The organism is Brucella sp. NBRC 12953, assembly GCF_040369775.1.
GTDB classification, from domain to species: domain Bacteria; phylum Pseudomonadota; class Alphaproteobacteria; order Rhizobiales; family Rhizobiaceae; genus Brucella; species Brucella pseudogrignonensis.
In genome coordinates, this window is the sequence record NZ_BAABSV010000001.1 from 167,994 (window position 1) to 225,664 (window position 57,671).

Sequence of the window (57,671 nt, forward strand, 5' to 3'; positions counted from 1 at the left end):
TTTTGCCAAGGGCGGGGTGGTTTCAAGCCCCACTTATTTTGGCATGGGAAATGGTTCGCTGGGCCTGACGGGTGAGGCGGGTGCGGAAGCGATCCTGCCGCTGGCGCGCGGTGCTGATGGCAGGCTGGGCGTTGCAACTGGCGGCGGTAGCTCCAAGCCCGTGCAGGTCGTGTTCAACATGACATCGCCCGACGCATCTTCTTTCCGCAAATCCGAAGCACAGCTGTCAACCATGCTCGCGGGTGCTGTGCGCCGCGGCGCACGGAGGATGTGAGATGCAAGCTTTTCATGATGTTCGTTTTCCGCTGGGGGTCTCATTCGGTGCGACGGCCGGACCGGAGTGGCGCAATGAAATCGTCACGCTCACATCAGGCTTTGAAAAGCGCAATGCCCGATGGGCGCATTCACGCAGACATTTTGATGCGGGAACCGGTTTGCGGTCGCTGGACGATCTGAAATCGGTGCTTGCCTTTTTCGAGGCAAGACGCGGATCGCTGCATAGTTTCCGCTTCCGCGATCCGTTCGACTTTTCTTCGGCTGCGGGCAGTTTCGCACCATCCTTTACCGATCAGGTGATCGGAACAGGCGATGGCGCAACAGCCATGTTCCAGCTTGTCAAACATTACGAAGCGTACAGTCGACCGATTACACGCCCTGTCGCGGCTTCCGTGCTGATTGGCGTCAACGGCGTAAGGCTCGATGAGGGTGAGGCTTATACTCTCGACCATGCCAAGGGGATTGCATCTTTTACCCCCGATTACGTGCCTGCTGATGGCGCAAAGGTGACAGCTGGTTTCCTGTTCGATGTGCCTGTGCGCTTCGACACAGACCGCCTAACGGCGAGCATTGCTTCGTTTCAAGCAGGTGAAATCCCATCTATCCCCATTATCGAGGTCAAGGCATGATCCCTGTCCCGGCAGAACTTGAATCACATCTGAAGGGAGAAGTGACAAGCCATTGCTTTGCATGGCTTATTAGACGTTCCGATCAGGTGGTCTTGGGTTTCACAGATCACGACCAGGCGCTGGTTCTGGAAGGTATTTCCTGCGAGCCATTAACGGGTCTTAACAGCAGCGAAGCCACGACAACGCTCGGTCTTTCCATCGCGGGTGGCGATGTCGAAGGTGTGTTGTCGTCGATACGCATCAGCGAGACCGATATTGAGCAGGGGCGCTTTGATGGTGCCGTGGTCGAGAGCTATCTCGCCAATTGGAACATGCCAGATCAGCACATGCTTTTGCGGCGCTGGACGGTCGGGGCAATCACGCGCTCAGGTGGCCGGTTTGTGATGGAACTGAAAGGTGCTGCTGCGGCTTTTGACGCTGTCTGTGGACGGCGTGTTCTGCGTCAATGCGATGCGGTGCTGGGCGATAAACGCTGCGGTGTGAACATAGACGATCCTCGCTTTTTTGCCGTTGGTTCTGTTGTAAGCGCCGACGGTCCAATTCTCAGTGTAAGTGGGCTCGATGGTTTTGCCAGCAACTGGTTTACACAAGGGCGGCTCACATGGACAAGCGGAGATAATCAGGGCGGTTCGGTGCGCGTCCTCGCACAGAGCGGCAATCGCCTGAATCTCACAGAACCACCAGTTCTTGCCGCAAAACCGGGCGACGGTTTTCGACTGGTGGCAGGCTGTGACAAGAGCTTTGCCACCTGCAAAGCAAAGTTTGCCAATAGCGCAAATTTTCGCGGCTTCCCGCACCTGCCGGGCAATGACGCCGCCTTTGCCTATGTCAGCTCCAACAACGAATATGACGGGAGCGCGCTGGTTCCATGAATATTGCAGATAGAATTCTGACGGAGGCGGAAAGCTGGATTGGCACGCCCTACCGCCACAGCGCTTCCGCGCGCGGTATCAGTTGCGATTGCCTTGGTCTCGTGCGCGGCATCTGGCGCAAGATCTATGGCACTGAGCCGGAAAGCCCCGGTACCTATGCGCCAGACTGGGCGGAGGCCGCTCACGGCGATCCGCTGCTTGAAGCCGCATCGCGCCATATGCAGCGCCGCGACGGCACTGATCCGCAGCCGGGTGATCTCCTCGTTTTTCGTTGGCGGTCCGATATGGCGGCCAAGCATCTTGGCATTATGGCCAGTGAGAACCGTTTCATCCATGCCTATGAGGGGCATCGGGTGATGGCTTCTGCACTGGTGCCGCAATGGCGAAAACGTATAGCCGGAATTTTCATTTTTCCTGAACAAGAAGGTTAAGCAATGGCGACTGTTGTTCTGCAGGCGGTGGGCGCTGCCGTCGGTGGCATTTTTGGCCCTGTGGGTGCTGCCATCGGCGCAGGGCTTGGCGCAATGGGTGGTTATGCCATCGATACGGCTATCATTAACTCCACCCGCCATATGGAAGGGGCAAGGCTCAACAGCGGGCGCGTGGCAACAGCTGAAGAAGGAGCAGCTCTGCCGTTCGTCTATGGCACGGCAAGACTTTCCGGCACGCTGATTTGGGCGACACGGCATGAGGAAAAGAAAACGACTGAACGGCAGGGCGGCAAGGGCGGTCCGAAGGTGACCTCCTACAGCTATTTCGGTAACGCAGCCTATGCTGTTGCAGAGGGGGAAATAGCTGGCATTCGCCGTGTCTGGGCCGACGGGCAAGAGCTTGATCTTACCGAAATCGAATTGCGCATTTATCACGGCACGGATACGCAGCAGCCCGATCCGCTGATTGAAGCCAAGCAAGGCACAGGCAATGCTCCCGCCTATCGCGGAACGGCCTATGTCGTGTTTGAGCGTATTCCGCTTGATGTCTATGGCAATCGCCTGCCGCAGTTTCAGTTTGAGGTTCTGCGTCCGGTTGGGAAGCTGGCGCGAGATGTCCGTGCTGTCGCACTTATTCCAGGCTCAACCGAGTTCGGTCTTTCACCAACTCCCGTTACGGATCGACCGTCGCCCGGTGAAAGCCGCACGCTTAATCGCAATGCAAAACGCGGCCGCAGCGATTGGACGGTTGCTATGGATGAGCTGCAGTCGCTTTGTCCTCAGTTGCAGCATGTGGCGATTGTCCTGCCGTGGTTTGGCGATGACTTGCGCGCGGGATATTGCCAGATACGCCCCGGTGTTACGCATCAGAGTGCTTTGTCGTCGAGCCCGACATGGAAAGTTGAGAATGTTACGCGCGGCGGAGCGCATCTGATTTCCCAGAGCGGTGAGGGAGCGGCCTATGGTGGTACGCCATCCGACCAGAGTGTGGTTGATGCAATTCGCGATGCCAAGGCGCGCGGCCTGAAAGTAACGCTATATCCTTTCATCATGATGGATGTTCCCGCCGGCAACTCGCTGCCGTCGCCTTACGGCGGTGTGGGACAATCCGTTTACCCATGGCGTGGGCGCATAACCTGTAGTCCCGCGATTGGTATCTCTGGATCACCTGACAAGACGCTGGAAGCGGCCAATCAGGTTACAGCTTTCGTCAACGGAACATGGGGGTACAGACGTTTTCTGAATCACTGTGCAAGCCTCGCAATGCAGGCGGGCGGAGTTGATGCGTTTTTGCTGGGTTCCGAACTGCGTGGTCTCACCAGTATCCGCGAAAGCCGCGACAGCTTTCCGTTCGTAACCCATCTCTGCACGCTTGCAGCGGAAATGCGCACGAAGCTCGGGCAGAGTTGTCGCATCAGTTATGGCGCGGACTGGACTGAATATTTCGGCTATCAGGCGCAGGATGGCACCGGCGATCTCTTCTTCAATCTTGACGCGCTATGGGCACATCCAGCCATCAATGCCATTGGTATCGATAATTATATGCCGCTCGCTGACTGGCGAGACGGCGACCTGGATGGTGGCAACCCTGATGGTTTTGAAGGTGCTTACGATCTTGGTGGTCTGAGCAGCAACATCGAAGCGGGTGAGGGGTTCGACTGGTATTATGCCAATAGCGAAAACCGTGAGCAGCGCAAGCGCACACCAATCACGGATGGGCTCGCGGGCAAGCCATGGGTTTACCGATACAAAGACATTCGCTCATGGTGGAGCAACCCGCACTATAATCGCATCGACGGTGCTGAGGCTCTTGCGCCAACGGCATGGGTACCACAATCAAAGCCCATATGGTTCACCGAACTGGGATGCCCGGCGGTCGATAAAGGACCAAACCAGCCTAATGTGTTCCCTGATCCGAAATCCTCGGAAAACGCGACACCCTATTTTTCGAATGGGGCGCGTTCCGATATTGCCATGGATCGCTTTCTGCGGGCGCATTATCACTACTGGCCGGATAGGAACCCAGTTTCCCCCATCTATGGCGGGCCGATGCTCGACATGGATCGCGTCTATCTCTGGTCATGGGATACGAGACCGTTTCCGGAGTTTCCGCTGAAAGCCGACGTGTGGGGAGACACACCAAACTGGCGGTTGGGACATTGGCTCAATGGCCGCATGAGCGGTGTTGCACTTGATGAGCTTATTGCAGCTATCCTCGCAGATTTTGGATTGCCGGAAGCAGACTGCACAGGCGCAGATGGGCATCTGACTGGCTTCGTGATTTCAGAGCCCAGCACGGCTCGCGGTGTGCTGGAGCCACTGATGAATGTGTTTGGTGTGCATGGCTTTGAGCAGGCAGGGCAATTCAAGTTCCGCAGCATTGGTCGTGCGGCTCCTGTACTTGACGTGGCGGCTACGCTTGTCGAACCGACTGATGGCGAAGCATTGACCGCGGTTCTTGAGGATCAGGGTGATTTACCTTCGGTAGCTGAACTTTATTGCAACGATCCGCTGCGTGATTTTCAGGTGGTCGGTGCATCGGTTCGGCGCGATATGGGCCAAGGCACGGAAAGCCTCAGCCTCTCCGGCTCAATGGAAGTGGGACAGGCGACTGCACTCGCGGAAGCCTGGATGGCGCGCCGTTATGCCGAACGGCGGACAGCAAGCTTCTCACTGCCCTGGTCTGAGGCTGCCCTGCATGTCGGTGATCGTGTGCGGCTCGATATGCTGGGCGGTGGGCGCGATTATGTTGTGTCGTCTCTTGAAGACGGAGAGGTGCGGGTGGTCAAGGCCGTAGCACTGGCACCTAATGTGGCTTTCGCTGATAGGGGAGAAACGCCGCAGCTGACGCCGGGCGGACCTGTTTCGGATATGAAGCCGATATTTCATCTCATCGACCTGCCACTCTGGCCGGGTGCAGAAGATCCGGCTGGTCAGTTTCGCATTGCCTGTCATGCGAAGCCTTGGCGTGGGGTCGCGACTCATGCCTCGCCCTCCGATGACGGCTTTGTCGAGCGTGGCCTGATCGGCGAACGCGCCGTTATGGGCGAGCTGACAGCTCCATTGCCTGGAGGGGCAAGTGGGCGACTTATCGACGGTCAGACACTGGAACTGGTGCTGTATTCGGGTGAGTTGGAATCGAAACCGTTCACGCAAATCCTGAATGGTGCCAATACCGCGCTTGTGCAGTCCTCCGATGGAAAATGGGAGGTACTGCAGTTTCTTGAGGCTCAAGAAATCGGACAGAACCATTGGCGCTTAAGCAGTCTTTTGCGCGGGCAGCTTGGCACAGAAGCCGCTAGCCTCAATGAAAAGCCGACGGGTACGCCCTTCATCCTGCTGGATGGGGGCGTTCAAAGCATAGGTTTGCAAACATCTGAAATCGGGTTGGAACTCAACTGGCGCATTGGAGCGGCCGGTAAATCGTTCTCGGACGATTTTTTCGACACTGTAAAGGCAATCGGCGGTGTGCAGGCGTTGAAACCATTGAGTCCTGTTCACCTCAAAGCAGAGCGGCTCAGTAATAGTGATCTGTTGTTCGGCTGGATCAGGCGTGGACGTGTTGATGCCGATAGCTGGCTTGGGGAAGAGATTCCACTGGGTGAAGAGCGCGAAGCCTATCAGGTCGAAATCTGGAGTTCGGATGTTCTTGTCCGAAGCGTTCAGGTGCAAGCGGCTTCCTGGAATTACCCCGGTGCAGACCGGCTTTCGGATTTGGGCAGCAGTGACTTCCAGCTTCGCGTTGCAATGGTGAGTTCTAAAATCGGAGCAGGGGATTTTGCTTGCATTGATATTTCAAGCAGGATCTGAATTTAGAAAGGAAAAGTCATGATCGAAGATAAGCCTTGGTATCTTTCTCGTACAGTCTGGGCAGGCCTTGTTGCCCAGTTTCTATCACTTGCCGGAGCTTTTGGTCTGGTCAGTGAAACTGTGGATCAGGGGGCTCTGACGGATATTTTGTTGCAGCTTGCTACAGCTATTGCCGGTCTTATCGCCGTTTTTGGGCGCATAGGGGCAACTTCACGCATTTCATAATTTTATAATCCGTGATAGCAAGGTTTTGAAAAGATGCATGAAACCGGAATATTGACTGATGTTCCGGTTGATATTATGCATAAAAACAATAGTTTAGAATGGCTTCAATCCGGAGATGGGGTTGAAGCTGTTTTATGAGCATAATTTCCTTTGTGTCGACAAGCAGAGTGTATCGTTCATGCATCGTTCAGCTGGGAGGCGCTATATAAGGGACATGATGAAACAGAACCCTGCTCTCAAAATTTTCGCGCTTCTGGCCGTTAGCATTGGTCTGTTGCCGGTTGATGCCGGTGCCCTGCCAATTGCGACGCCACAGAAGTCCAATCTTCTGGTCGCTGCCGCTGGTGATTGCGCGGCAGTTGGAGAACAAGTGGCAGCCTCACAGGGTGGCCAATTGGCCAAGGCAACACCAACCACGCAAAATGGTCGTGCCATGTGTGTGATCGTTGTGCTCGTACCTGGTCGCGATGGCGAACGCCCGCGCCGTGTAGAAGTGGCCGTCCCCGCACAGTAATGCGTTCCTGCGAGGAGCTTTAAACTTGCGTATCCTGATCGTTGAAGACGACAAGGACCTGAACAGGCAGCTCTCGGATGCGATGGTTGCTACGGGCTATGTTGTCGATAGTGCCTTTGATGGCGAAGAAGGTCATCATCTCGGTGATACCGAGCCTTATGATGCCGTCATCCTCGATATCGGTCTGCCGCAGATGGACGGCATCAGCGTTGTTGAGCGTTGGCGCCGCAGCGGTCGTACAATGCCTGTTCTTATGCTGACCGCCCGTGATCGCTGGAGCGATAAGGTTGCAGGTATCGATGCTGGTGCCGACGATTATGTCGCAAAGCCTTTTCATATTGAGGAAGTGCTGGCGCGACTGCGCGCGCTTATCCGACGCGCTGCCGGTCATGCTTCGTCGGAGCTGGTGTGCGGTCCGCTGCATTTGGACACCAAGACCTCAAAGGCCAGTATTGACGGTGTGGCGCTGAAGCTTACCTCGCACGAATACCGCCTGCTTTCCTATCTGATGCATCATATGGACGAAGTGGTGTCGCGCACCGAACTGGTCGAGCATCTTTACGATCAGGACTTTGACCGAGATTCCAATACGATTGAGGTCTTTGTCGGCCGCCTGCGCAAGAAGATGGGCGTTGATCTGATCGAAACGGTACGTGGCATGGGCTATCGTATCCGTTCGGAAGGAAATACAGATGTGAAAGGGAGCGGGAACTGAAGCTTCTTAGCATTTTCCCCCCTCTGCGTTCTCTTGCGATACGCGTCGTAACCCTTTCGACGCTTTGGGTCATTCTGGCGCTTGTTGTTGTCGCGACATTGATAAGCACGCTTTATGGCGATGCTGCACGCAACAACTTTGAACGTCTTCTGACTGCGCACCTTTTCAGTCTCGTCGGTGCTGTGAGCATCTCTCCGGAAGGCACCCTTCAAGGGCGTCCGGAGCTGGGCGAACTGCGTTATTCCAGTCCGCTTTCTGGCTGGTACTGGTCTGTAGATCCCGTTTCCTCAAATATTTCCGGCAAACTCCAGTCGCTGTCCTCGGTCGGGCGCATCGTGCCTGAAATGCCGATCACGCAGGCACCCTTTGATAGCTCATTTATGCGCAGCTACACGCTGCCAGGCCTGAACGGTGAAGAGCTCTATATTGTCGAGACCGAAGTTGTTCTCGATAACGACAATCGCGTCGCACGCTTCCGTGTCATGGGCAATCTCAGCGAAGTGATGAATGAAATCTCAGACTTCAGAAGCAAGTTGGCTCTTTATCTGGCGATTTTCGGCCTTGGCAGCGTGTTCATCAATGCTGGTATTATTCTCTTTGGTTTGCGACCACTTGATAAAGTGCGTCAGGCTTTAGCTGATATTCGCGAGGGGCGATCGGCCAAACTCGATACGTCGCTGCCGCTGGAAATTGCGCCGCTGGCAAACGAGATGAATGCGCTTATCGAGAATAACCGCCGCATTGTTGAGCGCTCGCGAACGCAGGTCGGAAATCTCGCCCATTCTTTGAAAACACCGCTTTCGGTGCTGACGAATGAAGCGCGCTCCATGGGTGGTGAACAGGGCCGCGTGGTGCTTGAGCAAAGCGAGGCCATGCAGGTTCAGATACAACACTATCTCCAGCGCGCTCGGATTGCTGCGCAACGGGATAGTGTCGTATTTCGAACTCAGGTTACACCTGTGCTTGAGCGTATGGAACGCGTAACTGCAAAGCTCAATCCGTCGTTCAATATTGCATTCAGAAATGTTTTGCCGGATGCAGTTTTCGCTGGTGAAAAGGAAGATCTGGAAGAAATTGTCGGTAATCTTCTGGAGAACGCAGGCAAATGGGGACGTCGACGGATCAAGATCGTTCTGCGACCTGCGGCGGATGTGCAACGCCAGTTCGAGATTCTGATTGAGGATGATGGCCCTGGTCTTGCTCCCGACAAGATTGATGCCGCATTGAAACGGGGTAACCGCGTTGATGAAACGAAGCCAGGCACTGGGCTTGGTTTGGCAATCGTTCAGGATACGGTTCGTGAATATGGGGGCAGCTTGTTCTTGGGAAAAAGCAATCTTGGCGGCCTTCAGGTGCGCGTTGTGTTGCCGCTGACTGAAGATTGATAGTTGTTTTTGCCACGAGGCAGACTAGAAGGTTAGATTAATAGCTGCATCCTACGATAGTATGCATGCTCATTTTTATGAAGGCCGATTTGTTATGACGATGGTATCAAGGTTTTCTGCTCCGTTTTTGATCGCTTCTATAGCGTTCGCTCTCTCTGCCTGCGGAACTTCCGGCGGCGGCAAGGGCTCAGGGCTGACTTCGCTTGGTGGGCTTTCCTCGAAAGCAGAAACACGTCCGGATCTGCTCGCGTCGCTCGGCAACGGACTCCTTGGCAGTTCAGCAGGTCAGCTGACCACGGGCGACCGTAAGAAGGCACTTGAAGCGGAATATCGCGCGCTTGAGTATTCTCCGGCAGGTAAAGCGGTTTCATGGAGCGGTAGTGGTTCGACTTCCGGCGATGTGACTGCCGCACAGCCTTATCAGGTGGGTTCTCAGAACTGCCGCCAATATACCCACACATTCTCGATTGGCGATGCGTCGCAAACCTCGCGCGGCACCGCTTGCCGGAATGCCGATGGCAGCTGGACCCCGCTTACATAAAGCCAAAGGTGCTTAAACAGTCATGCATGGGATGCATCGCTAAATTTTATCCCATGCGTATGTGCGGGCACAAATCCGCGTCCTTTGATTAAACCTTTGCGGCGAATTGCCCTAGTCAGCCTAATTCCACGTCCTTCGAGTTGGTTTTTGCCTTCGCTGAGATTAAGTCTCAGCCATGGAATTCTGGTTGACTGCCGCACTGCTGACTTTTGCAGCTACTTTGACTGTTTTGTTGCCGCTGACGCGGAACAAGCAAGAATTTTTGCCCCCTGAAAAAAACGATCTAGAGGTCTATCGAGACCAGCTGCGCGAAGTAGAGGCCGATGCTGCGCGCGGCATGATCGATGCTCCCAGCGCGGAGCAAGCACGTATCGAAATTTCCCGTCGTATACTCGGTGCTGAAAAGAGCAGCGCCGACGCTGCTGCCGAGGTGAAAAAGGTTCACTCAGGACGGTTGCTGGCTTTTTCAGCTGTGTTGGCTGTCCCCCTTATCGCCTGGGGTGTCTATCCACTTTTTGGCGCGCCCGACACGCCGTCCATGCCACTTGCTGCACGCTTGGCTAACAGCCCGCAGAACAGTTCGGTTGATGAGCTTATTGCCCGCGCTGAATCACACTTGGCTCAAAACCCCAATGATGCTCGCGGCTGGGATGTTCTGGCGCCGATTTATTTGCGTATCGGCCGAGGTGCCGACTCAGTGAACGCATATCGTTCGGCCATTCGTCTTGAGGGTGAAAATTTCCCTCGTATCCTTGGTCTCGGCGAAGCTTTGATTGCTGTCTCAGGTGGACCAATCACTGCAGAGGCAGAGGGTCTGTTTGAAAAAGCAGCTGCGCTTGAACCCAATGATATCCGCCCGCAATATTATCTTGCACAGGGCGAAATGCAGGACGGCAATGCCGACAGCGCCATTACAAGGTTGCAGACTTTCCTTGATAAGGCGCCGAAAGATGCGCCATGGCGTGCTCAGGTTGAGCAGACAATTGCGCGCATTCGAGGATCGCTAGCACCGTCCGCGCCAGCCAAAGGACCCACGACAGACGACGTAGACGCTGCAGCATCCATGAGGCCGGAAGATCGTCAGGCGATGGTTGAGGGTATGGTTCAACGTCTTGATGAAAGTCTTCGCGAAAACAGCGGGGATATCGACGGCTGGAAGCGCCTCGTGCGCTCCTATATGATCCTCAATCGCCGCGATGCAGCACTCGATGCACTCAAACGTGGAGTTGCGGCGCTGGATGGTGAAAAGCGGACGGAGCTGACAAGCTTTGCCGCAGGACTAGGTTTGGAAGCAGGGAGCGCAACACAATGAGTGCGACTGCAGAAGGTAATGGACGCAACACGAAACCTACAGGCAGCTTAGCCCGCACTGTCAGTCAGAGGAAGCGTAAGCGCCTCATGCTGATCGGCGGTGCGCTGGTCGTACTCGCAATCGCTGTAGGTCTCATGCTGATGGCCTTTAGCCAGGACATCCGTTTTTTCCGTACGCCAGCTGATTTGACAGAGCAGGAAATTACATCGGGTGCGCGGTTCCGGCTTGGTGGTCTTGTTGAAGAAGGCTCGGTTACTCGTGAGGGTAGCGAACTTCATTTCACCGTCACGGACACAATCAAAACCGTCAATGTCGTATTTGAAGGGATTGCGCCTGATCTGTTCCGCGAAGGTCAGGGCGTGGTTGCTGAAGGCCGTTTTGGCCCTGACGGTGTATTCCGCGCCGACAATGTTCTCGCCAAACACGATGAAAACTACGTACCAAAAGATCTCGCCGACAGCCTGAAGAAGAAAGGCGTGTGGGAGGGCGAATGATGAATATTGGACCAGTAATCGAGCCAGTAATTGAGATTGAAACTGGAAAAAGCCTATGAATGTCGAGATTGGTCATTTCGCGCTTGTTCTGGCACTGGCTTTGTCAGTGGTGCAGTCAATCGCGCCTGTTGTTGGCGCACAGCGCAGAGACATGCAGCTGATGGGCGTCGCCGTGCCGACTGCGCTGGCTGTTTTTGCTCTTATTGCTTTTTCTTTCGCAGTTCTGACTTTCGCCTATGTCGTCTCTGACTTCTCAGTTCTGAACGTTGTCGAGAATTCGCATTCGCAAAAGCCGATGCTCTATAAAATTACCGGCGTTTGGGGCAATCATGAAGGCTCGATGCTCCTCTGGGTGTTGATCCTTAGCTTCTTCAGTGCGTTGGTTGCTGCCTTTTCAGGCAACTTGCCAGAAACGCTACGCGCAAATGTGCTTGGTGTTCAGGGTTGGATCGGAACCGCATTTCTCGCTTTCATCATTTTCACGTCCAATCCGTTTACGCGTATTATCCCCGCGCCGATTGAAGGTGGTGATCTAAACCCGATCCTTCAGGATATTGGTCTCGCGATCCATCCGCCGTTGCTTTATCTCGGATATGTCGGATTTTCAGTCTGTTTTTCCTTTGCCGTAGCAGCGCTGATCGAAGGTCGTCTTGATGCGGCTTGGGCGCGCTGGGTTCGCCCTTGGGCGCTGGTCGCCTGGATGTTTCTGACCGGCGGTATCGCGATGGGTTCTTATTGGGCCTATTACGAACTCGGTTGGGGCGGCTGGTGGTTCTGGGACCCGGTCGAGAATGCGTCCTTTATGCCATGGCTGGTCGGAACTGCTTTGCTGCATTCGGCAATCGTCATGGAAAAACGGTCGGCGCTGAAAATCTGGACCGTGTTGTTAGCGATCTTAACCTTCTCGCTGTCACTGCTTGGCACTTTCCTTGTGCGTTCCGGTGTGTTGACTTCAGTGCATAGTTTCGCGACCGATCCGGGGCGCGGTCTCTTCATTCTTGCTATTCTCGCGATCTTCATCGGTGGGTCGCTGTCGCTTTTTGCACTTCGTGTTCAGAGCCTGACTTCAGGCGGGCTGTTCCAGCCGATCTCGCGTGAAGGCGCTTTGGTCTTCAACAATCTCTTTCTCACGACTGCTGCAGCAACCGTCCTTATTGGGACGCTCTATCCCCTGCTGTTGGAAGTGATGACCGGAGAGAAGATCTCTGTCGGCGCTCCCTTCTTCAACATGACCTTCGGACCATTGATGATTCCGCTGTTGTTGGCAGTCCCATTTGGCCCGTTGCTAGCTTGGAAACGCGGTGATCTGTACGGTGTCGCACAAAGGCTGATGACTGCCTTCGCTCTCTCACTGATCACTGTCGGTATTGTGGTTTGGCGTAGCAATGCCCATTCCGTACTTGCCGCGCTGGGTATTGGTCTTGCCGTTTGGCTGATCCTTGGAAGCCTGACCGATCTTTGGCTGAAGGCAGGTATCGGCAAGGTTTCGGCAGGCAAAGCATTTTCTCGCTTCAAAGGTCTGCCGCGTTCCGTCTTTGGAACGGCGCTGGCACATATAGGCCTCGGCGTGACCTTGCTCGGCATCGTCAGTGTCACGACTTACGGCACTGAAAGTGTCTTGCTAATGCGGCCGGGCGAAACAACAAAAGTTGCCGAATATTCGTTGCGCTTTGAAGGATTGCGTCCTCTCACCGGCTCCAATTTCACTGAAAATCGCGGCAGCTTCACGCTTTTGGATTCCTCAGGTGGTGACATGGGGCTGATTGAGCCGTCGAAGAGGTTCTTCCCGGCTCGACAGATGCCAACAACGGAATCAGGCATTCGCACGCTTTGGTTCAGTCAGGTTTACGTTGCTTTGGGCGATGAGCCGGGAAATGGTTCCATCGTTGTACGCGTCTGGTGGAAACCGCATGTGACGCTCATCTGGTACGGCGCATTGGTCATGATGATTGGTGCAATCTTCTCGCTTGCCGATCGGCGCCTGCGTGTTGGTGCACCATCGAAGGCCCGTAAATCTTCATCCAAGCCCGCTGAGGCCGCAGCATGAAGATTGCGAGAGGGTTTACAGCACTTTTCCTGGCAGTCCTTTTGTCATTTTACGGGTCGGCCGCACTTGCGGTGAACCCGGATGAGATATTGCCTGATCCGCAATTGGAAAAACGGGCACGGCAGATCTCGGCAGAGCTGCGGTGCATGGTCTGTCAGAACGAATCGATTGATGATTCCAACGCTGAATTAGCGCGTGACCTTCGTATTCTGGTGCGTGAACGCCTGACATCGGGCGATTCTGACAAGCAGGTCATGGATTTTGTCGTTGATCGATATGGTGAATTTGTTCTGCTGAAACCTCGTTTCAATGCCCAGACGGCATTTCTTTGGGGTTTCCCTGTTCTTGTTTTGCTGTTTGGTGGAATTGCTTTGTTCATTGCTTTCCGCAGACGAAATGCGGTCGTCGAGGTCCAAAAGCCTTTGTCTGAGCGTGAAAAAGCCGAGCTTTCCCGGCTTCTTGATGACAAATAAGATCTTTTTCTTCTCCTGAATTGAACCCAAACCTTACAAAACTTTCATTTTCCGGAAATTGAGCGGTAAGGTAGCTCGAACTATCTTGTGCTCTATAAAGGATTACAGGACCGGATTTGCCTTGGTGGAAATTCCTGGTCCGAGATTGCTGCTCGTAAGGAGAGACAGATGTCGAAGATCATAACTTCAAAGTACCGCAAGGGTGTTGCAGCAGTAGCGCTGTCCGCCGCGCTGGCCGGAGCCTTCGTTGCCACCGGCCCGATGGGCGTGATGAACAATGCCCGTGCGGAAGCCGTAAGTGTCACTCCGCCCCAGCAAGCTGGCTTTGCTGATCTGGTCGAAAAGGTTCGTCCGGCAGTCGTCAGTGTTCGTGTCAAGAAAGACGTTCAGGAAACAGCAAACAGCGGTTCGCAGTTTTCCGGACCTCCCGGATTTGATCAGCTCCCAGACGGCCATCCATTGAAGCGCTTCTTCCGTGATTTTGGTATGGAACCGCGCGGCGATGCACGTCCTGATAGCCGTCGTCCTGGCAGAGCTCCAAAGGGTCGCCCGGGCCATGAGCGCCCTGTCGCACAGGGTTCCGGCTTCTTCATCTCTGAGGATGGCTACCTTGTCACAAACAACCACGTTGTTTCAGATGGCGATGCCTATAGCGTCGTTCTCGACGACGGCACAGAACTCGATGCCAAGCTGATCGGCACCGATCCACGCACTGACCTCGCCGTACTGAAAATTGACGATTCAAAGCGCAAGTTCACTTATGTGAAACTCGGCGATGACAGCAAGATCCGTGTCGGTGATTGGGTCGTTGCAGTCGGTAATCCTTTCGGCCTCGGCGGTACTGTAACCTCCGGTATTGTCTCTGCTCGTGGTCGTGACATCGGTGCAGGTCCTTACGACGACTTTATTCAGATTGATGCTGCAGTGAACAAGGGTAACTCCGGCGGTCCAGCCTTCGACCTTTCCGGTGAAGTTATCGGCATCAACACCGCCATCTTCTCTCCTTCAGGTGGCAGCGTGGGTATTGCCTTTGCAATTCCTGCATCGACCGCCAAGCAGGTTGTCGATCAGCTGATCAAGAAGGGCTCAGTTGAACGCGGTTGGATCGGCGTACAAATTCAGCCGGTAAACAAGGACATTGCCGCGTCGCTCGGCCTTGCAGAAGAAAAGGGCGCACTTGTTGCATCGCCTCAGGCCGATGGTCCGGCTGCCAAGGCTGGTATCAAGGCTGGTGATGTAATCACTGCCGTCAATGGTGAGACAGTTCAGGACCCACGCGATCTTGCTCGCAAGGTTGCGAACATTATCCCGGGCGAAAAGGCTGCTCTGACTGTATGGCGCAAGGGTAAGGCTGAAGAAGTCGATATCACCATTGCAGCCATGCCGCAGGATCTCGGAAAGGCTGACACCCAGTCCGGTGGTGGTGGCGATACTGAGCAGGGTGAAACCCTCGACTCATATGGCCTGACTGTCACCCCTTCGGAAGAAGGTGAGGGCGTGGTGGTCACAAATGTTGACCCTGACAGCGATGCATCTGATCGCGGCATTCGTTCCGGCGATGTGATCGTAAGCGTCAACAATCAGGTGGTGAAGAACGCTGCAGACATCAATAAGGCCATTACCGAAGCTTCAAAGGCTGGTCGTAAGGCGGTATTGTTGCAGCTCCAGAGCAATGATCAGAGCCGCTTCGTGGCGCTGCCTATCGATCAGGGATAATGATGATCGTTTGGACAATTAGTGTCTGAAATTCAGATGCCAGGCGGTCAGTCCGCCTGGCATTGCTCCATTTACCACATCGAACTTTGTTTTTGCGCGTGTCGTCAAAGGAAGAAACTCGTTCCAACTTTTCCCCGACATGCTTTAGGGTGGCGCCATGAAGATTCTCGTTATTGAAGACGACCGCGAAGCGGCCCGCTATCTTGAAAAGGCCTTTATCGAGGCTGGCCATTCTGCCGACATTGCTGGCGATGGTGAGATTGGTTATACGTTGGCTGAAAACGGTAGCTATGATGTGCTGGTCGTTGACCGGATGTTGCCGAAGCGCGATGGCCTTTCTGTGGTCGCCGGACTGCGTGCCAAAGGCATGGAAACGCCGGTTCTCATCCTTTCCGCCCTTGGCGAAGTGGATGATCGCGTGACAGGACTTCGCGCAGGCGGTGACGATTATCTGACCAAACCTTACGCATTTTCCGAGCTTCTGGCTCGTGTTGAAGTTTTGCAGCGCCGTTCAAGCCCTCGCGAAGCGGACACGATTTATCGTGTTGGCGATCTGGAGCTTGATCGCCTCGCACACACTGCGCGCCGACAGGATGTAGACATCACACTTCAGCCGCGTGAGTTTCGTCTGCTCGAATATCTGATGCGCCATGCAGGTCAGGTCGTGACACGTACTATGCTGCTTGAAAATGTCTGGGATTATCATTTTGATCCTCAGACCAACGTAATCGACGTCCATATCTCGCGTCTGCGCTCCAAGATCGAGAAGGGTTTCGATGGCCCGCTTTTGCATACAGTGCGTGGCGCCGGCTACATGTTGAAAGCTGGACGCGCTAAAAGCTCATCAGCGAGTGCCAAGGTGGAATGATGGGTCGCTTTTCTGCGCTCATGCGCACGACAGCTGCGCGACTATCGACACTCTATCTGCTATTGTTTGCTGTTGGTGCGGTGGCATTGGTCTTTTACATGACCAATCTTTCCGCTTCGATAATCAATACCCAGACGCAGGAAGCACTGGGTGAAGAAGTTGCAAGCATTGGTAAGGCCTATGCGCGTGGCGGCATTCCGCAGCTCGTACGCACGATTGATTATAGGTCGCGCCAACCCGGCGCCTATCTCTATCTCGTTGCTGATCCATCGGGGCGGATTCTTTCTGGCAACGTAGAAGGCGTTGAACCGGGCGTTCTGGACACTGACGGCATCGTTGAACGAGCCTTCAAATATCGCCGCTATGGTGAGCAGGGCACGGAAACCGAGCATCGCGCAATTGCTGTGGTGATCGCGCTTCCGAATGGCATGCGCCTTCTGGTTGGTCGCGATCTTGGTGAACCGGAACGGTTCCGCGATCTGGTACGCCGATCGCTTATGTTGGCGCTGGGCATTATGGGTGTCGGCGCGCTGTTGATCTGGTTCTTTGTGGGCCGTCGAGCACTCAAGCGTATTGATGAAGTTTCGCGTGCTTCGCAACGCATTATGGATGGCGATCTGACTGGTCGGTTGCCTGTTAATGGTTCCGGCGATGAGTTTGATCGTCTTTCTGGCAACCTCAATGTCATGCTTGGACGAATTCTGGAGCTCAACGAAGGTTTGAAGCAGGTATCCGATAATATTGCTCACGACCTCAAGACGCCGCTCACCCGCTTGCGCAATCGGGCGGAAGAAGCTCTCTCAGGCAAAAAAGCAGGAACGGAATATCGTGAAGCGCTGGAAGACATCATCGGCGAATCCGATCAGCTAATCCGTACTTTTAATGCGATCCTGATGATCTCACGCTTGGAAGCGGGCTATTCTTCGGAAAATCTGGAAAATATGTCGGTCGCGCCAATCGTCAGCGATGTGTCGGAAATGTATGAGCCGGTTGCCGAAGACGCTAGCGTAAAGCTTACTCTTGGTGATCTGATTGACGTGCCTTTGCATATCAATCGCGAGCTTGTTGGTCAGACCGTTTCCAACCTTGTCGATAACGCCATTAAATATGCGCTGAATAGTGAAAACACCGCAACAGTCACGCTTTCCATGGAACGTGATCAGCAGTGGGTACGCATTGTGGTGGCTGATAATGGCCCCGGCATCCCGGAAGATAAACGTGAGCAGGCAACTGAACGCTTCGTGCGTCTTGAGGAAAGCCGTACGCAGCCCGGATCGGGTCTTGGTTTAAGTCTTGCCAAGGCAGTTATGAAGTTGCACGGTGGCGCTCTGCGTCTGGAAGACAATGGACCGGGCCTGCGTGCAGTTCTCGAGTTTCCATTGTTGAAGGACAGCTGATCTTAATACTTGCATGAATGAGGGGACCATGGCGGCTGAAGACACAAAGGTACTGTTTTTCGACCGAAACCTTTGTGGGCTGACACCCCTTGATAGTGGGCGTGCAAAATCGTTTTTTTCTGATCTCATCCAGCGGTGCAAGGAAGAAAATCTTTCCGATGTTGATGCGTTGTTGCATCAGTCCAAAGCGGAAGCATTTCTTGCTGCTGTTCTAGATCTTTCCCCCTTCATTCGTGAAGCTCTGACGCGTCATCCTGGTATTCTGCAGCGTCTGATTGCAAAAACACCCGAGACTGCACTCAGTGAAATCATGGGCGAAATATCGGCCAGTGGCGCGGAAGAGGGTGCGAGCGAAACTTCGCTTATGTCCGATCTACGCCGATTGAAGCGCGAAGCCCATGTGCTGATTGCGCTTTGCGATCTAGGGCAGGTTTTCAATACGGAAACGACAACCGGCTGGCTCACCGATCTGGCCGAAGCTTGCACTGGTGCAGCCATTCGCTTCCTGCTTCGCGATGCGGATCGTGCGGGTAAGATCAAGCTGGTTGACCAAGCCAATCCTGAAAAAGAGAGCGGCTGGATTGTGCTCGGCATGGGCAAATTCGGTGCGCGTGAGCTCAATTACTCGTCAGACATCGATCTCATTGTTTTCATTGATTCCGAACGCCCATCAATTATCGATCCCTATGAATGTGTTGATACGTTCTCACGATTGACGCGTCGTCTTGTCCGCATTCTTCAGGACCGCACTGCGGATGGTTATGTCTTCCGTGTTGATTTGCGCTTGCGTCCTGATCCGGGATCAACGCCGCTTGCAATTCCGGTGAGCGCAGCGTTGCACTATTACGAAGGTCGTGGCCAGAATTGGGAACGCGCTGCGATGATCAAGGCGCGACCAGTTGCCGGTGATCGTGAATCCGGTCTGCAGGTGCTGGCCGAACTCGCCCCTTATGTTTGGCGCAAATATCTCGACTATGCCGCGATTGCCGATGTGCATTCGATCAAGCGACAAATCCACGCTCATAAGGGACATGGCGATATTGCCGTGCGTGGCCATAATGTGAAGCTTGGGCGCGGCGGTATTCGCGAAATCGAATTCTTCGTGCAGACGCAGCAATTGATTGCCGGTGGGCGTTTCCCTGAGTTGCGCGGCAACCAGACCGTGCCGATGCTTGCCCGGCTCGCTGAACGTGGCTGGATCACCGAGAAGGCACGCGATGCGCTTGCAAAGGAATACTATTTCCTGCGCGACGTTGAGCATCGTATCCAGATGATCGCCGACGAGCAGACGCATATTCTGCCGGAAGACGACGAAGGCTTTGCGCGCGTCGCTCATATGATGGGCTATGCTGATCCAGCAGAGTTTTCCGATGTTTTTCTTGCTGCACTCAAGGTCGTTGAAAAGCAATATGCGGCATTGTTTGAGCAAGCCCCTGAACTGGGTACAGCGACCGGCGGCAACCTCGTCTTCACCGGTGATGTTGATGATCCAGGTACGCTCGAAACGCTTTCATCGATGGGTTTTGAACGGCCGAGCGATATTTGCCGTGTAATCCGTACCTGGCACTTTGGACGCTATCGCGCCACGCAATCAGCCGAGGCGCGCGAACGCCTGACCGAACTGACACCCGCACTTTTACAGGCCTTTGCCGAAACCAAGCGAGCCGATGAATCCTTGCTGCGCTTTGACAGCTTTTTGCAAGGGCTTCCGTCGGGTATCCAGCTTTTCAGCCTGCTGCAATCCAATCCGCGTCTGCTTAATCTAATTGTCATGATCATGAGTGCGGCACCTCGTCTTGCTGAAGTCATCACCCGTAACCCGCATGTCTTTGATGGTCTGCTCGATCCGGCAATTTTCTCAGAAATGCCGACGCGTCACTATCTGGAAGAGCGGCTCCGTGCGTTTCTCGGATCAGCCAGTGATTATGAGGAGGTGCTGGATCGTCTGCGCATCTTCGCAGCCGAACATCGTTTCCTGATCGGTATCCGGCTTTTGACCGGCGCGATTGATGGTGTGCGGGCAGGGCGTGCTTTCTCCGATCTCGCCGAGCTTATGATCGGCAAGGCATTCGAGGCCGTGGAGACGGAATTACAACGCCGACATGGCAAGGTTCCGGGTGCTAAAGTGGCGCTGCTTGCTATGGGAAAGCTTGGCAGTCGCGAGCTGACTGCTGGCTCTGATGTCGATCTGATCCTTCTCTACGATCACGACGTTGACACCGATGAGACCGACGGTGAGAAGTCACTTGCGCCTTCTCAGTATTACATTCGCCTTACGCAGCGTCTGATCGCTGCACTGTCTGCGCCGACGGCCGAGGGCGTGCTTTATGAAGTTGATATGCGGCTGCGTCCTTCCGGTAATAAGGGGCCGGTTGCTACACACATTGAATCTTTTGGCAAATATCAGCGTAGTGAAGCGTGGACATGGGAGCATATGGCACTGACGCGTGCTCGCCCGATCCATGGCGATGCTGATTTTATTGATTTCATCAAAGGCGAGATCGATGAGGTGCTTTCAGCACCACGCGATACAACGAAGATCGCAAAAGACGTGCGCGAAATGCGCGATCTTATCTATCAGGAAAAGCCACCGCGCGATGATTGGGATTTCAAGTTAAAACCCGGTGGCATTGTCGATCTCGAATTTATCGCGCAATTTGCAGTTCTGACGGGCAAGCTGGTCACTGAGCCCAGACCGCTTGGAACCGAAGATGTGCTTTCAGGACTGGACCCGTCCTTTGCCGATCCAGCATCAAGCGACATGCTGGTGGAGGCACATCGCTTCTACACCAATCTAAGCCAGACAATTCGCCTATGCCTGGGCAGCGACGCATCGCGGGAAGAGTTCATTCCGGGGATGATCGACCTTCTCTGTCGCGCTGCCGAATTGCCGGACATCAAGCGCGTCGAACATCAATTGGCGGAACTGGCGACAAGTGTTCGGGCCAGTTTTGATGAGCTGATCAAATAAACTTATACCAAAACTCCATGAGCATGACTCATGGAGTTTTGGTTAAGCCCGAGTGGTGATTGAACTTTTTCAAGGCGTGATGCGTCAGCATCTTCACGCCTTGCTATTAAGCGCATCCCGAAACAAACAGATTGAGCATTTCCATTGGTTAAATTGAAACGTGAAATGCTCTGGGATCCAATCAGGCTGCGTGGATTTCGGCCTCATGGCTGACGATGGCTTTCTGTCTGCGGTCTGGAATACAGACGGAAACCACTGTGCCAATACCCTCGGTCGAGCGGATGCGCAGCCAGCCACCATGCAGTTCTGCAAGTGAGCGCGTAATTGCGAGGCCAAGGCCTGAGCCGCTATGCGTCTTGGTAAACTGGTTTTCCACTTGCTCGAACGGCTGGCCGATTTTCCGCAAGGCAGACTTTGGAATGCCGACGCCTGTATCCTGAATGGTCATGAACAGGGCCGATCCGGTTTTACGAGCGCGTACTGTGATGTGTCCGTTATGCGAGGTGAATTTTACCGCATTGGAAAGCAGATTGATCAGCACCTGTTTGACCGCACGACGGTCTGCATTGAGCTGCATCGCTTCTTCGATACGCGTCTCGACTGTGATGTTCTTTTCGTCTGCCTGCAGCGAGATCATGCGTACGGTTTCATTGATCAGCGGGCAAAGGTCTATTTCTTCGCGATCAAGTGAGAAATGACCAGCTTCGATCTTCGACATATCCAGAATGTCATTGATAACGTTGAGCAGGAAGTTGCCGCTGGTGTGAATGTCGTTGATATATTCTTCATAGCGATCGGAACCAAGTGGCCCGAAAGTGCCGGCTTGGATCATTTCGGAGAAACCGATAATCGCGTTGAGCGGCGTGCGCAACTCATGAGACATGTTGGCGAGGAATTCAGACTTCGCGCGGTTTGCAGCTTCCGCGCGTTCCTTTTCCTGACCATATTTACGAGCCAGTTCCGACAGTTCACGAACGCGGTCGCGCTCGCCCTTACGGGCTATCGAAAGATCGTGAATGGTTGCCATGAGGCGACGTTCGCTATCAACCAGACGTTCCTGATGCTGCTTGATCTGCGTAATGTCGGTGCCGATGGAAACAAGTCCGCCGTCCTGCGTGCGGCGTTCGTTGACCTGCAACCAGCGTCCATCGCTCAGCTGTCGTTCGAAGGTCTGACCACCCGCACGGTTATGCTCGTTGGCCATGCGACGCTCAAAGCTGAATGGGCGTGTATGGGCATCGACTTCATTGCGCGGAACGCCTGGCTTCAGTGTCCAGACTGGAAGCCCCGCATATTCACTGAACTTGGAATTTGCCATCACCAGACGATTATTGGCATCCCACAAAACGAAGGCCTCGGAAATGTTTTCAATAGCCTCACGGATGCGCATATCGGCTTCAGCCGTTTGCTGCGCAAAACGGTGCTGTTCGCTGACGTCAAAGGCGATGCCCACCAGATGCAGGTCATTCTCTGCGGCAATTTCCGCACGAACTCGCATCCAGACCCATGAACCATCGGCATGGCGCATACGGAATACCCGATCGACGTGGGAAATGTCGCCAGCCGCAGCCTGTTCAGCGATTGAATAGAGATCGCCGTCTTCTGGATTGATGATCGCTGACACGTCGCCAAAGGCGAGAACCGCATCCTGCGCTTCATAACCAAGCATTTCATACATTGAGCGCGACCAGTAGATGCGTCCGCGCGCCATGTCCCAATCCCATAGACCACCACGGCCACGCGCAAGCGCCATATCGATGCGGCGCTGAATCTGCCCGGAAAGGTCGTCAGCTTCGCGAGCGCGCGCTGCCTGACTGAAATAGGCATAAAGGATGGCAAACATCACGCCTGTCGTGCCTGCAAACAGCGTCACGTTCAGGGAGACTGCGCGCTTCCATTCGGCAAAGATCGTACTTTCCGGTTCCGCGGCTACAATCGCATAGGGCACGGTCATAGGTTTGGATACCGTGCCGTAAGCGGCCTCACCGTTCATGACGATGGTCAGAACGCCTGCGCGCTCCGCAAACATGAAAAGTGGCTGGATGTCGCTGAACACATCGTCAGCCCGTTTGCCGATAATGTCCGTTGCGGGGCCGGAAGCGGTGACGATAACGGAGTCATTATTGACCAGAGCAACAGTCATGCCGCTGGAGGACAGTCCGCGCGACCGAAATTCGGCAATTGTATTATCGAGGTCTTTGGGCGACATCTGAGCGCCAGCCTGCGTTCCATTGGCTGCACGCTCAATCATCTGCGCCAGATTGGCCGTTGCAGCGGAAAGGGCGGCTTTGTGCTGAAGCTCAATGTCTTCGCGCCATGACAGCATCGAGAAAACACGAGCCACACCCAGTATGATCAGGAATATGATGATGAGAGCCGGAACAAGGCGGCGCAACGCGGGTTCAACCGCTGCGAATTTGCCATAAGCAGGGCCTGCAAGAAGCTTGGCATGGCCAGAAAGCCTGCCTTTCTTTCGCTTCCGTCCGGAGTCGCGATGCTTCCCCGCCGTCGCGTCGTACGCGTCGGTGCTCGCCATCTATTGGCCCCTCTTTGATTTGCCGTAACAGTTCCCAAGATGCGCTCAAAGCGCTGTCCGCCCAGAACTGCTTTTGCCGCGTGAACTGAAATCTCTACTCAAAATGTTTCGGAATACGCCATCTCCGAACAACATCAATGAATCAAAAGTGATTCGTGCTGTCCAGTGAATTCGTTAACGAGACGTAAAAAACACCTTTCGTGAGTTCGGATTTTCCGTTGAATCTCAATCTGTTAAGCGGAATCAGTTTGAGAACGCGCCCATCTAACATCCTGAAAAGACTCATGAAAGCCGGAAGCCTTTTCAGGTTTTATGCAGCTTTGCTTGAATATCTGCGCAACGGCCAAACCCGGCCTGTTCAGAGGCCGAGTTTGATGAAGTAGAGAATCAATCAGCTGATTCGCGAATCAAGCAAGCGTTCTGTCGACGATGTCCCGAAGATCAGTCGACAGCTTCTGCGTCCCTGCAATGCGGGCGAGGGCTGCGCGAGCATGTTCACGACGGGCATCTTCCAGCGAACGCCACGACCGCAGTGCTGTGAGAAGGCGAGCTGCGAGTTGCGGGTTTTCTGGGTCGATTGCCAGAATGATATCGGCAAAGAAGTTGTAAGCCGCGCCATCTTTGCGATTGAAGCCCGTCGGATTGCTCGCCGAGAATGCGCCGATCAATGCGCGTACCCGGTTCGGATTATCAAACGAAAGCAGCTTGTGTTTCGTCAAAGCTTGAACGGCTTCAAGTGCCTTGTCGCCCGGTCGGGTTGCCTGCACGATGAACCATTTGTCCATCACCAAGCCATCGTCGCCGAAGCGTCTTTCAAATGACGCAAGCGCCCCCTGAGCTTCATGGCTATCGCCGAAGCGATGCACCAGAACACTTAAGGCTGCTGCACGTTCGGTCATGTTATCGCCGTCTGCAAACTGCTGTGCAGCACGCGCCGGGCTATTCTCGTGACGGCTGAGGTAATCAAGCAGCACATTCCGCAGAGCGCGCTTGCCAGCTGATACAGCATCAGGAGAGAATGCATCCTGCTGCTCCAGCCGTGTGTAAAGTGCTGCGAAGTCTTTCGCATAGGCGGAACCAATCACAGCAATCAGATGGTCGCGGCTTGCATAGATTGCATCCGGGTCAACATTCTCGCCCATCTCACGCGCAATGTCGCTTTCGCTTGGCAAAGTCAGACATAGTGCACGGAAAGCGGCATCAAGGCTCTCATCCGAGGCAATACGTCCGGCAAGTTCGGTAATTTTGGCATCGGTCTCCGGCACGTAGCCGCCACGCACTCTCTTAACGCCTTCGAGCAAGGCTTGCGTAAAGATGCCGGTCAGAGCCTGCCAGCGGGCAACCGGGTCGCTATCATTGATAGCGAGGAAGGCCTGGTCTTCCGCGTTAAGCGGTGAGACCAGATTGATCGGGGCGGAAAAACCACGCAACAGCGAAGGGGCTGGACGTTCGTTGATTCCATGGAACGTGATCTTTTCCGAAACACGATGCAGATGAATAACGCCATCGTGCACATCTCCACCTTCGACAGATGAAGGTTGAATATCTTTGCCATCCGTTCCCACCAAGCCAAAGGCGATCGGAATATGCATCGGTTTTTTAACCGGCTGCCCGGGCGTGGGTGCAAGGGATTGCGTGAGACTGATGGTGTAAGTTTCTTTTACCGCATCAAAGCCGAAGCTCGCTTCAACCTTTGGCGTGCCCGACTGATCATACCATAGAGCAAATTGTGTGAAGTCCTGGCCGGAGACATCGGCAAAAACTTTGATGAAGTCTTCAATGGTAGCCGCATCGCCGTCGTGACGTTCGAAATAAAGATCCATACCTTTACGGAAAAGCTCTGGTCCGATGATCGTTCGGATCATGCGCACCACTTCCGAACCTTTTTCATAAACAGTCGCCGTATAGAAGTTGTTGATCTCGCTATATTCACGCGGGCGCACAGGATGTGAAAGAGGGCCGCTATCCTCCGGGAACTGCTGGGCTTTCAGTATTTTCACTTCTGCGATGCGCTTTACCGGACGCGAGCGTTCGTCGGCCGAAAATTCATGGTCGCGATAAACCGTGAGGCCTTCCTTGAGACACAGCTGGAACCAGTCGCGGCATGTGATGCGATTGCCGGTCCAGTTATGGAAATATTCGTGCGCGATCACGGCTTCGATGCCAGCATAATCGACATCCGTTGCCGTTTCCGGGTCGGCCAGCACATATTTGTCGTTAAAGACATTGAGGCCCTTGTTTTCCATAGCCCCCATATTGAAGTCCGAGACGGCAACGATGTTGAAGACATCGAGGTCATATTCGCGGCCGAACTTTTCTTCGTCCCAACGCATGGAACGTTTCAACGCATCCATCGCATAAAGTGCGCGATCCTCTTTGCCATGTTCAACATAGATGGCGAGGTCGACAAGACGCCCTGATTGTGTCGTGAATTGATCCTTCACGACATCAAGCGAGCCAGCAACAAGGGCGAACAAATAGGAAGGCTTGGGGTGTGGGTCGTGCCAGACGGCAAAATGTCTGTCGGCATTACCGGCGACAGCGCCGTGTTCGACGGGATTGCCGTTTGCCAGCAGTATTGGTGCAGCAGCCTTTTCCGCGTCAATACGAACCGTATAAACTGAGAGAACGTCTGGACGATCATAATAATAGGTGATGCGCCGAAAACCTTCAGCCTCGCATTGCGTGCAATAGACACCGCTTGAGCGATAAAGCCCGGAAAGCTGCCGGTTTGTCGTGGGATTAACTTCGGTGACGATTTCCAGTGTAAAACGTTCAGCGTCGGGCAGGTCAGTGATTTCGAGTTTATCCGGCGTCACTGAGTAGCTGTTATCATTGAGCGCCTTCCCATCCAGGCTGATGCTGACGAAGTTCAGCTCGTCACCATCCAGAACAAGTGGTGTATCAGCAGCCGTTCCAGCGCGGCGCTCAATAGTCAGTTCGGTGCGAACGATCGTTTTCTCGGGCTCAAGTGTGAAATCGAGTTTCGTTTCAGGAATTGCGTAAGGTGTCGGGCGATAATCTTCGAGGCGGAATGTCTGGCCGGTTTCAGTACGCATTGCGAAACTCTTCTTTGTGATCACTTCGATACGAGAGTCGTATCCGGCTTTTTAGCAAACGACAAGAAAAGCGAAGTTGCTCAATATTTTTTAGTTACTGATCTTTGCTTGGCTGGCACTTTGTTGCGAACAAGCCTATGGATAGCGCAATAACTGTAATTTCCCGCCTTGCTCCTGCATCCCCCGTTTAAGGAACTGCGTTGTGAAGTCCCTCCCGGACGCGGCCTCCGCAAATGTTCAGACCGGCGAAACTGCCGAGCCTGATCTGCTTCAAAACAATCCAATGCTGGGCATTAGCCTCAAAGTCGCTTCCGTCGCTGTTTTTGTCGGTATGTCGACCTTGCTCAAGGCTGCAGATGGTATCCCGCTTGGCCAGTTAATCTTCTTCCGATCTTTTTTCGCAGTCCTTGCCATCCTGGTCTATTTTGCGTTGCGCGGGCAGCTATCCGGCATTCTTCAAACCCGCCATGGGTTCAGCCATTTCTGGCGCGGCATGGTCGGCGTTGGCGCCATGTCGCTGAGCTTTTACGCACTGACCAAGCTGCCTTTGCCGGAAGCAATTGCAATCAACTACGCATCACCGCTTATCGCCGTGGTTCTTGGCGCACTCATTCTGCATGAAGTGGTCCGGCTCTATCGCTGGAGTGCGGTCGTCATCGGCTTGTTCGGTGTGATGATTATCATCTGGCCGCGCATGACGCTGTTTGCGGAAGGCAATGTCGGACATAATGAAGCCATGGGCGCCTTGGCGGCATTGGGCGGCGCCGTGATGGCTGCCTTTGCCATGATGCTGGTGCGTCGTCTTGTGCAGACCGAACGCACATCGACAATCGTTATCTATTTCTCGATTTCAGCAAGTGTTATTGCGCTAGTTAGTGTGCCGTTCGGTTGGGTTGCACCGAGCTGGCCTCAGCTCGCAATGCTGATTGGCGCAGGTATTGCGGGAGGAATTGCGCAAATTCTGCTGACCGAATGCTATCGACATGCCCCGATGAGTACCATTGCACCATTTGAATATACCTCAATGCTGCTCGGCCTCGGCATTGGGTTTTTATTCTTCGGGGATATTCCAACTTTTGAGATGCTGATTGGCAGCGTGATCGTTATGGGCGCTGGCGGCTATATCATCTACCGTGAGCATCAGTTGGCGATCGCGCCTCACAAAACCAATACTCCACAACAGGCACAGTAAAATTACGCCTGTCCCGGTGAACCTTCTGCGCGCGGATCGAGCTGCATTGTTTCAGGTGTAGGCTGACCGTCTGGCGTGTAGATTTTGAACTCTGTTTTTTGATCGCTGACTGCTGGTCGCTCGAAACGGCGAATACGCCAGAAAGCATGCAGACCATAGACTGCATAAGCCAGTGCCATAGTTACAAAGAAGCCGGATGCCCCCATAAGATCCATGAGTGGGCCGGATAGGGCCGGGCCGACCATGCTTCCTGTGCCATAGATGATAAGCAGGCCGCCAGAAATTTTCACAAATTCACTCGCGTCGGCATAGTCGTTGGCGTGGGCTACGTTAAGGCTGTAGATCGAGTAAAGCACTGAGCCGAACAGAAACATCATGATGTAGAGCGCATAGGGCGATGTGGGATGAACCAGCAGCATGATTGCTGAGAGCACAAAGCCAATAGCGCCCGCGATAACCATGACGAAACGGCGATCCACAATATCGGAAGCGCGCCCGAGTGGATATTGGAAGATCGCGCCGCCAATCATTGCGCAGGCCAGCATTGTGGCGATGCCAAAGGTCGAAAGGCCGTTCATTTCACCATAGATGGCGGCGAGGAAGCTCCATGTGCCGGCCACAATGCCCGCGATGAAAGATCCGACGGCTGCTGCGGGGGAGCGCCTATAAAGCCCCTTTAGGTCCAACGAAGCTTGCGTCAGCGGATTTGGTGACTGAGCGCTGGAAAGTGTGGTTGGCAGCAGGGCGCTAGCATAAATGATCGCACAGATGATGAATAACGTTACTGTCGTCGCATCACCAAATGGCAGGATGTATTGGCCACACATGAGACCAAGCATGGTAATAATCATATAGATCGAGAAAATCTTGCCGCGCGTTTCATTGGTGACGCGTTCATTGAGCCAGCTCTCGATAATCATATAGGAGCCTGCAAGCGAGAAGCCTGCGATGCCGCGGAAGATCATCCAGGCATAAGGGTTTACAATCAGCGAATGAAGCAGCAACGCGATTGATAGAAGCGTGAGTAGTGCCGAGAATACACGCACATGCCCGACGCGTCGCACCAGATGAGGAATAACAATGCAGCCTATGGTGAAAGCGAGCGCATAGGTCGTTCCCATCCAGCCAATTGTGGTCGTTGACCAGCCTTCAACGCCTCCGCGGATTGGTAGGAGAATGCCTGCAAGTCCACCGGCAAGCAGCATTAGAAATGTGCTTGCAAGCAAGGCAGCTATAGGCAGAAGCTGGCCGGCCATGAAAACCTCCCCGATGCACTAAGCTTAAAGAACGTTTGTCGAGTTCGGATATAGTGCAAGCGGCGGAATAATGTATGTTTGCGGCATGTTAGTGACAATTCGCTGTCTGATACGTGCAATCTAGGAAGATTATTCAGCCAGTTCCGCAAGCTTCATTTTCACAGCAAGAAAATCGCGCCAGGCAAACCTTTTCTGTGCAGGCGTGCGCAAGAGATAGGCCGGATGCAGCGTGGGCATGACCGGGATCTCAATACCCGACGGCGTGCGGTGCACTTTCCAATTGCCACGTAACCGTAGAATGCCTTCAGTCGCACCTGTCAAAGCCTTGCCAGCGGGGCCGCCGAGCGCAACAAGCACTTTGGGGGCTGCAAGTTCGATCTGCCGTTCGATGAACGGGCGGCAAAGTTCTGTTTCGACGGGGGTTGGCGTACGATTACCCGGCGGACGCCAAGGAATAGTGTTGGCGATGTAGACGCCTTCACGCTTGAGGCCGATAGCCTCGATCATCCGGTTGAGAAGTTGGCCGGATTTGCCAACGAATGGCAAGCCTTCCATGTCCTCATCACGCCCCGGCGCTTCGCCTACGAACATGATGTCTGACGAAGGATCACCATCTGCAAAGCAGAGGTTTTTGGCAGTGAATTTGAGATTGCAGCCATCAAAGGCTGCCAGCTTTTCGCGCAGCTCATCAAGCGTTGCAGCTTGTAAAGCGGCTTCGCGGGCCAGTGCAATTTGCGCATTATCCGGAACATCGGATGCAGCCTGCACAGGGCGGCTGGTCGGCGAGGGCGTTGCTGCCTGACGCGGCTGCTGTTGTTGCGCGCGCGGGCGTTCCGCTGACGAAGTTGATCGGTTTTCCTGCTGCGCGGGAGCTGAACGCACCGGCTGACGCTGGGCTTCTGCAAATCGATCGATCGGCGTATCGGAAAGCGGCATGTCAACACCCGCTTCCGCGTAAAAGCGGAGCAGGCCTTCCATATCCAGCGTTTCCCGGTCATCGGTCATATTTTACACCTCATAAACTGAGGTGGCGAATTTTGGTGTTGAATGCAAGAGCAGAGCGCATATTTCCGGTTCATAGAGTGGATTAAAGCATCTCTCGTGAAGATGGGGCTGGCTTTTGGGAGCGCAGAATTACGTTGCGTCACAATAGCCCACAATCATTAAAGCGGCTGTTTAAAATTTGACGTTTACGTTAAGGTCAATATTATGAATGCTTGTATTGCGGCGATTTTGGACAATTGGACGCATATGCGACAGTCTTTAACTCTGCGAGAGGGTAAGACCAATATGGGGAAGCCTATCTGTATAAAAGCGGTTTATCGCCGTTCGCGATAGGATCATGAGTAAAAACAATTGGATGCTTCACGCCCGCTGCATTAGTGGGTGATGAAGTTACACCAGACGGAGGCCTAGAATGTCTGAAGCCCCAGCAATCGCGAGCCAGGAGCTTCCCGAACGCGAAAGCATGGAATTTGATGTTGTGATTGTCGGCGCAGGCCCTGCAGGCCTTGCTGCGGCTATTCGGTTCAAACAAATCAATCCGGAGCTTTCAGTCGTCGTTCTTGAAAAGGGCGGGGAAGTTGGCGCGCATATCCTGTCGGGCGCCGTCGTTGATCCAAGTGGTATCGATCAGCTTCTGCCAGGCTGGCGTGAGGAAGAGGGGCATCCGTTCAAGACCCCTGTGACCGCCGACCATTTCCTGCTGCTTGGTCCTGCGGGTTCGGTGCGTCTGCCAAATTTCGCCATGCCACCGCTGATGAACAATCACGGCAATTACATCGTGTCACTCGGCAATGTCTGCCGCTGGCTTGGCACGAAAGCAGAAGAGCTGGGCGTTGAAATCTATCCGGGCTTTGCTGCCACCGAAGTGCTTTATAATGATGAAGGCGCTGTAATCGGTGTTGCTACTGGTGATATGGGCGTCGAGCGTGATGGCTCGCACGGTCCAAATTACACGCGCGGCATGGCGCTGCTTGGCAAATATGTTCTGATCGGTGAAGGCGCACGCGGCTCGTTGGCAAAGGAACTGATCGCGAGGTTCAAGCTTGATGAGGGTCGTGAACCAGCCAAGTTTGGTATCGGCCTCAAGGAACTCTGGCAGGTCGATCCATCCAAGCATAAGCCGGGTCTGGTACAGCATTCATTTGGCTGGCCGCTTGATATGAAGACCGGCGGTGGCTCGTTCCTCTACCATCTTGAAGACAATATGGTTGCAGTCGGCTTCGTACTGCATCTCAACTACAAGAACCCTTATCTGTCGCCGTTTGAAGAGTTCCAGCGGTTCAAGACGCATCCGGCGATCCGCGATACATTCGAGGGTGGCAAACGCCTTTCTTATGGCGCGCGCGCGATTACCGAAGGTGGTTTCCAGTCAGTGCCAAAACTGTCCTTCCCGGGTGGTGCGCTGATCGGCTGTTCGGCTGGCTTCGTCAACGTTCCCCGCATCAAGGGCAGTCATAACGCAGTTCTGTCGGGCATTCTTGCCGCCGACAAGATTGCGGAAGCATTGGCCGCTGGTCGTGCCAATGATGAGCCGATTGAAATCGAAAACAGCTGGCGTAACAGCGCTATCGGCAAGGATCTCAAGAAGGTCCGCAATGTGAAGCCGCTCTGGTCGAAGCTCGGAACGGTTATGGGTGTTGCTCTCGGTGGTCTTGATATGTGGACCAATCAGCTGTTTGGCTTCTCATTCTTTGGTACGCTGAAGCATGGGAAGAACGATGCGCAAAGCCTTGAGCCAGCAGCAAAGCACAAGAAGATCGATTATCCGAAGCCGGATGGTGTGCTGACCTTTGATCGTCTTTCGTCAGTGTTTCTTTCGAACACCAACCATGACGAAAACGAGCCTGTGCATCTGCAGGTAGCTGACATGAAGCTGCAGCAGACATCAGAGCATGATGTCTTTGCAGGTCCATCGACGCGCTACTGCCCTGCAGGTGTTTATGAATGGGTGGATGCTGACGGCAATTCCGCAGCTGATCCGCAGGCCAAGGATGTTCGCTTTGTGATCAACGCGCAGAATTGCGTGCATTGCAAAACTTGCGATATCAAGGATCCGAACCAGAACATCAACTGGGTTCCGCCACAAGGCGGCGAAGGACCAGTTTACGTAAACATGTAATGTTTGCGCGAACTGTGTCCGTATCGACCGCCGTTAAGAACGATGTCGGCGAGGGACCAGTTTACGTGAACAATGTAATGTTTGCGGGAACATGTAATTGAAAAAGGCGGTTTTAAACCGCCTTTTTTATTAGAGTGCCGGGGGCACAAAGGTCGCTCTAACGCTTCAAAAAGAGAGCATGACTGATTGAGTTTCCGGCTCGTCAGTGTCTGGACGTACCGGCATCGGAACCGAAAACTCAAGCCTGATTGGCAAGTGATCGGAGCCGACGTCCTCGCGTGTGGTTGCAGCGGGCGCTTCGATTTCATGGCTTACGAGAACCTGATCGATCGGCAGGCCGACATAAGGCGCGAGTTTTATCGGAAGGTTTTGCAACATCCATGTGCCACCGATACCAGTCATCGCCTTGGTGGTCGAAGCTTTCTCGATGCGATGGACAGCATTGCTCCATGGCGTAGCGTTGAAATCGCCAGCGATGATCATAGGGCCACTGAATTTCTGCAATTCTGGCACCAATGCATCGATGATCGCCGCCTGACCATATGGCCACGGAAGCACAGCATGATATGCTGCTACATTCACGCTCGTGCCGCTAAAATCGATAGAAGTCATGGCAAGGCGATCATCGCCAAGGCACAACTGAGCGCTACCTTCACTGAATGGGCGGCGGGACAGAATGCCAACGCCCATATTGCTTCCGTCTTTGTGGCATTCAAAATGGTAAGGATAAGTACCCTTCAGAATGTCGATCCACATTGCCCAATCTGCACCGGCTTCCTGATAGGTGATAACGTCAGGCTTTTCCTGCGCAACCATCTGCATAACGCGTTTAGGCTCAGGGTTGTTATAGCGCAGATTGATCTGCACCAGGCTGTAACGTGCGCCGGTCGTCGGCACATCGGCCTGTGCAGAAGATGATCCGTTGAGAAGATTACGTGCGGCACCAAGCGTCGTGCTGAAAGCAAGGATCGCAAAAAGCAGGATCATTGCACCTTCACGCCGCATCTTTGTGAACAAGAGCGGCAATGCCAGCAAACCCATCAGAATCGCTAGATGTGGTCGAAAATGCCCGAATGAATCGAGCATTGGATGCGCTGATCCAAGAAAACCAAGCACAAGAGGGACCGACACCAGAACAGCGGTGATCAGTAGGAGCAATGAAAGGTTTTCGCGGCGTTTTGACATGGTACGCACCTAGCCGCTGATTACGGCGCGATGATGGAATAGGGGAATTTGGAAAAGGGCAGTATGCTTTCAAAATACATACTGCCCTAACTACCTATTGCCCTACTGCCTCATACCTACTGGAAAGCTGTCTCGAAGAAGCTACGGAGCTTGCGCGAATGCAGTCGCTCATCAGGCATGGCTGCGATTTTTTCCATCGCACGAATACCGATTTGCAGATGCTGTGCTACCTGCCGCTTGTAGAACTCTGTCGCCATGCCAGGCAGTTTCAGTTCGCCATGCAAAGGCTTGTCGGAAACACAGAGCAACGTGCCGTATGGTACGCGGAAGCGGAACCCATTGGCAGCAATCGTGGCAGACTCCATGTCAAGCGCAACTGCACGCGCCTGTGAAAGGCGCTGAACCGGTCCGCGCTGGTCGCGTAACTCCCAGTTTCGATTGTCGATTGTTGCGACTGTACCAGTGCGCATGATGCGCTTGAGGTCATAGCCTTCAAGGCCAGTTATTTCTTCGACCGCCTCTTCAAGTGCTACCTGAATTTCGGCAAGTGCGGGCAAGGGCACCCAAACAGGAAGATCGTCATCAAGAACGTGGTCTTCACGCATATAAGCATGAGCAAGTACGTAATCGCCAAGCTCTTGAGTGTTGCGCAGACCGGCACAATGTCCCAGCATCAGCCATGCATGTGGACGCAGCACAGCAACATGGTCGGTGATGGTCTTTGCATTGGATGGGCCAACGCCGATATTGACCATGGTAATACCGGAATGATCGGCGCGTTGAAGGTGATAGGCAGGCATCTGTGGCATACGCTGTAGCGGAATGCCGCTGCTCGGCTCGGATTCGCCTGCGCGTGTTATCGCGTTGCCTGGCTCAACAAAGCTATCATAGCCGCCGCCACCGTCTGCCATCAGCTTGCGCGCATAAGCGCAGAATTCGTCCATATAGAACTGATAGTTGGTGAATAGAACAAAGTTCTGAAAATGCTTGGGGCTGGTTGCGGTGTAATGCGCAAGCCTGTGTAGAGAGTAGTCAACGCGTTGTGCCGTGAACGGCGCCAGCGGCATTGGTTCACCGGGAACAGGATCGAAATCGGCATTGACGATCTTGTCGTCGGTTGCAGCCAGATCCGGAACATCGAAGAGATCGCGCATCGGATGCGTAAAAGCATTGGCAACCGATGCTTCGACATAGGTGCCTTCCATGAAGGCAAAGTGAATCGGAATTGGTGTTGCCGATTCCCGAACGGTGACCGCAACGCCGTGATTGCGCATCAGCAGGCGAATTTGCTCGTTGAGGTAATGGTCGAACAGATCTGGCCGGGTAATCGTCGCCGCGTAATCGCCGGGCGTAGTCACATGACCAAAGGCGAGACGCGTATCTACATGCGCAAAGCTGGAGGTGGACAGGCAGATTTCGGGATAAAAAGCGCGATAACGCTGAGGGCGAGCCTCTCCCTTTGCCAGCTGCTCAAAAGCCGTGCGAAGGAACTCGGTGTTGCGATCATAAAGCTTGCGCAGTGCGGCAACCGCCGCACTTGCATCGGTAAAAACTTCCGGCTCCACGAAGGGAGGGGTTTTGATATCAGGGATGAAAGTTTGTTCGATTCGCTGTGTCATGACTTAGTATAGCAAACTCCATGACACGCGCATGTCCCTGTTTAAGCACTTCTTTGAAGGCTTACATACAGTACGAGGCCGACCCCGTTCATTTGCGCTTTCTGCCCTATTTGGGTGTAGGCGAAGGTTGCGGCAGGGCCGGTGAAGACGGCGGTGAAAAGCAGGACACGAAGCGCAATCCCTGCTGAAATACGGAAACGCGAGATCATAGCCGCCTGTCTCCGTCCACATGCTTGAGGTGCATTGCTGTGATAGGGCCAACGACCGGCTGGTCGCGATAAACATCATATTTGCGATCAACAAAAAGGCTCGCGATGATCGCAAAACCGGCAATCATTAAACAGACAATCGTAACTCGCCACAGCAGCATAATTCCCCCGGCTTTAAAAGCGTTTGCTCTACGGGCTTGAGTTTAAGGATGCGACCTGAACTGCTCCTGAGAGCTGCATTCATCCGGCGTTCAAAAATATTGATGTTTCACTAACTTGATCGCTTCGCACTTGTGCCGGGCTGCACGGCGCTTATGTTAACCCGCATTGGAAATACGGACAAAGCCAAGAAAGCGGGAGACAGATACCCATGGCTGAGCAGACAAAACCCATTGAGCTTTATTATTGGCCTACCCCGAATGGCTTCAAAATCAGCATCATGCTGGAGGAACTAGGCGTTCCTTACGAAGTCAAATATGTGAACATCGGTAAGGGCGATCAATTCCAACCGGACTTTCTCAAAATTGCACCCAATAACCGTATGCCAGCGATTATCGACCCGGAAGGGCCGGGCGGCGAGCCGATCTCGGTTTTTGAATCAGGCGCAATTCTTCAGTATCTCGGCCGGAAGTTTGGAAAGTTCTATCCAAGGGATGAACGCAAGCGTGTCGCCGTTGATGAATGGCTGATGTGGCAAATGGGTGGACTTGGTCCCATGTCGGGTCAGGCCGGGCACTTCCGCGTTTATGCGCCGGAAAAGGTGCAATATGGCATTGATCGCTACACCAATGAGGTCAACCGTCTTTATGGTGTCCTGAATCGTCAACTCGAAGGCAAAGACTATATTGCAGGCGAATATTCTATCGCTGACATGGCCAGCATTGGTTGGATCAACGCGTACAAAAACTATGATCAGCAGCTGGAGGATTTCCCTAACCTCAAGCGCTGGTATGAAACCATGAATGCACGACCTGCCGTTCAGCGTGGTCTCTTGGTTGGCAAGGAAGAGCGCGAAAAGTCTAACCTCGCCAATGACAAGGAAGCGCAGAAAATCCTTTTTGGCCAGAAGGCGCGCTAATTCGCTTTGGTCAGAAATGCTTGAAAGAAAGGCGGCTTAGAAGCCGCCTTTCTTATTTTATTCGCTTACTGCCGTGCGAGGCTTTCACTCTTGCAGATCAAGCCGCCCATGACGCAGCCCGAAAGTGAGAGAGTGTTTCCCTTGACACTGGCCTTGCCTGTGTAAGTCTTGCCTTCGTCTAGCTTGTTGACTTCGCCCTTGTAGCTGCCGTCCTTGCCAGACATTGTGCCAATCGACTTGCCCTTATATTCGCCGGTCTGCACTGTGCCGCAATATTTACCGCCGCCGCAAGCTGCGTAGCTGATAATCGTACCATTCGGGCGTTTCCAAGTACCGACAATTGCTTCTTCAGCAAATGCTGGTGCGGCTAAGCCTGCCGTCAGTGCTACGGCGGCGGTCATTCCCATAATAAAAGTGCGGATCATGCATTCCTCCCAAAATGCCGCAAAGCTCTCTATTTTCAGCTCTGCAGAAAACTTACGCAAACGTAAACGTAATCGAGTTTGGTCCGAAGCGGAAGAGGGATAATTGGTGGCTTCGAATTCGCCGATAATCACTTTCTCAACAAAGCCAATCGATGCCATGGTTATCATCTGGTTTCCAAGCACTGTGGATGAAAAAGCGGCAATTTCGGAAAAACGCTGCAATTCGCGAAGCTTGGATGTTTAACAAAATCCCAAATTTACTCCTTGTTGGGATTTCGTTGTCGCGTTGTTAAGCATCTGGTTTAACGTGCATTTTAATCCTGTCGCCTATCTTAAAGACCATGAACGGAACGACAGATCCGACGGTTCCGGGCCGGTGAAAGCCAGTCACGGAAACAAAGAGCGGACGGTTCTCGGGATTTAACAGGGACAACGAAAATGACACAGTTTCAGAGCGTTATACAGCACGACAAGGCAGGTTCTCAGGATCGTATCCTGCTGGAGATGGGTTTGAAATACGCCATCGGCCGCGACTGCGAAATTGATGTCGTCGAAGCACACAAGTGGCTTAACATTGCAGCAATCCGTGGCAACCAGAAAGCCGAACGTATGCGCAATCAGGTTGCAGCGACGATGAGCAAGAGCGAGCTGGCAGCGGCACTGCGTGGTGCACGCGAGTGGATGACTTCGCACTGAACTACGGAATGTAGAAAACAAAAAGCCGCCCAATGAGGCGGCTTTTTGTTCAGCTGATCCCGAGATAGCGCCCCGGTTTGTGGTTGATTGCGATGATAACGTTCATCGCAATCGCACCCACAAGCGACAGAAGCATGTTTTCCCACGGGATGAAAAACAGCGATCCGAGCATGATGATAATGTCGAGCGCGAGCTGAAACCAACCAGCGCGAATGCCATAGGCATCCTGCAAGTAAAGCGCGAGAATATTGACGCCGCCCACGCCGGAACGATGGCGGAAAAGTGCCAGAACGCCCATGCCCATAAGTGTGCCGCCCATAAGCGCTGCAAAGAGCGGATTGATTGAGCTGAAATCAACACATAAAGGAATGAGTTTGGCAAAGAGAGATAGAAGTGCGACGGCGATGAACGTTCTGATCGTAAATGGCCAGCCCATCCGCTTTGCAGCAAAATAGTAGAACGGCAGATTGATCACGAAATAAAGCAAGCCAAATCCGATGCCGGTGGCATACTGGATAAGCAACGCGATACCTGCCGTACTGCCTGTCATAAGCGTCGCTTGACTATAAAGCGTAATGCCCAACGCAATGAATGAAGTGCCAATCAACATGGCGATTGCATCTTCATAAAGGCGATGACGATCGACCCCCAGTGTGCTGGTCACATCGACAAGCGGGGAGGCGCTATCTGCGATATCGGTCACATTTAACTCCAGAACTGCGAAAACCGGAAATTCGGACAAGATTACTCAAAGGGCCGGAGCAATGATCCGTCATTTGAGTGTATGCATATTCCCGCTGATCCGATGGATAATGTGCCACGCGCCAGCGCCAAGTCTTGGGAGACCTCGCAAATATAGCATCGCGGATGCCCGACGGCACTGCTAGCAATATTGTTATTTTGAACGTCGCATTTTTATTTTAGCTCAGCTTTGAACGTTCATTTTTTCGGATTATTTCGTTGCGAGTTTCACTGAGAAATTGCTCTACATCCTTGTGACTGCGTAGATGATGCTTTTTCAGATGCGAAGGGGCGCTTTCCAGAAAAGATTTTGCCAGAATACGCCCGTTTTTGCGGTAATTAGCCACAAACTTTAGGAATTCCCAATCAAAGCGCTCGTCACAGCCTTCCGCCATATCAGGACGGGATTGACCGTAATGGCGAAGTGTTCTGCGCAGGACGCGCCAAAGGCGTGTTGGGGTTGAGATATCCAGAAAAATAATCATGTCGGCGCGTGCTGCGCGATGCGCCATTGTTTCGCTGTGATTGCCTTCAAATATCCATTCATCGTGATCCGCAACCTCATCGCTCAGAAGGCCGATTTCGTCCCGAGAGCGCATTGTCCAATTGGGTAGCCAATAGATGGTGTCGATATGGATAACTGGTAATTTGGTGATTGCACCAAGCGAACGGGCGAGGGTGGACTTTCCCGAACCTGCGCCACCAATGATCATGATCCTTTTTATCATCTGGGCAAGCTCCGGATTTTAACTGTGTTGCAATAAAGCTGAGACAAGATCATGGAATTACTGTATATTTACTTCGCGTCATTCAAATTTACGTAACGACTAAAGAATGACGGTTAGAATTTTTGTATTGTAGACAGTGGTAATATTAAGAGAGTGATTGACAGTCAACTTGTCTGGCATCAAGCTTGGTGGTGAAGACAAATTTACAAGGTGTGAAGACCGGCAAAGCAGGCCGGATATTCTGAATAGATCGCTTTGAGCGGTCAGCGCTAATCCGAATGCAACAAAATCAATAGTCCGTATCCGATAGGGAGCGACGAGATGTCTATTCGTACCATTACAGCCTTTGCTGGTACCGCAATCATTCTAGGCGCATCTGCCTTTGCTTTTTCATCTCCTGCAAGCGCGTTGACGATGAAAGAATGTAGCGCGAAATATCAGGCCGCCAAAGATGCTGGCACGCTTGGCGATGTAAAGTGGAACGACTTCCGCAAAGCCCAGTGTGGTGATGATGCAGCTGCAGCTGCAGCTGCAGCTCCGGCTGCTCCAGCAGCTCCAGCAGCTCCCGCAAAGAAAGCTGCCGCACCGGCGAAAAGTGCAGCGACGACAGCTGCAGATGATGCCAAAGGTCTTACCATGAAGCAGTGCAGTGCCAAATATCAGGCGGCAAAAGATGCCGGTACTGACGGCGGTGCCAAATGGAATGACTTCCGTAAAGCGGAATGTGGTCCAGGTGCTGATGCTGTAGCACTCACCACGGATGGCAATTCTGAACCTGCTGCTCCAACAGTAGCGGCACCAAAGGGTGTCAAATTCCCAACGGCTGTTTCGGCAAAATACTCTAGCGAATCTGCTGGCAAGGCACGTATGCACACCTGCCTTGAGCAGTATCACACTCTGAAAGACGCCAATGCACTTGGTGGTTTGAAGTGGGTTCAGAAGGGCGGCGGTTATTACAGCCTCTGCAATGCACGCCTCAAGGGCAATTCATAAACCCAAATCTGAGACGGCTTATAAGTCGGTTTGAACTTAACCCGTTTTGGAGAGAGGGCCTTGCAGATTTGCAAGGCCTTTTTTTCTGGTTAAGTTTCCGCATTATAAAATCAGGTTTTCTTGAACCAACTGCTGATACCGACCACGAGCCAGCCAAGAATCATCAGGCTTCCGCCTGTAGGCGCTGCCATTGGGAAGAGTCTGTTACTGGTCATGTCACGCATAAACAGATCTCCGCAAAACAAGACCAAACCGACCACCAGTAATGCCCCGCCAATATTCGCTACACGACTGTTCGGCACGATCAGCGATAAAACAAGCAGAGCTGGAGCATGACCCAGAAGCATTGGTGCGATAGTGCCAAGATGGTTGTCCCCGCCATGAGCCGCACCTGCATAAGAAGCAATTGCCAGAGCTCCGCACAGACCAGCGAGTGTGCCAAACAGAGCACTGGGAGGCTGATTATTCCGTAGGATCGACATGAAGTTTCTCCACTATCAGGCAGTTTTATAAGCGTTTCGAGCGGCAGCTAGCGCATCAGGCAAGGCTATCTCAAACTTATCCAGTTGTGCTTTCACACCGACGCTCACACGAATACAGCGATCAAGAACAGGTGCGCCGGGCTTTCGAACGAAAATATCTCGCTCAATCAAACCATTGAGAACGGAAGTGGCAAAGGCGCCATCGTGGCAACAATCAATTGTGACGAAATTCGTTGCAGAGGGAATCGGCTTCAGCCCATTCAGCTCGGCTATTTTTGCGATTCTATTGCGTCCAGCATGGATTTGTTCGACCACGTCGCGCAAATATGCTTGGTCCTTTAATGCTGCGATTGCAGCAGCCTGTGCAATTCGATTAACCGCAAAATGATCACGAATCTTGTCGAATGATTTGATTGCACTTGCGCAGCCAAGAACATAGCCGACCCTAATTCCGGCGAGTCCATAAGCTTTTGAAAAAGTGCGCATACGTAGAATATTGGGACGTTCCAACTCAAATGGTGGGAAGGCAGATGCTGGCCCCGTCTCGCAATAGGCTTCGTCGAGAATCAACATCGTCGTTTCAGGCACTCGCTCTATGAAGGCCTGAATGTCTGATCCCTCGTGCCACGTACCCATCGGGTTGTCTGGATTCGCGATGTAAAGCAGCGCAGGGTTTTCAGTGCGTGCTTTGTCGATAAGCGCATCAAGATCAGGTTTGTCGTCGCGATAAGGAACTGTCAGTAGAGTGCCACCGAAGCCTGCAACGTGATAATTGAACGTTGGATAGCCGCCCAAAGAGTTGATGACCTTGTTACCTTGCTGAACATACTGCCTGACAACAAGTCCCAGCAAAGCATCAACACCTGCACCGGGCATGACATTCTCTGGCTTCACGCCATGGTGCGCTGCGATAGCATGGCGTAACGCATAATTTTCTGGATCACCATATTTCCAGACTTCGGATGTCTCTTGCTTCATGGCTTCAATGACAGATGGGGCAGGCCCGAAGCTGCTTTCATTAGCACCGATTCGGGCAACGAAAGGTTTTCCGCGCTGTAGCTCCAGTGTTTCAGGGCCTATGAACGGGACAGTGGAGGGAAGGCTTTCAACAAGCGGCGTAAGACGAGGCGATGCCATTGTGTTTCCGGTCAACTTGGTCTGGTGGATGAGGCAGCAGAACCGAAGGTGATGTCAATTCACCGTCAATTATTTGCTCGGGCGTTCGATAAAAGATCAAGCAGGAATAGCAATTTGTGTCGGGTCTTGCCACATCACGAATTGGGGAAATTCAATAATGAAGTTAAAGTCGCATCGGATATGCCGCAACGCATCAAATCGGCGTCCGATACGGAATAACCCCCACGCATATTCTGATAGCGACAGCCTCAGGTTTTTCAAAGGCAGTTATGTAAATCCTGATTATTGATCCTTTTGAAGAAACTACCCGTTAAGAGGCGAATCAGCACGACGTCCGACACAAGGCGTGCTTTGGAAAGCTGAATCTTGGGCTTCAATTCAGGTGGGAATCAGTATTCAGCGTCATGCCAGAGTGAATCTGCGCATCTCGAGTTTTGTCGAATTGCGCGACACACATACCCTAACTTACTTCAAACGAGCGGATTTCGCGCAAACTCGCGAAACCAAGTCATTATTCAATATTCTCGTTATCGAATTTCGAGAACTTTCACGCAAGAATCGAGATCATGAGTAGCGAGATGAGCATAACGCATCGTCATTTGTAATGTCTGATGGCCGAGCCACATCTGTACGCGGCGAATATCGATTCCACCTCGGACAAGGCGAGACGCGCAGGTGTGTCGCAGGATATGCGGTACCACCTGATCATCGGTTCCAAGTCCGACTTCGATTTTTGCATCATTCCAAATCTGGCGGAATCGTACCTGATTGAGCATGGAGAAGGGGCCTTTAAGCCGCTCATGCGCAATATCCGTAGACTTTCTCGCTCGTTTTGTAAGCGGAACCGTTCTGCTGCGGTTCGACTTCGTTAACCAGAACGTAACGCGATGCTCCTGAATGTCATTCCAGGTGAGCCCAATGGCTTCGCCTAAGCGGCAACCTGTATCGACAAGGAAAATACTGAGGCGATAACTGTCCTCGCAACGTGCTTTAACCGCCGCAAACAAGCGCTTTTCTTCCTCATATTCGAGGAATCGAATCCGTCCCGCACGTTCTTTCTGTCGGACAAACTCCGGCAGATTATAGATGTCCCCCATCTTATGCGCCTTTCGCAGCAGCTTGCTCAGCGCAGCCATCTTTCTATTGATGGTTGCATTGCTGTTGCCGCGTTCACGAAGCGAACCTATGACGGAGTCGAGCATTTCCTGATCAAATCCTGAAAAGCGCACGCCTTTCAGAATCTCATCAATTTCACCAAGGAACGATTTCACATTATACTTGTGTGAGCCGTCATCCCAAAGGATGTTGATATACTTTCCAGCCAGTTCAGCGAGCGAAAATTGCTCTACGAGCCTGTGATTCTGGCTTCTGACGGATGTGTATTCAAGGTTGTAGTCGATGACCGGCGAATAAGCTTCGCCTCCATCGATCCTCGTGCCCCCAACGACGATCATAGCAAGTCCCCCATTTTTTTATGGGAAGCATGCATAGAGAAATAATTCATCGAGTACAAGATAAGTGAGCTAACTTTATGTGGAGACATGTTTTGATCCTCTAATAGAACCTCTCGCCCCCAATTTGTTCGTCCCCGCAACTCCCCCATTTCAAATTCCGTCGAGATCCCCATCGCGAAAGAATTTTGTTCACGTTTTTGTGAACGCTCCCCAAATGACGACGCCAACGGTTTCCCGTTGGCGTCAGATGCTCAAGCGTAGTTCAGATTAGAACGAACGCTGGAAGCGGATGATGCCGCCGAATGCATCCTTGTTTGCGATGTCGCCAGCCAGACGAGCTGGATGGTCGCTATCCCAACGGGTGTAGTTGATTTCTGGAGTAATGGTGAAGCCAGGAACCAGCTGATAGGCAACGTTTGCTGCGATTGCGGTCTTGCCCCAATCTTCGTAAGCACCCTGAAGATTGAAGGTTGCCTTGTCGGTAGCCTTGAACTTTGCACCGCCCCAGACAGCCCAATCGCCGCCCCAGTTGCCGTACATGCCGTAGTTACCTTCATACGAAGAATAGCCGCCCTGTACCCAGACCGAGAACTGTTCGGTCACGTTTACGTCCAAACGAACCTTGCCGGCCCATTCTTCGAGGTTTGCGTCGTAAGCAGCAACACCAGCGATCGAGCCCCAACCCTGAGCGTACTTCAGACCACCAACAACGTGTGGCATGTAGTCATCAATACGGTTTGAGAACTCAACGGTTTCAATATCGCCATCGCCATCGAAATCGCCGTCGATCTGATAGCCGTCGCCACCCTGTTCAAGCGACAACACAGCCGAGAAGCCGTTGCCACCGGTGAAGGTGTAGCTGATCAGGTTGGTGCGATAGACGCCAGCAGCAACCACGTCATCGTTGATGATGTCGCCGAGGTAACCAGTGAAGGTGTGGAACGCCGATTCATCGAGACCCATGCGCAGGCCGCCGAGCTGAATGTATGCGAAGTTCAGCGTGTGGCTGCCCTGTTCACCGTTCGTGAAGTTGAAGCGGTTTTCAGTGTAGGTCTTGAGTGTACCGAGTTCGGTTTCGGTCGCAGTCGACGTGCGGAGCGTGAAACGCGTGTTTTTGTTCCAGGTTTTTGCGTCGTAGCCATTGTAGGCATCGCGGCCAGCAGCTGCGTCATAACGAACATAACCATGGATGCGCAGGCAAGTTTCGGTGCCTGGGATGTAGAAGTAGCCAGCGCCGTAAGCATCGCAAACGCGGACATATTCAACGGCTTCTGGCTCTGGCGCGACGATTGCGTCTGCTGCCTGAGCGCCGGAAGCTGCAACGAGAGCTGCAGCGGAGCCGAGAAGAAGGCTCTTGATGTTCATTTCTGACCTCCAGTCAAGAATCGACAAGAAGTCAAAAAAGCACATAACTTCAATAGCTTGATCTTTTTGAATGCAAAGGCATGAAAAAGTCAGGTGCTGGCATCCAACGATGCCAAAACTTACTGCGTGGCAAAAAGTGGCAAAAATTGCGCGCCTAACGAAGGGGAAACAGGTGCTCTAAGGAGGAAATCATCATCTTGATGATAGTGGCGGAGAGGATGGGATTCGAACCCACGAGACCCTTATGAGGTCTACTCCCTTAGCAGGGGAGCGCCTTCGACCACTCGGCCACCTCTCCGGTAAGGGCGAGATAGCCGGTACGGTGGATCATTTCAAGCGATTTGAGCGCGTAACGTCAAAATTCTCAGTATATTTTGGACTTTTATATATAGGGGGGTGTGAATAAGCCGGAATCGCGGGCTTCAAAGCCTGTGAAAAGCAGCTTTCTGAGGCGCCTTAGCATGGAGAGATTCGCCACCTCTTCTCTATTATTCGACAGCGCCACGCCATAAAGCTTCTTCCAACGCCACATTTGGATATCCGTTCAGCGGATTCGCGGCGCTATTCACAGCCCAGACTCAAAAAATACGTGTTTTCAATCGTTAAGACCGGTTAACCGGCGTTTACATACGTTAACAAAGTCTAAAATCACGGCTCCAAAGGGGGCAATTTCGTGTCATTTCTGCAACAACCGTCCCTCATAGAAGCTCAACAAAGCTTGGGAGCGATATTCGATGTTGAAACGAAAAAGTTGGCGAGTATCTTCACATCCAGAAGAAGGAGCGCTTCGGGGCGACTTTTTCATCAGGGGATGGGGACAGGTTGTCCTTCAGCCAAATCAGAATGCCCAGACCCATTTTTAACTTTGACTGGAGGTCAGAAATGAACATCAAGAGCCTTCTCCTCGGCTCCGCTGCAGCTCTGGTTGCAGCTTCCGGCGCTCAGGCTGCCGACGCAATCGTCGCACCAGAGCCAGAAGCAGTTGAATATGTCCGCGTTTGCGATGCTTACGGCGCTGGCTACTTCTACATCCCAGGCACCGAAACCTGCCTGCGCGTTCACGGCTACGTTCGTTACGACGTAGGTGGCGGCGATGACGTATATGCACGTACCCGTGCAGGCGTTGATCGTGACACCTATGCTCAGAAGGCACGTTTCACGCTTCGTTTCTCGACCGCTTCGGAAACCGAACTCGGCACCCTGAAGACGTTTGCTGAAACCCGCTACGACTGGAACAACGGCGACAACGGTTCGTCCGGCGATCTGCGTTATGCATACATTCAGCTCGGCGGCCTGCGTCTTGGTCTCGATGAGTCGAACTTCGTAACCTTCACTGGTTACCTCGACGACGTGATCCTCGCTGGCGGCTACCGCACCAACGCAATCAGCTACACCTTCACCGGTGGCAACGGCTTCTCGGCTGTTATCGCTGTTGAACAGGGCAACAACAAAGACATCGACTTCAACGGCGTTATCGACGACTACACGCCACATGTTGTTGGTGGCCTGAAGTACGCTCAGGGCTGGGGTTCGATCGCTGGTGTTGCTGCTTACGACGCAGTTAACGAAGAATGGGCCGGTAAGGTTCGTTTGGACGTAAACGTAACCGACCAGTTCTCGGTTTGGGTACAGGGCGGCTACAAGTCGAACAACGACCATTACGCAATCACTGGCTACCGCGATGCAGCTGATGCAAACAGCTGGTACGGCGTTCGTGCAATCGACAGCTTCTACGGCACCTGGGGTGGCGATTGGGCTGTTTGGGGCGGCGCAAAGTTCAAGGCAACCGAAAAGGCTACCTTCAACGTACAGCTCGCTTATGAAGACGCAAAGACCTTCGCAGCTACTGCAAACGTAGCTTACGAACTGGTTCCAGGCTTCACCATCACTCCAGAAGTTTCGTACACCAAGTGGGACGACCGTCGTTCCGAACTTAAGGGTGACGACGCTTGGCAGGGTATGGTCCGCTTCCAGCGTTCGTTCTAATCCTTACGGATTGGTTACAGGAAACCCGGCAGCTTAGCTGCCGGGTTTTTTGTTATGTTCATTTCTAAAGTGCGGCATATGTCTTGCTTTTTTGCGCTTGGCAGTCTCTCTGGAGTTAGTCGGTAACGATAGAATTGGCTGCGGAGTAATGGGCATATGATGAAATGGTTTTGGCCAGGCGTAACATGGACAGCGGCGCTCACATCGCTCGCACTTTGGTTCGGCGCCGAACGGGTCGAAACTGACATTGCCGAACGTACGGGGCACGCGCTTTCACCCTATGCCTGGACAGGTTTTGATGTTGATGGTCGTGATGTTGTACTGAAGGGTATGGCTCCAGACCCGGAATCCCAACAGCTTGCCGTTAAGGCTCTGCAGGAAGTCGATGGTATTGGTGATCTCTCCGATCTCACGACGGTTCTCCAAGAAGCCAGTCCTTATGTATTTAAACTTACTAAAAACAATGAAGGCATAGTTCTGTCGGGCTTCATTCCAGATAATGGAATGCGTGATTCTATAATGAGTGCAGCAGAGTCGGCGGGCGATACCAATCTCGTCGACGATCAGATGGCGTTAGCGCGAGGGGCTCCACCTGAGTTTCAAGATCGCGTACTTTTAGCTATTGATCTCGCGAAGAAAATGGCTGGATCCGATATTGAAATCTCGGACGGTACAATAACGATCAAGGGGCACGCACTGAATGACGCAGCCTATGACGAGTTGACCGCTCTATTGAAAGCCCCTCTGCCGCTCGGTTTGAAGCTATCGAGTTCGGAAATTGCTCGGCCTTGATATCTTTTTACGTCTAGCGGCTTTCTTCCCCTGTTTCTTAGAAGATCCCAATTGACACAAGGCCTTTCGCTCCCTTTCCTATGTATATCGAAGGGGTGCTTCGGATTGGATGATAGGCGGAATTTGGATGCTTTATCTTGCGGGAATGTTCTGGCCGGTTCTCTTGTTGTCGCTTGTGATAGGTATTGCAGTGGGATGGTTGACCGCTGCAAAGTGACTGGTCACAGAGTAGGGCGGCAAGGGAATGAATGGCCGATTTGTGCGGGGTATTTTTGATTGACTGCAGTGACTGGGGTCACGCGCAGATGCGTAGAGTATGAGGGAACCTAAATATGCCGATGTTGATCATCCAACTGGCGATTCTAATTGCGGTTGCCTTTGTGATTGGCTGCGTTTTGGGACGTCTCTTTAGAGGCAAGAAAAGTACCGCTAATGATAAGGAAGATACGATCATAGCGGCGGCTCTCTCTTCGCCAGCAATCGACGAAAAGCCTGAGCCGCTTGCGCCGTCAGAAGCTGAAGTGGTTGGCGGGCAGGAAACCGAGCCGGTTATTGAAGCTGAGGCACAGGCAACAAACGCTTCAGAAGAAGAAGTCACTCCGCCAGAAGCGGAAAGCGTTGTTGCCCACGAACAAGCCTTAGTTGAAGAAGCTGTTGCGGTCGTCGAAGACCCTGATCGTCCAGAATTGCTGGATGCACCAATACGTGGAAAGCCGGATAATCTGACGGCAATTAACGGAGTTGGGAAAGCCGTAGAAGGAATGCTGCAGCAGCTTGGGGTGTTTCATTATGCGCAAATCGCACAGTGGAGCACTGACGAAGCAGCTTGGATCGAACGCCGCATTGGTTTCGCCGGACGCGTTTCGCGTGAAGGTTGGATCGTTCAAGCGGGGAAACTTGTTGAAACTTCCCCAAGTGGCACGTCCAAGCGAGGCTCTAAAGCAAAGAAAGCTGCACCAAAAGCCAAGGCTGCGCCGCGTACAAAGAAGACACAGGCTTGAGATTGGAAATCTAAACTTTCCGACTAGGCCGACTCAACGTCGGCCATAAATCAGGTCAGTTCGGATATCGGCGCTGCCGGTGAGGCGAGCTTTATAAACCTCATAGTTTTCCATCACACGCTGTACATAGTTTCGCGTTTCGGAAAACGGAATTCGCTCGATCCAATCGACAACTTCTTCAATCGGTTTACCGCGCGGATCGCCATATTTTGCAACCCAATCGGATGCACGACGAGGGCCAGCATTATAACCGGCAAAAGTCAGCACATAGGATCCGTTGAAGCGATCGAGCTGTTCGCCCAGAAAATGCGCGCCCAGTGTCGCATTATAAGCGGCGTCGGTTGTGAGCTTCGGTGCAGAGAAAGCCATCCCATTGCGTGTCGCAACGCTTCTCGCCGTTTCTGGCATCAATTGTAACAGACCGCGCGCACCAGCTTTCGAAACTGCACTGATGTTGAATTCGCTTTCCTGACGCGCGATCGCATAGGCAAGCGCTTTGCCAGAGCCGCTGATATTTGCATGTGCTGGAATGGCGCCAATCGGATGCGATAGCGCACCGACATCCAATCCACGGAATGCAGCAGCTTTACCAACACGCAGAGCCAGATAATGGTTCTCGTTTTTCTCTGCCATCACAGCGAGAAGGGCGAGTTCACCAACGCTACCGAGCTCTTGTGAGAGCTGCGTATAAAGTGAGGTTGCGCGATTTCCATAACCAATCTGCTCAAGACGCTTGATCGCCTGCACAGCAGGGCGACCAGAGAAACGCACACGCTCGGCATCAGTTGGTCTCGGATACGCAAGCTCTGGCGCCTTCTCATTGAGCTTTGCGGCGGAAAGCTGACCATAGAACGTGGTGCCGAAATGTGCCGAACGTCGATAGTAGCACTGTGCATCACCGCCAGCGCCAGCTTCTGATGCGCGACCCAACCAGTAATAGGCACGGGAAGCGGAAATTGGCCGGGATGAAATCTCTGCAATCTTGGCAAAATGCGGGGCCGCAAGCTTTGGCTGCTTGAGTGCACGCAATGCATACCAACCCGCATGAAACTCGGCTTCGGCTGCCATCGTGGGCGATTCGGCAGCATGTGCTGCTGCAAGTCGATAGGCGAGCTGAGGCTTGTTAATATCGAGAAGTTCGCGCGATAGAATGCGTCGCTCTACCCACCACGCGTCTGGATCAACGAGCGATGCAGCATCTTTTGGCGCTTTCAGCATCAGGTCTGTTGCTTCGCTGAAGCGATCTGCACGCCGCAGAAAACGAATCTGCAGGAACATATAGGCAGGGTTTGAGTGCCAAGACCGATCAACATCGGCGATGGCTTTTGCCGTATTCGGCGATTTTTGCGCAAGCGCTGCGTAAGCGTTATAAAGTGATTGCGCCTGTGCGGGGCCAGATAGAAGTTTGGCCGACTGCATGCGATCATTATAAAGCGAGCGCAGAAGACGACGCTGATGGTCGTCTCGGCTCAGAACGCTGCCAAATTCCTTCAGAATTTTCGCTTCATCGTCTGCAGAAAGACGCTCTGTTGCCCACCATGGCGCTAGCAACTGGCGCGCCTTGGTACTGTTTCCGGTAGCTACATAGGCGCGTGCAAGAACAATCATGCCATCAGTTGTCTGAGGACGTGTTGTACCAAATGTCGCAATGACCGTTGAAGCCGAAGCGTTTTCTTTTGCAAGTGCGCGTTCTGAGTTACGGCGTAAGGCCGACATGCCTGGCCAGCCTGGCAACTCTGATGCTGCCATTGCGATCTCAGCGCTAGGAACGCCGTCCAATCCGGATGTCGCGATCGACCATGTCAGAATCTGGCGATCAAGCGAGCCCTTGGGCATTCCATTGCGGTAGGCAATTGCCCCCGTAATGTCCCGGGAATAAAGCGCATCGAGACCGCTTTTTAGCGTTCCGCCAATTGCTGCAGGGTTTTCTACGCGACTAAAGGAGGAGGTAATAACCGGGTCTGGTGCCGCAGCAGGACGAGGCTTAGGGGTAACCAGATTGATTGGCGATTCATGTGTAGCGGTTGACGCAAAGGGGCGTGCCAGCGGCGTGGGAACCTCCGTTGGCAAAGATGATTGGGCATATGCAGCCCCCATTTGCCCTGCAAGAAGCGAGGCAGCAATAATCAAACCGCCCGAAAAGAGCGCTCTTTGCTTTAATGGCATATCTATATTTTTCTTACACATGATCTAACGAGAATAGAGTGCCCGATTGCAGGCAAAATATTGTTCAAATCGGGCTTTTATAAGCCTGATCCACGGAGTGGCTGTCTGCTGTAAGACTATGATCTCGATGCATGAAGCATTGGTTAATAAAGAGTTATGTTTTTCTCTTGTCGGTTTTGCCCCATAAAGGCATATCTTATGATGATGCTTTGATCAGTTTGGAGCAAACATTCACTGAGAAATTTTCGTAAAACTGTCATTTGCACGCTGATTTGGGCGGGCCCCCCGCTTGCCGGATTTGCCCTGCGAGACTATGGTGCATCGCCTCGCAACTGTTCTGGCATATAGGAAAGCCAGCTTGGTATTGCCGGGTTACGTCTCTATTTCTCAGGAGTTCACTGATGCTGAAAGGCTCGATTACTGCACTTGTCACGCCATTCGATAGTGAAGGAGCGTTCGACGAGAAAGCCTTTCGTGACTTCGTTAACTGGCAGATTGAAGAGGGGACCAAAGGTCTCGTTCCTGTCGGTACGACCGGTGAAACGCCTACGCTTTCCCATGACGAACATAAGCGTGTCATCGAGGTTTGCATCGAAGTTGCTGCAGGCCGCGTGCCTGTCATCGCCGGTGCCGGTTCTAACAACACTGTTGAAGCCATCGAGCTTGCGCAGCACGCCGAAAAGGCAGGTGCTGATGCAGTTCTCGTAGTGACGCCTTATTATAACAAGCCGAACCAGCGTGGTCTCTATGAGCATTTCTCGCGTGTGGCCCGTTCGATCTCTATTCCGCTCGTGATCTACAATATTCCGGGCCGCTCGATAATCGATATGACACCGGAAACCATGGGTGCTCTGGTTCGCGACCATAAAAATATTGTGGGCGTGAAGGACGCAACCGGCAAGATCGAACGCGTTTCGGAACAGCGGGCAACTTGCGGCAAAGAATTCATCCAGCTTTCGGGCGAGGATGCCACTGCTCTGGGCTTCAATGCGCATGGCGGCGTAGGCTGTATTTCGGTGACGTCTAACATTGCTCCTCGTCTTTGTGCGGAATTCCAGGCTGCTTGTCTGGCTGGTGATTATGCGAAGGCGCTGGAATTGCAGGATCGCCTGATGCCGCTGCACAAAGCATTATTCATAGAGCCAAATCCGTCGGGTCCGAAATATGCGCTTTCTCGTTTGGGTCGCATTGAAAATGTTCTGCGTTCGCCAATGGTTACGATCGAGGCAGCAACGGCTGAAAAGATCGATCAGGCTATGAAACACGCCGGTCTTGTCAACTAAGGCTGGTATTTTTGCCCGGTTGATGGATTTTTACGCTCTCGCTAGTGCGGGAGCGTTTTCATTTCCGGGAATGAGCATTATATGGTGCCATTATGAATAAGCCGAAAAACTCTCCCGCCCGCAAAATGGTCGCTGAAAACCGTAAAGCGCGCTACAATTTCGAGATTACCGATACGCTCGAAGCTGGTCTGGTTCTGACTGGCACCGAGGTTAAGTCCTTGCGCGCCAATCAGGCCAATATTGCTGAAAGCTATGCCAGCTTTGAGAATGGTGAATTCTGGCTGATCAATTCGTATATTCCTGAATATACGCAGGGTAATCGCTTCAACCATGAGCCGCGCCGCTTGCGTAAGCTGCTGATAAGCCGCCGCGAGATGTCGCGGATTTTTAACTCCGTATCACGCGAAGGCATGACCGTCGTTCCGTTGAAGCTTTACTTCAATGATCGTGGTCGTGCAAAGCTAGAAATTGGAGTGGCACGCGGTAAAAAGAATCACGACAAGCGCGAGACTGAAAAGCAGCGCGACTGGAACCGCGAGAAATCGCGTTTGCTGCGTGATCGGGGCTGACCAGCTCGAAGGTCTTTATAGCATTTCCGGCAAAAGTGCGAAGCGGTTTTGCTGCGGATAATGTGAAAAACAAAAAGTTACAGCGGTTCCAACGATTCATTTTTAACTGGATCGCTGTAAAAACAAAGAGCGCCACTTAGGCGCTCTTTTCGTTTGTAAACAATTTGGCAGCTCGAGATTTAGGAGCTGTTGTCAGTCGATATCAATAATCGTCGTCGAGATCGTCATCCTGACGGCGCTGCTGCTGTGGGCGCTCGGAAGGATCACGGCCGATTTCGGCTTTCAGTGATACGAGGTCGATGAAGTGATCGGCCTGGCGACGCAATTCATCGGAAATCATTGCTGGCTGCGTGGTCAGAGTGGAAACCACGGAAACCTTGCGGCCCTTGCGCTGCAATGCTTCGACGAGAGAACGGAAATCGCCATCGCCCGAGAAAATGACAAAATGATCGACGGTATCGGTGAGCTGCATGGCATCGACTGTCAGTTCGATATCCATATTGCCTTTGACTTTGCGTCGGCCCGTTGAATCTGTAAATTCTTTAGCGGCCTTTGTCACGACCTTATAACCGTTGTAATCAAGCCAGTCGATCAGTGGACGGATCGATGAGTATTCCTGATCTTCAACCAGAGCGGTGTAATAATAGGCGCGGAGCAAATAGCCCCGTTTCTGGAAGGCTTTCAAAAGTTTACGGTAATCGATATCGAAACCGAGGGTTTTTGAAGCTGCATATAAATTGGCGCCGTCAATAAAAAGCGCAATCTTTTCACGAGAATCGAACATCGTGTAATATATCCACTCTACGGTCGGAAGGGAGTGGGCCTGCGACCGCTTATTCAGATTTGTTTCTTAAACGGCGGGTGGTATTCATTTTTACCAATGCGTTTATTGCGTTCTAAGGACATATTATAGAAAAACAAGCAACCTAGGATTGTTATTTGTGCAAACTAAATTACTATTACGTGAATTTTGCACATTGCAACCGATAATAGCACGATTTCTATTGTTCCGATTTGAACCAAGACGCGTATTTGTCATACAGATTTATCAAGAGACACATTTGTCATACAGATTAACAAAGAATAACGAGTTCATCGTTGTTGTATGAAGGTTATCGCTACGCATTTGCGCTTTTGCTTGTAATTTCGACGCATAAGCGTTATGTGCTGGGAAAATTCCGATAAGTTTTAAGAGATGAAAGGGACCGCCTATGGCCCGCGTCACCGTTGAGGACTGCGTAGATAAGGTCGAGAACCGTTTTGAGCTGGTTCTTTTGGCCGGTCACCGTGCGCGCCAGATTTCCCAGGGCGCACAGATCACGATCGACCGTGATAACGATAAGAATCCTGTTGTTGCTCTGCGCGAGATTGCTGACGAAACGCTGTCGCCAGACGACCTGAAGGAAGATCTCATCCATTCGCTGCAGAAGCATGTCGAGGTTGATGAGCCAGAAGCTGCTGCTCCAGCTCAGATCACCGATGCATCAGACGCACTGGCCGAAGGCATTTCCGAAGCTGCAGAAGACGATGTTGTTTCCTTCGATCGTATGTCGGAAGAAGAGTTGCTGGCTGGTATTGAAGGCCTCGTTGCTCCTGAAAAGAACGACGACTTCTAATAGCCTTTCAGACTACCGTATTTTACATGCGCTGTAGCCCGGCAAGGCTGCAGCGCATGTTTTTATCTTCTTGAACGAGATGGCTAAAAAAGCCCATCACGCAGTAATTCACGCGAGTTTGAGTAGGGTTTCGACGAGAAATTAAGGCTGTTTGTAAAAAACAGGTTCAGAAGCTCGCAAAATATTCTATTTTTTAGCGATATCTGGAGCTTTTCTAACAAAACTGCGAAGTGGTTTTGCGTAGGGTAGCGCGGAAAAGTTAAGAGAGAGCGGCTCAAAGGATTCTGTTTAATGGGAACCGCTCTGATCTGAATAGTTGTTGTTTCGTATGTGACTGTGGGGAGTTTCTGTAGATGATGCGCCAATATGAGCTTGTAGAGCGTGTTCAGCGATACAAGCCTGACGTCAATGAGGCGCTTCTCAATAAGGCATATGTTTATGCCATGCAGAAGCACGGCAGTCAGAAGCGCGCATCAGGCGATCCTTACTTTTCCCATCCGCTCGAAGTCGCAGCCATCCTCACCGACATGCATCTGGATGAAGCAACCATCGCGATTGCTCTCTTGCATGATACGATTGAAGACACGACCGCGACCCGACAGGAAATTGATCAGCTTTTTGGTCCTGAAATCGGCAAGCTCGTCGAAGGTCTGACAAAGCTTAAAAAGCTTGATCTTGTTTCCAAGAAAGCGGTGCAAGCTGAAAACCTTCGCAAGCTGTTGCTGGCGATCTCGGAAGACGTACGTGTTCTTCTGGTGAAGCTCGCCGACCGTTTGCACAATATGCGCACGCTTGGGGTGATGCGCGAAGACAAGCGCCTGCGCATTGCAGAAGAAACCATGGACATCTATGCGCCGCTTGCTGGCCGCATGGGTATGCAGGACACGCGTGAAGAACTTGAAGAGCTGGCGTTCCGCTATATCAATCCGGATGCCTGGCGTGCGGTTACAGATCGGCTTGCTGAACTTCTTGAAAAAAACCGCGGTCTCTTGCAGAAGATCGAAGAAGATCTTTCTGAGATCTTCCAGAAGAACGGCATCAAGGCGAGTGTCAAAAGTCGCCAGAAGAAGCCTTGGTCGGTTTTCCGCAAGATGGAAACCAAAGGCCTTTCTTTCGAGCAGCTATCCGATATTTTCGGCTTCCGCGTTATGGTCGAGTCCACACAGGACTGCTACCGCGCGCTCGGTTTGATTCACACGACCTGGTCGATGGTCCCAGGTCGGTTTAAAGATTATATTTCGACGCCCAAGCAAAACGATTATCGCTCGATTCATACAACGATTATCGGCCCGTCGCGTCAGCGTATCGAACTGCAGATCCGTACCCGCGTCATGGACGAGATTGCAGAATTCGGTGTGGCCGCCCATTCGATCTACAAGGATCGTGGTAGCGCCAACAATCCGCATCAGATTTCGACTGAAACCAACGCTTATGCTTGGTTGCGTCAGACAATTGAACAGTTGTCCGAAGGCGATAACCCGGAAGAGTTTCTAGAACATACAAAGCTTGAGCTGTTTCAGGATCAGGTTTTCTGCTTCACGCCGAAGGGCCGCCTGATTGCGCTGCCGCGTGGGGCGACACCAATCGATTTTGCCTATGCGGTCCATACCGATATTGGCGACAGCTGTGTGGGCGCCAAGGTCAACGGTCGTATCATGCCGCTGATGACGGAACTTAAGAATGGCGACGAAGTGGATATCATCCGCTCCAAGGCGCAGGTGCCCCCAGCAGCATGGGAGTCGCTCGTTGCAACAGGTAAGGCGCGTGCTGCGATCCGCCGCGCAACACGTTCTGCTGTTCGCAAGCAATATTCCGGCCTTGGCATGCGCATTCTCGAGCGGGCTTTTGAGCGTGCCGGAAAAGCCTTCAGCAAGGATATCCTCAAGCCTGGTTTGCCGCGTCTTGCACGCAAAGAGGTTGAAGATGTTCTGGCGGCTGTGGGACGGGGCGAATTGCCGTCGACTGATGTGGTGAAGGCGGTTTATCCAGACTATCAGGATACGCGCGTTACTTCGCAGAACAGCCCGGCAAAAACTGGTGAAAAGGGCTGGTTTAACATTCAGAACGCAGCTGGCATGATCTTCAAGGTGCCGGAAGGTTCTGAAGGTGCCGAAGAACCCGCTGCGATCGGCGAAAAGCCGAAGCGCAAAGCTGTGCCGATCCGTGGCACCAATTCCGATCTGCCAGTGCGTTTCGCGCCGGAAGGTGCTGTGCCGGGTGATCGTATTGTTGGTATCATGCAACCAGGCGCCGGTATCACGATCTACCCGATCCAGTCGCCTGCATTGACGGCCTATGACGACCAGCCGGAGCGCTGGATCGACGTGCGCTGGGATATTGATGAAGGGATGCATGAACGCTTCCCTGCGCGCATCAGCGTATCTGCAATCAACTCGCCGGGCTCGCTGGCTGAGATTGCGCAGATCGTTGCTGCCAACGACGCCAATATTCACAATCTCTCAATGGTGCGGACTGCACCGGACTTTACTGAAATGATAATTGACGTTGAAGTGTGGGACCTAAAGCACCTCAACCGCATCATTTCCCAGCTAAAAGAAAGCGCAAGCGTTAGTGGCGCAAAGCGTGTGAACGGGTAGGACAAATATGAAAACCGAAGATGTGCTTGCCGTCTTCCGCGAAGCGGGAGCGATCCTTGAAGGCCACTTTATTCTCACTTCCGGTCTGCGTAGCCCGGTCTTCTTGCAGAAAGCACGCGTTTTCATGCATGCGGATAAGACCGAGAAGCTTTGCAAGGCGCTGGCAGAAAAGATCAAGGCCGCTGATCTCGGCAAGATTGACTATGTCGTAGGCCCTGCAATCGGTGGTCTTATCCCTTCATACGAAACTTCACGCCATCTTGGCGTCCCATCGGTTTGGGTTGAGCGTGAAAATGGCGTTTTCCGCCTGCGCCGTTTCGATGTGCCAAAAGGTGCACGCGTTGTGATCGTGGAAGACATCGTCACGACAGGTCTTTCGATTCGCGAAACTATCGATTGCATGAAGGATATTGGCATCGAAGTGGTTGCTGCTGCATGCATCGTCGATCGTTCAGCGGGTAAGGCTGATGTCGGAACGAAGTTGATTGCCCTCGCGGAATACGAAGTACCAGCCTATTCCCCAGATAACCTGCCGCCGGAACTCGCTGCAATCCCAGCGATTAAGCCAGGAAGCCGTAATATTTAAGCGATTTCGACTATATTATTGATTTTGCTCAAGGCTGTTTCCACCCTGCGGCGAAATTGCGCTTTGCGGTATTCATCTAGTACCCTTAATTTAGGGGGAAGGGCACGCCCATGCCCATCCCCCTATCTAGGAATTTGTCGTGGCTGTTGCGCCTCTTATATTCGACTCAAAATCCCCTTATCGTGCTCCCTGTGGAGTGTGCGTGGATTGCGACGTGCGTCGTATGGCGGTTTGCTCTGCGCTTGATGACGGTGATCTTGGCGCGCTTGAAGCGATTATGACCTCCAAGAAGCTCGATGCAAACGAGATGTTGGTGGAAGAGGGCGATCCAAAGCGCCGCGTTTTCAGCCTAACATCGGGTATGTTGCGCATCTATACATCGCTGCCGGACGGTCGCCGCCAGATTGCGGGCTTTCTTGTTCCGGGTGACTATCTTGGTTTGGCCGACGATGACGTCTACTCGCAATCGGCAGAAGCAGTTGTTCCGTCTGTGCTTTGTGCCTTTTCCACCAAGGAAATGGACAGTCTGATGGAGCGGTTTCCAAGGCTGAAAGAACGCCTCCACCAAATGACTCGCGAAGCATTGCGCACCGCGCGTGATAATCAGCTCGTGTTGGGGCGTCTTGCACCGGTGGAAAAGCTAGCAAGCTTCCTTTTGGTTTTAGGCGCACGCACGGAAAAGCGTGGCGGAAAGCCTAATCTTGTTCATCTGTCGATGAACCGCACTGACATCGCGGATTATCTTGGCCTGACGATTGAAACCGTTAGCAGGAGCTTCACAAAGCTCAAGACCCAGGGGCTTATCCAGTTACTGGACGCCAACACGGTCGAGATATTGTCTCGCCGCTCGCTTGCTGCGGTTGCCGGAATGGACCCTGACGCCGCATAATTTCATTTACAGTAATCCCAATATTTTTGTTTTGAATTCGTTGATTCAAATCAATGAACTTTGCCGCAGCCACCATTACACCTGACCGTAGAGGATGATGCAGCACATTGCAGTGCTGCTCGATCATACGAGGTGAACAGGTGTCGTTGTGGCTGGCAATTACAATATCGGCTGTCATGTGTGCGGGATTCCTTGCCGCCTCATGCCGACTTGCCCGGCAGAATGCCCGTC

The 57,671-nt window shown here is 52.8% G+C and carries 47 protein-coding genes and 1 tRNA gene (1 of these 48 only partly in view); 32 read left to right on the forward strand and 16 right to left on the reverse strand.

Annotated elements, in window-relative coordinates:
* The 18 genes from ABWV94_RS00885 to ABWV94_RS00970 all read left to right on the forward strand — a co-directional run.
* On the forward strand, window positions 1-274 hold the end of the coding sequence (locus ABWV94_RS00885; RefSeq protein ID WP_113498250.1) for a phage tail tape measure protein. The gene continues 275 nt to the left of window position 1, outside the view; only the last 274 of its 549 coding nucleotides appear in the window; its start codon lies beyond the left edge, outside the window; the stop codon is at window positions 272-274.
* A 1-nt stretch (window position 275) separates the two neighbouring features.
* Window positions 276-905 carry a DUF2460 domain-containing protein gene (locus ABWV94_RS00890; RefSeq protein WP_064320345.1) on the forward strand — a complete coding sequence of 210 codons (630 nt, stop codon included), beginning with the start codon at window positions 276-278 and terminating at the stop codon, window positions 903-905.
* Window positions 902-1,777, forward strand: a complete 876-nt coding sequence (locus tag ABWV94_RS00895; protein WP_064320346.1) for a phage/gene transfer agent baseplate hub protein — start codon at window positions 902-904, stop codon at window positions 1,775-1,777. Before ABWV94_RS00890 ends, ABWV94_RS00895 begins: the two co-directional genes overlap by 4 nt.
* The gene (locus ABWV94_RS00900; RefSeq protein WP_113498248.1) at window positions 1,774-2,208 is read left to right on the forward strand and encodes a C40 family peptidase; all 435 of its coding nucleotides are present in this window, start codon (window positions 1,774-1,776) and stop codon (window positions 2,206-2,208) included. The genes ABWV94_RS00895 and ABWV94_RS00900 overlap by 4 nt, the downstream gene beginning before the upstream one ends.
* A gap of 3 nt (window positions 2,209-2,211) precedes the next feature.
* Window positions 2,212-6,018, forward strand: a complete 3,807-nt coding sequence (locus ABWV94_RS00905; RefSeq protein ID WP_113498246.1) for a baseplate multidomain protein megatron — start codon at window positions 2,212-2,214, stop codon at window positions 6,016-6,018.
* A gap of 18 nt (window positions 6,019-6,036) precedes the next feature.
* Entirely contained in the window at window positions 6,037-6,243 is a 207-nt protein-coding gene (locus tag ABWV94_RS00910) for a hypothetical protein (RefSeq protein WP_113498244.1), read from the forward strand.
* Between the two features lie 217 nt (window positions 6,244-6,460).
* Window positions 6,461-6,757 (forward strand): hypothetical protein, encoded by a 297-nt coding sequence (locus ABWV94_RS00915; RefSeq protein ID WP_079212552.1) that lies wholly within the window; start codon window positions 6,461-6,463, stop codon window positions 6,755-6,757.
* Window positions 6,758-6,782: 25 nt separating this feature from the next.
* Window positions 6,783-7,472 (forward strand): response regulator transcription factor, encoded by a 690-nt coding sequence (locus ABWV94_RS00920; protein ID WP_007874201.1) that lies wholly within the window; start codon window positions 6,783-6,785, stop codon window positions 7,470-7,472.
* 74 nt (window positions 7,473-7,546) lie between these two features.
* A complete protein-coding gene (locus tag ABWV94_RS00925) occupies window positions 7,547-8,857 on the forward strand; it encodes an ATP-binding protein (protein WP_079211667.1) in 1,311 nt (436 codons plus the stop codon).
* Between the two features lie 94 nt (window positions 8,858-8,951).
* Window positions 8,952-9,398, forward strand: coding sequence for an RT0821/Lpp0805 family surface protein (locus ABWV94_RS00930; RefSeq protein WP_113498418.1), 447 nt, complete (start codon window positions 8,952-8,954; stop codon window positions 9,396-9,398).
* A 175-nt stretch (window positions 9,399-9,573) separates the two neighbouring features.
* Entirely contained in the window at window positions 9,574-10,710 is a 1,137-nt protein-coding gene (gene ccmI, locus ABWV94_RS00935) for a c-type cytochrome biogenesis protein CcmI (protein WP_113498242.1), read from the forward strand.
* Window positions 10,707-11,204 carry a cytochrome c maturation protein CcmE gene (gene ccmE, locus ABWV94_RS00940; protein WP_113498240.1) on the forward strand — a complete coding sequence of 166 codons (498 nt, stop codon included), beginning with the start codon at window positions 10,707-10,709 and terminating at the stop codon, window positions 11,202-11,204. Before ccmI ends, ccmE begins: the two co-directional genes overlap by 4 nt.
* A 55-nt stretch (window positions 11,205-11,259) precedes the next feature.
* A complete protein-coding gene (locus tag ABWV94_RS00945) occupies window positions 11,260-13,251 on the forward strand; it encodes a heme lyase CcmF/NrfE family subunit (protein WP_113159822.1) in 1,992 nt (663 codons plus the stop codon).
* The gene (locus ABWV94_RS00950) at window positions 13,248-13,724 is read left to right on the forward strand and encodes a cytochrome c-type biogenesis protein (protein ID WP_007874212.1); all 477 of its coding nucleotides are present in this window, start codon (window positions 13,248-13,250) and stop codon (window positions 13,722-13,724) included. Before ABWV94_RS00945 ends, ABWV94_RS00950 begins: the two co-directional genes overlap by 4 nt.
* Before the next feature lie 168 nt (window positions 13,725-13,892).
* Window positions 13,893-15,440, forward strand: a complete 1,548-nt coding sequence (locus tag ABWV94_RS00955; protein WP_353412469.1) for a Do family serine endopeptidase — start codon at window positions 13,893-13,895, stop codon at window positions 15,438-15,440.
* A 157-nt stretch (window positions 15,441-15,597) separates the two neighbouring features.
* Window positions 15,598-16,308 (forward strand): response regulator transcription factor, encoded by a 711-nt coding sequence (locus ABWV94_RS00960; RefSeq protein ID WP_007874215.1) that lies wholly within the window; start codon window positions 15,598-15,600, stop codon window positions 16,306-16,308.
* Entirely contained in the window at window positions 16,305-17,705 is a 1,401-nt protein-coding gene (locus ABWV94_RS00965; protein WP_113498237.1) for a sensor histidine kinase, read from the forward strand. The genes ABWV94_RS00960 and ABWV94_RS00965 overlap by 4 nt, the downstream gene beginning before the upstream one ends.
* A 28-nt stretch (window positions 17,706-17,733) precedes the next feature.
* Window positions 17,734-20,676 carry a bifunctional [glutamine synthetase] adenylyltransferase/[glutamine synthetase]-adenylyl-L-tyrosine phosphorylase gene (locus ABWV94_RS00970; protein ID WP_113498235.1) on the forward strand — a complete coding sequence of 981 codons (2,943 nt, stop codon included), beginning with the start codon at window positions 17,734-17,736 and terminating at the stop codon, window positions 20,674-20,676.
* A gap of 181 nt (window positions 20,677-20,857) precedes the next feature.
* Here ABWV94_RS00970 and ABWV94_RS00975 read toward each other — a convergent pair whose 3' ends face one another.
* Both ABWV94_RS00975 and pepN read right to left on the reverse strand, forming a co-directional pair.
* A complete protein-coding gene (locus ABWV94_RS00975; protein WP_113498233.1) occupies window positions 20,858-23,212 on the reverse strand; it encodes a PAS domain-containing sensor histidine kinase in 2,355 nt (784 codons plus the stop codon).
* Window positions 23,213-23,619: 407 nt separating this feature from the next.
* Window positions 23,620-26,271: an aminopeptidase N gene (pepN, locus tag ABWV94_RS00980; RefSeq protein ID WP_353412472.1), complete on the reverse strand. Its 2,652-nt coding sequence runs from the start codon at window positions 26,269-26,271 to the stop codon at window positions 23,620-23,622.
* Window positions 26,272-26,554: 283 nt separating this feature from the next.
* Between pepN and ABWV94_RS00985 the strand changes: the two genes are divergently transcribed.
* A complete protein-coding gene (locus ABWV94_RS00985; RefSeq protein ID WP_039859604.1) occupies window positions 26,555-27,463 on the forward strand; it encodes a DMT family transporter in 909 nt (302 codons plus the stop codon).
* 2 nt (window positions 27,464-27,465) lie between these two features.
* Here the strand turns inward: ABWV94_RS00985 and ABWV94_RS00990 are convergent, their stop codons facing one another.
* Window positions 27,466-28,719: an MFS transporter gene (locus ABWV94_RS00990; protein WP_105518314.1), complete on the reverse strand. Its 1,254-nt coding sequence runs from the start codon at window positions 28,717-28,719 to the stop codon at window positions 27,466-27,468.
* A 129-nt stretch (window positions 28,720-28,848) separates the two neighbouring features.
* The gene (locus ABWV94_RS00995) at window positions 28,849-29,724 is read right to left on the reverse strand and encodes a uracil-DNA glycosylase (RefSeq protein WP_113498229.1); all 876 of its coding nucleotides are present in this window, start codon (window positions 29,722-29,724) and stop codon (window positions 28,849-28,851) included.
* Window positions 29,725-30,136: 412 nt separating this feature from the next.
* On the opposite strand from ABWV94_RS00995, the gene ABWV94_RS01000 reads away from it, so the two are divergent.
* Window positions 30,137-31,843 carry an electron transfer flavoprotein-ubiquinone oxidoreductase gene (locus tag ABWV94_RS01000; protein ID WP_064320361.1) on the forward strand — a complete coding sequence of 569 codons (1,707 nt, stop codon included), beginning with the start codon at window positions 30,137-30,139 and terminating at the stop codon, window positions 31,841-31,843.
* Between the two features lie 165 nt (window positions 31,844-32,008).
* Here the strand turns inward: ABWV94_RS01000 and ABWV94_RS01005 are convergent, their stop codons facing one another.
* Together ABWV94_RS01005 and ABWV94_RS01010 are read right to left on the reverse strand one after the other, a co-directional pair.
* A complete protein-coding gene (locus tag ABWV94_RS01005; RefSeq protein ID WP_112805066.1) occupies window positions 32,009-33,028 on the reverse strand; it encodes an endonuclease/exonuclease/phosphatase family protein in 1,020 nt (339 codons plus the stop codon).
* 116 nt (window positions 33,029-33,144) lie between these two features.
* A complete protein-coding gene (locus ABWV94_RS01010; protein ID WP_113498227.1) occupies window positions 33,145-34,647 on the reverse strand; it encodes an AMP nucleosidase in 1,503 nt (500 codons plus the stop codon).
* Window positions 34,648-35,226: 579 nt separating this feature from the next.
* Here ABWV94_RS01010 and ABWV94_RS01015 point away from each other — a divergent pair.
* Entirely contained in the window at window positions 35,227-35,934 is a 708-nt protein-coding gene (locus ABWV94_RS01015; RefSeq protein ID WP_113498225.1) for a glutathione binding-like protein, read from the forward strand.
* A 65-nt stretch (window positions 35,935-35,999) separates the two neighbouring features.
* Here ABWV94_RS01015 and ABWV94_RS01020 read toward each other — a convergent pair whose 3' ends face one another.
* Complete coding sequence (locus ABWV94_RS01020) at window positions 36,000-36,359, reverse strand: DUF2147 domain-containing protein (RefSeq protein ID WP_007874241.1); 360 nt, start codon at window positions 36,357-36,359, stop codon at window positions 36,000-36,002.
* A 438-nt stretch (window positions 36,360-36,797) separates the two neighbouring features.
* On the opposite strand from ABWV94_RS01020, the gene ABWV94_RS01025 reads away from it, so the two are divergent.
* On the forward strand, window positions 36,798-37,055 hold the full coding sequence (locus tag ABWV94_RS01025; RefSeq protein WP_064320365.1) for a sel1 repeat family protein: 258 nt from the start codon (window positions 36,798-36,800) through the stop codon (window positions 37,053-37,055).
* A 49-nt stretch (window positions 37,056-37,104) separates the two neighbouring features.
* Here the strand turns inward: ABWV94_RS01025 and ABWV94_RS01030 are convergent, their stop codons facing one another.
* Together ABWV94_RS01030 and ABWV94_RS01035 are read right to left on the reverse strand one after the other, a co-directional pair.
* On the reverse strand, window positions 37,105-37,758 hold the full coding sequence (locus ABWV94_RS01030) for a YitT family protein (RefSeq protein ID WP_112805180.1): 654 nt from the start codon (window positions 37,756-37,758) through the stop codon (window positions 37,105-37,107).
* A 217-nt stretch (window positions 37,759-37,975) separates the two neighbouring features.
* On the reverse strand, window positions 37,976-38,524 hold the full coding sequence (locus tag ABWV94_RS01035) for a P-loop NTPase family protein (RefSeq protein ID WP_113498223.1): 549 nt from the start codon (window positions 38,522-38,524) through the stop codon (window positions 37,976-37,978).
* Window positions 38,525-38,845: 321 nt separating this feature from the next.
* On the opposite strand from ABWV94_RS01035, the gene ABWV94_RS01040 reads away from it, so the two are divergent.
* Entirely contained in the window at window positions 38,846-39,517 is a 672-nt protein-coding gene (locus ABWV94_RS01040; protein ID WP_353412477.1) for an antifreeze protein, read from the forward strand.
* Window positions 39,518-39,627: 110 nt separating this feature from the next.
* Here ABWV94_RS01040 and ABWV94_RS01045 read toward each other — a convergent pair whose 3' ends face one another.
* The 5 genes from ABWV94_RS01045 to ABWV94_RS01065 form a co-directional block, all read right to left on the reverse strand.
* Window positions 39,628-39,999, reverse strand: a complete 372-nt coding sequence (locus tag ABWV94_RS01045; RefSeq protein ID WP_113485068.1) for a DUF423 domain-containing protein — start codon at window positions 39,997-39,999, stop codon at window positions 39,628-39,630.
* 15 nt (window positions 40,000-40,014) lie between these two features.
* Window positions 40,015-41,136: a pyridoxal phosphate-dependent aminotransferase gene (locus ABWV94_RS01050; RefSeq protein WP_113485069.1), complete on the reverse strand. Its 1,122-nt coding sequence runs from the start codon at window positions 41,134-41,136 to the stop codon at window positions 40,015-40,017.
* A 527-nt stretch (window positions 41,137-41,663) separates the two neighbouring features.
* Window positions 41,664-42,590, reverse strand: coding sequence for a tyrosine-type recombinase/integrase (locus tag ABWV94_RS01055; protein WP_007874253.1), 927 nt, complete (start codon window positions 42,588-42,590; stop codon window positions 41,664-41,666).
* A 267-nt stretch (window positions 42,591-42,857) separates the two neighbouring features.
* Complete coding sequence (locus ABWV94_RS01060) at window positions 42,858-43,955, reverse strand: porin (RefSeq protein ID WP_007874255.1); 1,098 nt, start codon at window positions 43,953-43,955, stop codon at window positions 42,858-42,860.
* Window positions 43,956-44,162: 207 nt separating this feature from the next.
* Window positions 44,163-44,253: transfer RNA gene (locus ABWV94_RS01065), tRNA-Ser, on the reverse strand.
* A gap of 584 nt (window positions 44,254-44,837) precedes the next feature.
* Here ABWV94_RS01065 and ABWV94_RS01070 point away from each other — a divergent pair.
* The 3 genes from ABWV94_RS01070 to ABWV94_RS01080 all read left to right on the forward strand — a co-directional run bounded on the left by ABWV94_RS01070 (window position 44,838) and on the right by ABWV94_RS01080 (window position 47,734).
* Window positions 44,838-45,941 (forward strand): porin, encoded by a 1,104-nt coding sequence (locus ABWV94_RS01070; RefSeq protein ID WP_353412480.1) that lies wholly within the window; start codon window positions 44,838-44,840, stop codon window positions 45,939-45,941.
* Window positions 45,942-46,097: 156 nt separating this feature from the next.
* On the forward strand, window positions 46,098-46,733 hold the full coding sequence (locus ABWV94_RS01075; protein WP_079211687.1) for a BON domain-containing protein: 636 nt from the start codon (window positions 46,098-46,100) through the stop codon (window positions 46,731-46,733).
* Between the two features lie 332 nt (window positions 46,734-47,065).
* Window positions 47,066-47,734, forward strand: coding sequence for a helix-hairpin-helix domain-containing protein (locus tag ABWV94_RS01080; protein WP_113498219.1), 669 nt, complete (start codon window positions 47,066-47,068; stop codon window positions 47,732-47,734).
* Between the two features lie 33 nt (window positions 47,735-47,767).
* Here ABWV94_RS01080 and ABWV94_RS01085 read toward each other — a convergent pair whose 3' ends face one another.
* The gene (locus ABWV94_RS01085; protein WP_113498416.1) at window positions 47,768-49,831 is read right to left on the reverse strand and encodes a lytic transglycosylase domain-containing protein; all 2,064 of its coding nucleotides are present in this window, start codon (window positions 49,829-49,831) and stop codon (window positions 47,768-47,770) included.
* A gap of 470 nt (window positions 49,832-50,301) precedes the next feature.
* Between ABWV94_RS01085 and dapA the strand changes: the two genes are divergently transcribed.
* Together dapA and smpB are read left to right on the forward strand one after the other, a co-directional pair.
* Entirely contained in the window at window positions 50,302-51,183 is an 882-nt protein-coding gene (dapA, locus tag ABWV94_RS01090) for a 4-hydroxy-tetrahydrodipicolinate synthase (RefSeq protein WP_007874261.1), read from the forward strand.
* A 92-nt stretch (window positions 51,184-51,275) separates the two neighbouring features.
* A complete protein-coding gene (gene smpB, locus ABWV94_RS01095) occupies window positions 51,276-51,752 on the forward strand; it encodes an SsrA-binding protein SmpB (protein WP_024897322.1) in 477 nt (158 codons plus the stop codon).
* Between the two features lie 202 nt (window positions 51,753-51,954).
* On the opposite strand, the gene ABWV94_RS01100 is transcribed toward smpB, so the two are convergent.
* Window positions 51,955-52,536 (reverse strand): LabA-like NYN domain-containing protein, encoded by a 582-nt coding sequence (locus ABWV94_RS01100; RefSeq protein WP_064320375.1) that lies wholly within the window; start codon window positions 52,534-52,536, stop codon window positions 51,955-51,957.
* Window positions 52,537-52,963: 427 nt separating this feature from the next.
* Between ABWV94_RS01100 and rpoZ the strand changes: the two genes are divergently transcribed.
* The 4 genes from rpoZ (at window position 52,964) to ABWV94_RS01120 (ending at window position 57,440) form a co-directional block, all read left to right on the forward strand.
* The gene (gene rpoZ / locus ABWV94_RS01105) at window positions 52,964-53,368 is read left to right on the forward strand and encodes a DNA-directed RNA polymerase subunit omega (RefSeq protein WP_007874272.1); all 405 of its coding nucleotides are present in this window, start codon (window positions 52,964-52,966) and stop codon (window positions 53,366-53,368) included.
* 353 nt (window positions 53,369-53,721) lie between these two features.
* A complete protein-coding gene (locus ABWV94_RS01110) occupies window positions 53,722-55,965 on the forward strand; it encodes a RelA/SpoT family protein (protein WP_064320376.1) in 2,244 nt (747 codons plus the stop codon).
* A gap of 7 nt (window positions 55,966-55,972) precedes the next feature.
* On the forward strand, window positions 55,973-56,551 hold the full coding sequence (gene pyrE / locus ABWV94_RS01115; protein ID WP_113498215.1) for an orotate phosphoribosyltransferase: 579 nt from the start codon (window positions 55,973-55,975) through the stop codon (window positions 56,549-56,551).
* Between the two features lie 223 nt (window positions 56,552-56,774).
* Entirely contained in the window at window positions 56,775-57,440 is a 666-nt protein-coding gene (locus tag ABWV94_RS01120; protein ID WP_153223320.1) for a helix-turn-helix domain-containing protein, read from the forward strand.
* The last annotated feature ends 231 nt before the right edge of the window (window positions 57,441-57,671 follow it).

Bases quoted from the DNA above. Each gene is read 5' to 3' on its own strand.
- ABWV94_RS00890 (WP_064320345.1), top strand. From the start codon at position 276: ATGCAAGCTTTTCATGATGTTCGTTTTCCGCTGGGGGTCTCATTCGGT.
- ABWV94_RS00895 (WP_064320346.1), top strand. From the start codon at position 902: ATGATCCCTGTCCCGGCAGAACTTGAATCACATCTGAAGGGAGAAGTG.
- ABWV94_RS00900 (WP_113498248.1), top strand. From the start codon at position 1,774: ATGAATATTGCAGATAGAATTCTGACGGAGGCGGAAAGCTGGATTGGC.
- ABWV94_RS00905 (WP_113498246.1), top strand. From the start codon at position 2,212: ATGGCGACTGTTGTTCTGCAGGCGGTGGGCGCTGCCGTCGGTGGCATT.
- ABWV94_RS00910 (WP_113498244.1), top strand. From the start codon at position 6,037: ATGATCGAAGATAAGCCTTGGTATCTTTCTCGTACAGTCTGGGCAGGC.
- ABWV94_RS00915 (WP_079212552.1), top strand. From the start codon at position 6,461: ATGAAACAGAACCCTGCTCTCAAAATTTTCGCGCTTCTGGCCGTTAGC.
- ABWV94_RS00930 (WP_113498418.1), top strand. From the start codon at position 8,952: ATGACGATGGTATCAAGGTTTTCTGCTCCGTTTTTGATCGCTTCTATA.
- ccmI (WP_113498242.1), top strand. From the start codon at position 9,574: ATGGAATTCTGGTTGACTGCCGCACTGCTGACTTTTGCAGCTACTTTG.
- ccmE (WP_113498240.1), top strand. From the start codon at position 10,707: ATGAGTGCGACTGCAGAAGGTAATGGACGCAACACGAAACCTACAGGC.
- ABWV94_RS00945 (WP_113159822.1), top strand. From the start codon at position 11,260: ATGAATGTCGAGATTGGTCATTTCGCGCTTGTTCTGGCACTGGCTTTG.
- ABWV94_RS00950 (WP_007874212.1), top strand. From the start codon at position 13,248: ATGAAGATTGCGAGAGGGTTTACAGCACTTTTCCTGGCAGTCCTTTTG.
- ABWV94_RS00955 (WP_353412469.1), top strand. From the start codon at position 13,893: ATGTCGAAGATCATAACTTCAAAGTACCGCAAGGGTGTTGCAGCAGTA.
- ABWV94_RS00960 (WP_007874215.1), top strand. From the start codon at position 15,598: ATGAAGATTCTCGTTATTGAAGACGACCGCGAAGCGGCCCGCTATCTT.
- ABWV94_RS00965 (WP_113498237.1), top strand. From the start codon at position 16,305: ATGATGGGTCGCTTTTCTGCGCTCATGCGCACGACAGCTGCGCGACTA.
- ABWV94_RS00970 (WP_113498235.1), top strand. From the start codon at position 17,734: ATGGCGGCTGAAGACACAAAGGTACTGTTTTTCGACCGAAACCTTTGT.
- ABWV94_RS00975 (WP_113498233.1), bottom strand. From the start codon at position 23,212: ATGGCGAGCACCGACGCGTACGACGCGACGGCGGGGAAGCATCGCGAC.
- pepN (WP_353412472.1), bottom strand. From the start codon at position 26,271: ATGCGTACTGAAACCGGCCAGACATTCCGCCTCGAAGATTATCGCCCG.
- ABWV94_RS00985 (WP_039859604.1), top strand. From the start codon at position 26,555: ATGCTGGGCATTAGCCTCAAAGTCGCTTCCGTCGCTGTTTTTGTCGGT.
- ABWV94_RS00990 (WP_105518314.1), bottom strand. From the start codon at position 28,719: ATGGCCGGCCAGCTTCTGCCTATAGCTGCCTTGCTTGCAAGCACATTT.
- ABWV94_RS00995 (WP_113498229.1), bottom strand. From the start codon at position 29,724: ATGACCGATGACCGGGAAACGCTGGATATGGAAGGCCTGCTCCGCTTT.
- ABWV94_RS01000 (WP_064320361.1), top strand. From the start codon at position 30,137: ATGTCTGAAGCCCCAGCAATCGCGAGCCAGGAGCTTCCCGAACGCGAA.
- ABWV94_RS01005 (WP_112805066.1), bottom strand. From the start codon at position 33,028: ATGTCAAAACGCCGCGAAAACCTTTCATTGCTCCTACTGATCACCGCT.
- ABWV94_RS01010 (WP_113498227.1), bottom strand. From the start codon at position 34,647: ATGACACAGCGAATCGAACAAACTTTCATCCCTGATATCAAAACCCCT.
- ABWV94_RS01015 (WP_113498225.1), top strand. From the start codon at position 35,227: ATGGCTGAGCAGACAAAACCCATTGAGCTTTATTATTGGCCTACCCCG.
- ABWV94_RS01020 (WP_007874241.1), bottom strand. From the start codon at position 36,359: ATGATCCGCACTTTTATTATGGGAATGACCGCCGCCGTAGCACTGACG.
- ABWV94_RS01025 (WP_064320365.1), top strand. From the start codon at position 36,798: ATGACACAGTTTCAGAGCGTTATACAGCACGACAAGGCAGGTTCTCAG.
- ABWV94_RS01035 (WP_113498223.1), bottom strand. From the start codon at position 38,524: ATGATAAAAAGGATCATGATCATTGGTGGCGCAGGTTCGGGAAAGTCC.
- ABWV94_RS01040 (WP_353412477.1), top strand. From the start codon at position 38,846: ATGTCTATTCGTACCATTACAGCCTTTGCTGGTACCGCAATCATTCTA.
- ABWV94_RS01045 (WP_113485068.1), bottom strand. From the start codon at position 39,999: ATGTCGATCCTACGGAATAATCAGCCTCCCAGTGCTCTGTTTGGCACA.
- ABWV94_RS01050 (WP_113485069.1), bottom strand. From the start codon at position 41,136: ATGGCATCGCCTCGTCTTACGCCGCTTGTTGAAAGCCTTCCCTCCACT.
- ABWV94_RS01055 (WP_007874253.1), bottom strand. From the start codon at position 42,590: ATGATCGTCGTTGGGGGCACGAGGATCGATGGAGGCGAAGCTTATTCG.
- ABWV94_RS01060 (WP_007874255.1), bottom strand. From the start codon at position 43,955: ATGAACATCAAGAGCCTTCTTCTCGGCTCCGCTGCAGCTCTCGTTGCA.
- ABWV94_RS01070 (WP_353412480.1), top strand. From the start codon at position 44,838: ATGAACATCAAGAGCCTTCTCCTCGGCTCCGCTGCAGCTCTGGTTGCA.
- ABWV94_RS01075 (WP_079211687.1), top strand. From the start codon at position 46,098: ATGATGAAATGGTTTTGGCCAGGCGTAACATGGACAGCGGCGCTCACA.
- ABWV94_RS01080 (WP_113498219.1), top strand. From the start codon at position 47,066: ATGCCGATGTTGATCATCCAACTGGCGATTCTAATTGCGGTTGCCTTT.
- ABWV94_RS01085 (WP_113498416.1), bottom strand. From the start codon at position 49,831: ATGGGGGCTGCATATGCCCAATCATCTTTGCCAACGGAGGTTCCCACG.
- dapA (WP_007874261.1), top strand. From the start codon at position 50,302: ATGCTGAAAGGCTCGATTACTGCACTTGTCACGCCATTCGATAGTGAA.
- smpB (WP_024897322.1), top strand. From the start codon at position 51,276: ATGAATAAGCCGAAAAACTCTCCCGCCCGCAAAATGGTCGCTGAAAAC.
- ABWV94_RS01100 (WP_064320375.1), bottom strand. From the start codon at position 52,536: ATGTTCGATTCTCGTGAAAAGATTGCGCTTTTTATTGACGGCGCCAAT.
- rpoZ (WP_007874272.1), top strand. From the start codon at position 52,964: ATGGCCCGCGTCACCGTTGAGGACTGCGTAGATAAGGTCGAGAACCGT.
- ABWV94_RS01110 (WP_064320376.1), top strand. From the start codon at position 53,722: ATGATGCGCCAATATGAGCTTGTAGAGCGTGTTCAGCGATACAAGCCT.
- pyrE (WP_113498215.1), top strand. From the start codon at position 55,973: ATGAAAACCGAAGATGTGCTTGCCGTCTTCCGCGAAGCGGGAGCGATC.
- ABWV94_RS01120 (WP_153223320.1), top strand. From the start codon at position 56,775: ATGGCGGTTTGCTCTGCGCTTGATGACGGTGATCTTGGCGCGCTTGAA.